At 40.7% G+C, this 57,671-nt stretch carries 38 protein-coding genes, 1 tRNA gene and 3 rRNA genes (2 of these 42 only partly in view); 22 read left to right on the forward strand and 20 right to left on the reverse strand.

Annotated elements, in window-relative coordinates; genetic code table 11:
- Nucleotides 1-849: the 3' portion of a glutamine-hydrolyzing GMP synthase gene (guaA, locus tag MsAm2_RS07925; protein ID WP_338097710.1), read on the forward strand. Its footprint begins 66 nt before the window's first position; only the last 849 of its 915 coding nucleotides appear in the window; the start codon falls outside the window, past its left edge; it ends in the stop codon at nt 847-849.
- A 327-nt stretch (nt 850-1,176) separates the two neighbouring features.
- On the opposite strand, the gene MsAm2_RS07930 is transcribed toward guaA, so the two are convergent.
- Nucleotides 1,177-1,950, reverse strand: a complete 774-nt coding sequence (locus tag MsAm2_RS07930; RefSeq protein WP_338097711.1) for a YkgJ family cysteine cluster protein — start codon at nt 1,948-1,950, stop codon at nt 1,177-1,179.
- A gap of 296 nt (nt 1,951-2,246) precedes the next feature.
- On the opposite strand from MsAm2_RS07930, the gene MsAm2_RS07935 reads away from it, so the two are divergent.
- The gene (locus MsAm2_RS07935) at nt 2,247-2,420 is read left to right on the forward strand and encodes a DUF5350 domain-containing protein (RefSeq protein ID WP_338098528.1); all 174 of its coding nucleotides are present in this window, start codon (nt 2,247-2,249) and stop codon (nt 2,418-2,420) included.
- Nucleotides 2,421-2,599: 179 nt separating this feature from the next.
- Here MsAm2_RS07935 and MsAm2_RS07940 read toward each other — a convergent pair whose 3' ends face one another.
- From MsAm2_RS07940 to MsAm2_RS07950, 3 genes are all read right to left on the reverse strand, one after another.
- On the reverse strand, nt 2,600-3,643 hold the full coding sequence (locus MsAm2_RS07940; protein ID WP_338097712.1) for a methionine synthase: 1,044 nt from the start codon (nt 3,641-3,643) through the stop codon (nt 2,600-2,602).
- Nucleotides 3,644-3,888: 245 nt separating this feature from the next.
- A complete protein-coding gene (locus MsAm2_RS07945) occupies nt 3,889-4,236 on the reverse strand; it encodes a ribonuclease P protein component 4 (RefSeq protein WP_338097713.1) in 348 nt (115 codons plus the stop codon).
- A gap of 178 nt (nt 4,237-4,414) precedes the next feature.
- Nucleotides 4,415-5,422: a TrmB family transcriptional regulator gene (locus MsAm2_RS07950; protein ID WP_338097714.1), complete on the reverse strand. Its 1,008-nt coding sequence runs from the start codon at nt 5,420-5,422 to the stop codon at nt 4,415-4,417.
- 350 nt (nt 5,423-5,772) lie between these two features.
- Here MsAm2_RS07950 and MsAm2_RS07955 point away from each other — a divergent pair, with 350 nt between their 5' ends.
- From MsAm2_RS07955 to MsAm2_RS07985, 7 genes are all read left to right on the forward strand, one after another.
- Nucleotides 5,773-8,253, forward strand: coding sequence for a hydrophobe/amphiphile efflux-3 (HAE3) family transporter (locus MsAm2_RS07955; RefSeq protein WP_338097715.1), 2,481 nt, complete (start codon nt 5,773-5,775; stop codon nt 8,251-8,253).
- Nucleotides 8,250-9,611: a COG1361 S-layer family protein gene (locus MsAm2_RS07960; protein ID WP_338097716.1), complete on the forward strand. Its 1,362-nt coding sequence runs from the start codon at nt 8,250-8,252 to the stop codon at nt 9,609-9,611. Before MsAm2_RS07955 ends, MsAm2_RS07960 begins: the two co-directional genes overlap by 4 nt.
- A 196-nt stretch (nt 9,612-9,807) precedes the next feature.
- Nucleotides 9,808-10,938: a COG1361 S-layer family protein gene (locus MsAm2_RS07965; RefSeq protein ID WP_338097717.1), complete on the forward strand. Its 1,131-nt coding sequence runs from the start codon at nt 9,808-9,810 to the stop codon at nt 10,936-10,938.
- 400 nt (nt 10,939-11,338) lie between these two features.
- Entirely contained in the window at nt 11,339-12,319 is a 981-nt protein-coding gene (locus MsAm2_RS07970) for an archaeosine biosynthesis radical SAM protein RaSEA (protein ID WP_338097718.1), read from the forward strand.
- 63 nt (nt 12,320-12,382) lie between these two features.
- Nucleotides 12,383-13,402 (forward strand): methyltransferase domain-containing protein, encoded by a 1,020-nt coding sequence (locus MsAm2_RS07975; protein WP_338097719.1) that lies wholly within the window; start codon nt 12,383-12,385, stop codon nt 13,400-13,402.
- A 607-nt stretch (nt 13,403-14,009) separates the two neighbouring features.
- Nucleotides 14,010-14,810: a matrixin family metalloprotease gene (locus tag MsAm2_RS07980; protein WP_338097720.1), complete on the forward strand. Its 801-nt coding sequence runs from the start codon at nt 14,010-14,012 to the stop codon at nt 14,808-14,810.
- Nucleotides 14,811-15,178: 368 nt separating this feature from the next.
- Nucleotides 15,179-15,955, forward strand: a complete 777-nt coding sequence (locus MsAm2_RS07985) for a hypothetical protein (RefSeq protein WP_338097721.1) — start codon at nt 15,179-15,181, stop codon at nt 15,953-15,955.
- Between the two features lie 294 nt (nt 15,956-16,249).
- On the opposite strand, the gene mtaA (MsAm2_RS07990) is transcribed toward MsAm2_RS07985, so the two are convergent.
- The 5 genes from mtaA (MsAm2_RS07990) to MsAm2_RS08010 form a co-directional block, all read right to left on the reverse strand.
- A complete protein-coding gene (mtaA, locus tag MsAm2_RS07990; RefSeq protein ID WP_338097722.1) occupies nt 16,250-17,284 on the reverse strand; it encodes a methylcobamide:CoM methyltransferase MtaA in 1,035 nt (344 codons plus the stop codon).
- Nucleotides 17,285-17,830: 546 nt separating this feature from the next.
- A 5S ribosomal RNA gene (gene rrf / locus MsAm2_RS07995) occupies nt 17,831-17,952 on the reverse strand.
- Between the two features lie 152 nt (nt 17,953-18,104).
- Nucleotides 18,105-21,038 (reverse strand): 23S ribosomal RNA (locus tag MsAm2_RS08000).
- 528 nt (nt 21,039-21,566) lie between these two features.
- A tRNA-Ala gene (locus MsAm2_RS08005) sits at nt 21,567-21,639 on the reverse strand.
- A 127-nt stretch (nt 21,640-21,766) separates the two neighbouring features.
- Nucleotides 21,767-23,239 (reverse strand): 16S ribosomal RNA (locus MsAm2_RS08010).
- Together the 16S, 23S and 5S rRNA genes with 1 tRNA gene alongside form the textbook arrangement of a ribosomal RNA operon.
- Before the next feature lie 742 nt (nt 23,240-23,981).
- Between MsAm2_RS08010 and MsAm2_RS08015 the strand changes: the two genes are divergently transcribed.
- Together MsAm2_RS08015 and MsAm2_RS08020 are read left to right on the forward strand one after the other, a co-directional pair.
- Entirely contained in the window at nt 23,982-25,316 is a 1,335-nt protein-coding gene (locus tag MsAm2_RS08015) for an aldo/keto reductase (protein ID WP_338097723.1), read from the forward strand.
- Nucleotides 25,317-25,486: 170 nt separating this feature from the next.
- Nucleotides 25,487-27,022, forward strand: coding sequence for a 2-isopropylmalate synthase (locus MsAm2_RS08020; protein ID WP_338098529.1), 1,536 nt, complete (start codon nt 25,487-25,489; stop codon nt 27,020-27,022).
- Nucleotides 27,023-27,169: 147 nt separating this feature from the next.
- Here the strand turns inward: MsAm2_RS08020 and MsAm2_RS08025 are convergent, their stop codons facing one another.
- Together MsAm2_RS08025 and MsAm2_RS08030 are read right to left on the reverse strand one after the other, a co-directional pair.
- Nucleotides 27,170-28,318, reverse strand: coding sequence for a GTP-binding protein (locus MsAm2_RS08025; RefSeq protein WP_338097724.1), 1,149 nt, complete (start codon nt 28,316-28,318; stop codon nt 27,170-27,172).
- A 110-nt stretch (nt 28,319-28,428) separates the two neighbouring features.
- Nucleotides 28,429-30,078, reverse strand: coding sequence for a methylamine methyltransferase corrinoid protein reductive activase (locus MsAm2_RS08030; protein WP_338097725.1), 1,650 nt, complete (start codon nt 30,076-30,078; stop codon nt 28,429-28,431).
- A 541-nt stretch (nt 30,079-30,619) separates the two neighbouring features.
- On the opposite strand from MsAm2_RS08030, the gene MsAm2_RS08035 reads away from it, so the two are divergent.
- From MsAm2_RS08035 to MsAm2_RS08075, 9 genes are all read left to right on the forward strand, one after another.
- Entirely contained in the window at nt 30,620-31,405 is a 786-nt protein-coding gene (locus MsAm2_RS08035) for a helix-turn-helix transcriptional regulator (RefSeq protein WP_338097726.1), read from the forward strand.
- 67 nt (nt 31,406-31,472) lie between these two features.
- Entirely contained in the window at nt 31,473-32,261 is a 789-nt protein-coding gene (locus MsAm2_RS08040; protein WP_338097727.1) for a helix-turn-helix transcriptional regulator, read from the forward strand.
- 463 nt (nt 32,262-32,724) lie between these two features.
- Nucleotides 32,725-33,936, forward strand: a complete 1,212-nt coding sequence (locus MsAm2_RS08045; RefSeq protein WP_338097728.1) for a bifunctional 5,6,7,8-tetrahydromethanopterin hydro-lyase/3-hexulose-6-phosphate synthase — start codon at nt 32,725-32,727, stop codon at nt 33,934-33,936.
- Nucleotides 33,937-35,408: 1,472 nt separating this feature from the next.
- The gene (gene mtaC, locus MsAm2_RS08050) at nt 35,409-36,185 is read left to right on the forward strand and encodes a methanol--corrinoid protein MtaC (RefSeq protein WP_338097729.1); all 777 of its coding nucleotides are present in this window, start codon (nt 35,409-35,411) and stop codon (nt 36,183-36,185) included.
- Nucleotides 36,186-36,198: 13 nt separating this feature from the next.
- Entirely contained in the window at nt 36,199-37,587 is a 1,389-nt protein-coding gene (mtaB, locus tag MsAm2_RS08055; RefSeq protein ID WP_338097730.1) for a methanol--corrinoid protein co-methyltransferase MtaB, read from the forward strand.
- Between the two features lie 489 nt (nt 37,588-38,076).
- Entirely contained in the window at nt 38,077-38,631 is a 555-nt protein-coding gene (locus tag MsAm2_RS08060) for an acetate uptake transporter (protein WP_338097731.1), read from the forward strand.
- Nucleotides 38,632-38,985: 354 nt separating this feature from the next.
- A complete protein-coding gene (locus MsAm2_RS08065) occupies nt 38,986-40,710 on the forward strand; it encodes a leucine-rich repeat domain-containing protein (protein WP_338097732.1) in 1,725 nt (574 codons plus the stop codon).
- Nucleotides 40,711-41,477: 767 nt separating this feature from the next.
- A complete protein-coding gene (locus MsAm2_RS08070) occupies nt 41,478-42,038 on the forward strand; it encodes an acetate uptake transporter (protein WP_338097733.1) in 561 nt (186 codons plus the stop codon).
- A 358-nt stretch (nt 42,039-42,396) separates the two neighbouring features.
- Nucleotides 42,397-44,754, forward strand: a complete 2,358-nt coding sequence (locus MsAm2_RS08075) for a hydantoinase/oxoprolinase N-terminal domain-containing protein (protein ID WP_338097734.1) — start codon at nt 42,397-42,399, stop codon at nt 44,752-44,754.
- 98 nt (nt 44,755-44,852) lie between these two features.
- Here MsAm2_RS08075 and MsAm2_RS08080 read toward each other — a convergent pair whose 3' ends face one another.
- The 3 genes from MsAm2_RS08080 to MsAm2_RS08090 form a co-directional block, all read right to left on the reverse strand.
- Entirely contained in the window at nt 44,853-45,155 is a 303-nt protein-coding gene (locus MsAm2_RS08080) for a hypothetical protein (protein WP_338097735.1), read from the reverse strand.
- A gap of 221 nt (nt 45,156-45,376) precedes the next feature.
- Nucleotides 45,377-46,690 (reverse strand): GLUG motif-containing protein, encoded by a 1,314-nt coding sequence (locus MsAm2_RS08085; RefSeq protein ID WP_338097736.1) that lies wholly within the window; start codon nt 46,688-46,690, stop codon nt 45,377-45,379.
- A 79-nt stretch (nt 46,691-46,769) separates the two neighbouring features.
- A complete protein-coding gene (locus MsAm2_RS08090) occupies nt 46,770-47,657 on the reverse strand; it encodes a hypothetical protein (protein WP_338097737.1) in 888 nt (295 codons plus the stop codon).
- A 539-nt stretch (nt 47,658-48,196) separates the two neighbouring features.
- Between MsAm2_RS08090 and MsAm2_RS08095 the strand changes: the two genes are divergently transcribed.
- Complete coding sequence (locus MsAm2_RS08095; RefSeq protein ID WP_338097738.1) at nt 48,197-48,427, forward strand: hypothetical protein; 231 nt, start codon at nt 48,197-48,199, stop codon at nt 48,425-48,427.
- Between the two features lie 104 nt (nt 48,428-48,531).
- On the opposite strand, the gene MsAm2_RS08100 is transcribed toward MsAm2_RS08095, so the two are convergent.
- The 3 genes from MsAm2_RS08100 to MsAm2_RS08110 all read right to left on the reverse strand — a co-directional run bounded on the left by MsAm2_RS08100 (nt 48,532) and on the right by MsAm2_RS08110 (nt 52,243).
- Nucleotides 48,532-49,833 (reverse strand): GLUG motif-containing protein, encoded by a 1,302-nt coding sequence (locus MsAm2_RS08100; protein ID WP_338097739.1) that lies wholly within the window; start codon nt 49,831-49,833, stop codon nt 48,532-48,534.
- 69 nt (nt 49,834-49,902) lie between these two features.
- The gene (locus tag MsAm2_RS08105) at nt 49,903-50,727 is read right to left on the reverse strand and encodes a hypothetical protein (protein ID WP_338097740.1); all 825 of its coding nucleotides are present in this window, start codon (nt 50,725-50,727) and stop codon (nt 49,903-49,905) included.
- 514 nt (nt 50,728-51,241) lie between these two features.
- The gene (locus MsAm2_RS08110; protein WP_338097741.1) at nt 51,242-52,243 is read right to left on the reverse strand and encodes an arsenic resistance protein; all 1,002 of its coding nucleotides are present in this window, start codon (nt 52,241-52,243) and stop codon (nt 51,242-51,244) included.
- Nucleotides 52,244-52,686: 443 nt separating this feature from the next.
- Here MsAm2_RS08110 and mtaA (MsAm2_RS08115) point away from each other — a divergent pair, with 443 nt between their 5' ends.
- Entirely contained in the window at nt 52,687-53,706 is a 1,020-nt protein-coding gene (gene mtaA, locus MsAm2_RS08115; protein WP_338097742.1) for a methylcobamide:CoM methyltransferase MtaA, read from the forward strand.
- 735 nt (nt 53,707-54,441) lie between these two features.
- Here the strand turns inward: mtaA (MsAm2_RS08115) and pylB are convergent.
- The 3 genes from pylB to MsAm2_RS08130 all read right to left on the reverse strand — a co-directional run.
- Nucleotides 54,442-55,527 (reverse strand): methylornithine synthase PylB, encoded by a 1,086-nt coding sequence (gene pylB / locus MsAm2_RS08120; RefSeq protein ID WP_476738677.1) that lies wholly within the window; start codon nt 55,525-55,527, stop codon nt 54,442-54,444.
- A gap of 184 nt (nt 55,528-55,711) precedes the next feature.
- Nucleotides 55,712-57,112 carry a pyrrolysine--tRNA(Pyl) ligase gene (gene pylS / locus MsAm2_RS08125; protein ID WP_338097744.1) on the reverse strand — a complete coding sequence of 467 codons (1,401 nt, stop codon included), beginning with the start codon at nt 57,110-57,112 and terminating at the stop codon, nt 55,712-55,714.
- Nucleotides 57,113-57,455: 343 nt separating this feature from the next.
- On the reverse strand, nt 57,456-57,671 hold the end of the coding sequence (locus tag MsAm2_RS08130) for a hypothetical protein (protein ID WP_338097745.1). 885 nt of this gene lie beyond the right edge of the window; only the last 216 of its 1,101 coding nucleotides appear in the window; its start codon lies off the right edge, out of view; the stop codon is at nt 57,456-57,458.

Consider the following 57,671-nt stretch of genomic DNA (forward strand, 5'->3'; position numbering starts at 1 on the left):
GCAATTATTGCGCTTTCCGGCGGTGTGGACAGCTCGGTTTGTGCGGAGCTGGCGTTTCGAGCAATTGGAGACCGCCTGTATCCGATTTTTATTGACACCGGTTTTATGAGAAAAAATGAGCCGGATCAAGTTCGTGCGGCATTTTCTCACATGAATTTGCAAGTGATTGACGCAAGCGACCGTTTCTTTGGCGCCGTTGCCGGAATGGACGACCCCGAACTGAAAAGAAAGGCAATCGGAGAAATGTTCATAAAGGTTTTTGAAGAAGAAGCCAAAAAAATCAATGCCGATTATTTGATTCAGGGAACGATTTATCCGGATGTTTTAGAATCGGAAAAAGGAATCAAAGCCCACCACAATGTCGGCGGAATGCCGGAAAAAATGGAATTTAAAGGAGTTGTTGAGCCGCTTTATTATCTTTACAAGGATGATGTCCGGCAAGTCGGCCGCGAACTCGGGCTTCAAGCGGTTTTGTCAGAGAGAATGCCGTTTCCGGGTCCTGGTCTTTCCGTTCGCGCGATTGGGGAAGCCACCCGTGAAAAAGTGGCAGCCGTTCGGGAAGCCAATGCGATTGTCGAAGAAGAATTAATGGAAAAATTCAAGCCTTGGCAGGCTTTTGCCGCCGTCATCGGCAAAGGAACCGGCATCAAAAATGGAGAACGCATCCACGGATGGATTGTTGCCGTTCGGGCCGTGGATTCCGACAACGCGATGACGGCTGAGCCTCTCAACCTGCCGTTTGAAACGCTGATTAAAATTCAGGAACGAATTACATCGGAAATTCCGGATGTGTGCCGTGTGGTGTACGACATAACATCAAAACCGCCGGGAACGATTGAATTCGAGTAAAAAAAATTCCTCGCTGCGCTCGGAATTTTTCATGGGCGGAGCGGGAGGGAAAAGTAAAGTCGCTGCGCGAAGGATTCCTACGCTACGCTTCGGAATATCTCAGGAGCGAGGGCGGGAAGTAAAGTCGCTGCGCGAAGGATTCCTACGCTGCGCTTCGGAATATTTCAGGAGCGAGGGCGGGAAGTAAAGTCGCTGCGCGAAGAATTCCTGCGCTGCGCTTCAGAATTACTTTTCTGTCTTTTCTTTTTTTTGCTTTTTGTGCCGCCGCGCGCGTTATGGCACCATATTTATATTTTCATCGGCAAAAAGCACAAGGTCGGGTTGTTTTTATTTTTGAGCTTTTCTTTCGACAAAGCCGCCGTCAAAATAAACAAAAACGGTGACTTCTTTTCCTTTTTCGTATTCCCGGATTTGCGTGTCGTAAACGCGGGGAACGAACCGGAGATTGTTTTTTTCAAAATGGGTGGCAAGCGCTTTTAAAAAATGCTGCTCTTGTTCGATGTATTTTTTTTCGTATTGAAAAGTCAGGCCGAAAATGTAATTTAGATCCGACTCTTTGATTTCCGTTTCATAAAATCCGTGTTCATTCAGACCGCTGATTTGCCGCCAATCATAATTCCCGGATTCGTCGGCTTCCCGATGAATCATGTACGGATAGACTTGACAAATGAGGGGACGGTTTTCATAGATTTGACAGCGGTTGTTTTCTAAAAAATGACAGCTTCCGACGTCATCATTTTTGGTTTTCAAACAAAAGCCGGAAACATAAAAATTTCCGTGCTGGTCACAATAATCAAAATAAGGAGACGGAATCAGAATCGAATCATCCGTTTCAAATTGAAGGTTGAATTGAGGATTGGATTGAGGATTGGATTGAGGATTGGATTGAGGATTGGATTGAGGAGTGAGTGAGCGGAGGTGCTTGACATCATCGTCTAACAAAAAAACGTGGTCATTGAATTCTTGGGTGCAGCATTTCCCGCACAAATCACACTCAAAGCCGACTTCCCGAATAACAGATATAAAATCCTCTTTCGGATAACTCAAAAGCGCTTTTTCCTCATCGCGGAAATAATCCAAATCCGACTTTATATTTTTCACAAAACCCGTTAAGTCTTTTTATGTTTTAAAATTTGTTGCAAAAAATCCGGTTTTAAACCATAAAGACGTAAGATTTATATCATTAAAATGGCGTTATAGTCAAACCTTAAAGGTTTTAACGAACACCGTATCAATTAAAATCAGTCGGCGGGATTGATATTATTACGTGTTTTGTCAATTTTATTGACGCAATCTTTATTCAAATCACAAATTTAAAATTTCAAAATCATTTGATTTTTCAATTTTATCACAAATTACAGGAAAAATAAATTATAAATTCATTAGGAGGCATGATTATGGGCAAAACCGGCAGCATTATCTGGGTTAAAGTGAAAGGAAGAAAAGGAAACGCAAAAAGAGTGGAAAACGGGTTAAGCACAAAAGCACACCCGGGTCCGGCGCAAAGATTCACTTCTTCCGGCCACAAAAGAAGATACATGAAGAGATCCCCCAAAGCTCTCTCCAAATAATTTCTTCTTTTTTTACTTTTTTATTTTTCTCTTTTATTTTTCTCTTTTATTTTACTTTTTTATTTTTAATTTTTTATTTTTGTCTTGTTTTTATTGTATTTCTTTTTTGGATACGGCCGCCCTTCGCACGTTGTCGTACCAAAATTTGAATTTATTCAACAAAGTCTGTAGACCGACATTTATTTTTTATTTTTTGAAAAGCTTTCCATCGCTTTTCCCGTGTTTTTCAAAAGTGCCGCCGCCAATTCCTGCGTCGGCCAAGACCCAAGACCGCAGTCGGGTCCTGCGTATTTAACCAAATCACCGAACGCTTTTGAAATATCGCTCAGACGTTTTTCAATCACTTGCGGAGTTTCCATTTCCGTCACGATTTTTTGAAGAATTTCAGGCTTATTCCAAGCGTTTCCGCCGTATTTTTCATTGAGAACGCCCGCCATGTTAAAAATATCCGTTCGGGAAATTCCGGCACGAATAAAAGTGTCCGTGTCGCTGAGCACTTTTTTATCCATCATATCCATGTAAGATGGCGTTGCGGCCGACTCCATGCCAATGACATTGATGGTGGGCGTCGCACATGCCAAATCGTAATAAAGCGGGGAATGAATGTGAATTTGAACATCGGCGCCATATTTGCCGGCAGCGCGGGTGGCGTTGGTTAGCGCGCGGATCATTTCGTCGGCCGGAAGGGACAATTCCGGATTAATGCCGATGCTGGGTTCGTCCAAAGAAACGGTTTGGATTTTGAAATGTTTCGCTTTTTTCATCGCGTTTCGGACAAAAAGGTTGACGTCTTTGGCAAATAATTGATAGATATCGACATAGTCCGCACTTCCAAATTCCTTGAGATAGAGTTCGGTCGGACCGGTGACACACATGCGGACAAGCGGTTTTTCAAATGAGTCTGTGTTTTTCTTTTGAGCTTTAAAATAAGCCTCCATCGCTTCGATTTCAACGGTGGACGCAAACTCTTCCTTTAAGGAAAAAGGCCCATCGCAACAGTTTTCATCCCGGATCGGATGCAAAAATTGTTCGGTCATGTCCCGAAATTGGGAATAATTGGGAATATGAACACCGGCATTGATTTTTTGCTCAAAAACCTGATTCAAAAGCGGAAATAATTTTTCATCGCAATCCCGGTCAAAAGCCGCACGGCTGACAAAATCTTTGGAAATACCGGCCGGAAGCGGAAAACTTCCGATATCATCAAATAAAATTTCAGACATGAAATTCTAATCGCCGTCTATGAATATAGATTTTATCATAAAAAATGAAAAATAAACAAAAAAAGAAAAACAGAAAAAATGAAAAATAAACAGAAAAGAAAAACAGAAAAAAATGAAAAGAAAATGAAAAATAACAAAAAAGAAAATGAAAAAAAGAGAAAAAAGAAAATGAAAAAAAGAGAAAAAAGAAAATGAAAAAAAGAGAAAAAATTAAACATGAAATCCGGTAAACGGCTTTTTTTTGTTTAATTTTTTTCAAATTTTGCCAGGCTTTTGCGAGAATGATACGGAATCCGGCTCATTTTGCCGCATTCAAAACACGTGGTGAGAATCATTCCGTTTTTCAGCCGGACCCGGCAATTTTCCCCGACCACCAGATGACTGTAACAATGTTTACAAACCTTACGTTTCTGTTCCCGCAAAAAACGAACGTTATAGCGCATGGAAATCAGGCGCGCTAACGCAATATATCTTTGGGAATGTGTCGGGCGTGTTTTTTGATAAAAATCCGCCAAACAAAAAAGGCGGAGAATTCTTTCTTCAGCGATTCTTTTGGTAAGATCTTTATTTTTTTTACGATTGTGCTTTGACATTTTTACTTCCGGAATGGATTGAATTGGATAATAGTTAACGGGTTGTAGAATAATTATAATGTGTAAGAATGTGATTGAGAATTTGAAAGAAAATTTGAAAGAGAATACGAAAAAGAATATTGGAAGAATGTTTAGAGGAACGTTATGAATAATGTTATTGAAGAATATTATTAGAATATTACCGTTGATATTTATTTGTTTTTTTGCCCGGTCCGGTCTCATTCGCCGGGTTTGCCTTTTTTTTGCTCTTGAGAGAGAGGGTCTCCTTGCAAAAGTGTGAGATTTCGATGGAGACAGCATCCTTTTCTTTGCTCTCGAGAGAGGAGGTTTCGTAACGACTGACCGATTCCGGAATCGATTTGACTTTGCCTTCCCCGATAAGCAGCTTGTTTGTTCCCGATTTTAAATTCGGGACATAGTTGTCGGAAATCTGAATTGAATCTAAATTGGACAGCATAAACCCAATTGTTTTATAAATAAAACCGATTGCCGGTTTTGCCATGTAAAATCCTTCCAGCTTGTTCTCGTTGTTTTGGAGAAAAATGCCGGCTTTCGTATTGGAAATGATGAAACATCCATCTTCTGCCTTCGTGTTTCCCATCAAATCATCGAATAGGGAAACGATATTAGGCGGATATAAATTGACCGAAAATGAAAAGTGATCATACTTCGATGTGTCGTTGACCAAAATCAAAACCCGAAGAGTCTCTTGGGCGGCATTGAGCAAATCCTCGATTTTAAACAAAACCTCCGGTGTATTACAAATAATGATGACACAATCCGTTTTTTCAAAAAGTTCCCGGATTTTATTTCGGACCGTCCAATCACTTCGGAGATACCAAACAGAAGACAAATCCCCATCATTGTCCGGCGGCTCAATCTCCATCTGGTCAAAAGCGTCCAGCAAAAAATCGGTTGTTTTTTCAAAATCCTCCCGAATCATTAAAATCAATTCGTCCGGATCGGTCGGCTTGTAATGAATCGGCGTTCCGTAAAGAATTTCCGCATATTTTTTTTCGACCAAACGGTCTAAAACCTCATAAATTTTGGCACGCGGAATATTGGTAAAGCCATGAAGCTCACGCGCACCGGCTTCTTGAAGCATGACAAGCCCGACATAAGCTTTCGCTTCGTTTTCAGCAAACCCGATTTTCTTCAAATTTGAAATCAATTCATTATCAATCATAAATTAACCTGAAAAACAGAAACGAAATCATTCATTAAAAATGTTACCCATAAAGTAACAACACTATTATATACCTCTCATTCAATTGAGAGTACGTTTTTCCAATAAATATTTTTCAAAATATTGAAAAATCAAACTTTAAAGGATTTTAAACATTTTTCAAAGAAATATTTCAAACAAAATATTTCAAACAAAATATTTCAAACAAAATAATGTTCAAACAAAATAATGTTCAAACAAAATAGATTTTTCGAATTTAACCGGCTTTAAAATATAATTAAAGAACTCAAATAAGATTTTTATACCCGTCTTTGCTTTTCTTCTCATTTAAAAACAACATGAGGTTATTTATGTCACTATCGTTGCCAACTCTTTTTGAAAAATTGGGAAAAATCACGTTCTCAAAAAGATGGTTGGTCTTTTTCGCCTTTCTCATCCTGATTCTTGTCAGTATGTACGGCGCCACCATGATTACGATGTATTCCGGTATGGATACATATATTTCAAAAGATTCCAAAATGTACCAAGACTTGGACCTTTACACCCGGTCATTCAGCAGCGAATCCGTTGTCATTATGATTGAAGGCGCCGACGCCACGGACCCGGCCTTGCTTAATGCATCTTTGCGACTGACGCGGATGATGATAAACGTTACCGGTGTCGAAGCCGTCACGAGTCCCGCCGGAATTGTCGCGCAAATCAATGGTCAGACAACCGGACGTTATGAAATTCCGGCAACGCAAGAAGAAGTCGATTCTCTTTTAGAAATGGCGCCCGACATCTACGGCACTTTGATTTACGATGACACCCACTCCCTTATTTTGGTGACATACGGAAATTTAACAGATTCCCAAAAATCGGAAATTCTTGCCGCCGCCAAAGATGCCGTTAATTTTGCCGGATTCCCGCCCGGATATAATTTAATTGTAACCGGATCGGCCGCACTTACGGAAGATATGAATATTGAAATGTCGGCCAGCATGGGAATTCTGCTCCTTTTGGCTATCATTTTGATGCTGGTTGCTTTATTGTTTGTTTTTAAAGGTGTCCGGTGGAGATTGTATCCGCTCGCAATTGTCGTTATCGGAATTATTTACACCTTCGGATTCATGGGTTTTGCCGGCATTAACATGACCATGGTGACGATTTCCGCCTTCCCAATTTTAATCGGTCTTGGAATCGACTACGCCATTCAATTCCACAACCGTATTGAGGAAGAGCTTCGAGAATGTGCGACCCGCCGAGAAGCTGTGGTTTCCACTTTTAAAAATATGGGCTTGGCCGTTATGACGGCGCTTGCGGTGACTTGTGTCAGTTTTATTTCTCTTTTAACCTCCTCCATCCCGATGATTCAGGATTTTGGAAAACTGTTGATTATCGGCTGTCTTTGTTGTTACATGGCGGCTTTGTTCTTTGGTGTGACATCGATTTATTTCCTGGATAAATTGTCTGAAAAGTTGGACCAAAAGAAGCAAAAAACCGGAAAAACGTACAAAATCGCGTCTTTTTTGGTTCCCAAAGGCTACAAAAGCAAAAGATTCACAGAAAACGAAAACTGGAAAAACGGAAATGAGAGACGCGAAAACGGAAAAACAAAAGCCGGCAGCGAAAAAACAGAACATCAAGAAATGCCGGACAACTTTATCACAACGGCTTTGAAAAAGACCGTTGATTTTACGCTCCGGTACAAAAATCTCATATTCATCATTGCGATTATCACCGGAATTTTAGGCGTTTACGCCGATTCAACCATTCCGGCGGAAACCGATTTTAAAAAATACATTCCTCAAGACATGCCGGCACTGGTGGATTTCACCCATATGAACACCGTCATGGGTGGATCTGACGCCATCAATATTATGATTGTCACTGAAGATATCGCGTCACCTTATGTTCTTAAATGGGTGGATGAATTCGGAACGTATGAACTGGAAAATCAAATTTATGTTCTTGGTGTCGACAGTTTGGCAAATGTTGTCAAACAACACAACGGTGGCGTAATTCCGGATACGGAAGAAGAAATCCGCGCCATTTACGACCAATTACCACCGGAAACCCTGGAAAGATATACACGCGGTAATTCGATGATGCTTCTGAATTTAAACATGGGCAACGCGTTCACCGCGCTTCCGATGGAAAGTGTCAAATCGTTCGTCGAATTGATCGAAGAGGATATTATTTGGCATCAGCCGCCACCGGGAACATCGGCGACGATCACCGGACAAAGCGTTCCATTCACGGAATTGTTGACATCCCTTTTATCTGGACGGGTAGAGCAAACTGTTCTTGGTCTCATATTGGTGTTTTTGGCGCTTTTGATCATTTACCGTGATTTTATCAAAGCAGTTGCGCCACTCATCACCATTGCGCTTGTAATTGGTTGGTCCGGACTCATCATGTATGCCTTTGACATTGTCTACACCCCGATGACCGCGGTGATGGGATGCATGATATTAGGCGCCGGATCGGAATATTCCATTTTGCTGATGGAGCGGTTCTACGAGGAAAGAGGAAAAGGACACAAAGCCGTAGAAGCGATGGAAAAAACCGTGAAAAACACAGGAATCGCATTGGTTGTATCCGGTGTGACAACGACTTTCGGATTTTTAGCACTGACCGCATCCGCTTTTGGAATTGTGTCCAGTTTTGGGATTGTGACGGTGATTAATATGCTGATGACGCTTTTGGCATCCTTCGTAATATTCCCGCCGCTGATGATTACTTTCGATGAAATGAAAGAGAAAGGATTCCGTGCGACCATTGTCGGTTTTAAGAATAAAATTACCCAACGAATATCACACAACAAAAAACAATCGGGGGCATCCCAATGATTAAGAAAATGATGACTATGAGGACATCTCCATCCGTTTTACCGACCCACTCAAATTTAAAACAAAATTCAAGAAGGAGATCCCTGATACGTTGGCTTGTACCGGCCATTCTTCTCTTGGTTTTGGTCAGCCCGGCTTTGGCCGCATCTTCAACATACAGTTTCCTCCCGGTCATGAAAACGGACACCATTGACTTTTATCAAGGCTACGGCGACCCGGTTTTGTCGGCCTCTTTGGTTGGCAATCAAGAGTTGAGCAAAGGAGAATCCGCAACGCTTCAATTCTCCATTGCAAACAAAGGATCCGTTTCCCGTATGAAAAGCATTGAATACATCAGCGACGCAAAACTGAATACAACAACGGTTCAAAATCTCATCGATGACGGATATATTAGTATTGATGATCCAACCATGGACTCTTCGCTGGTAAATGGCAGTTTTGCCGTCATTCTTCCATCGGATTTGTTGAAATATATGGCCGATTCCGCCGGATTTTCAGCATTCAATCAACTAGCGACTACGGAAATGCAATTGGAAGCCAATCGGATCAATGCGCAATCACTCAATATTCAAATGAGCTGCGACAGTCCGTACATTGAAGTTTTGACCGGTTCGGATTATGTATATTTGTCATCCTTATCCAGCGGCTCTTACAGTACGATTTCCGCACCGATTCGAATCAATCCGAATACGCCTGCCGGAACGTATTATATAAATATGACGATTAATTACGAATTTCCGGACAATGCCCGAATGATGGATTTCAGTTCAATGCCGCTTTCGACATCGTTTATCTATTCCGACACTTACATTCAGGAATACAAGAGGGAAAACGTCAATTTCCAAATTCCGTTTGTCATCCAACAATCTCCGGTTTTTGAAATTACAAACATTAACGGGACGCTTCAAAATGGCTCCAAAAAGATATTGGCTGTGACTTACACGAACACAGGAGACAAAACCGCCTACGACGCGGAATGTAAAATCGATATGATGTACCCGCTCAGCTCGACGCAAAACAAAGGATTGTTAGGCGATGTGAAACCGGGCGAGTCGATCGTGATTGAATATCCGATTCAGTCTCACGCCAAAGCTACGCCGAAAATTTACGGAATCAACTCCGATGTCCGTTACTACGATGAAAATGGAGATTTACATGTTTCCCCAAGCATCAAACTAAACGTTGAAATGACACAAAGACATACGATTTTGACGTTTGAAAACGTCATTATCGGCGTTGTCATTTTGTTCTTCGGGGCAATCGGTTATGATTATTATAAGAAAAGAAAAAACGGGAACGGTAAAAACGGAAATGATAAAAATGAAAATCTAATTTCGGATGAAAAATCCAATAAATAAGAACAAATCAAATTTCAAAATTCAATTCATTAACACCATACACAATAATTTAAACCAAATTCCATTCAATAATTTAAACCAAATTCCATTCAATAATTTAAACCAAATTTAATTCATAAATGATTAAAAAATTCAATTCATAATAATTTAAACCAAATTCAATTCATAATGATTTAAAAATTAAATTGTGATTCTCATGTTCAACAAAGCTCAAACAATTTCAAAAGGCTTGACTCTTTCCTTGTTGTTGGTCTTGCTCCTTTCGGCAACGGTTTCCGTTGCAATCTGTGCGCCGGCCAATCAAACCTATTACGGCGACTTAGACAAAAACTATTATTCATTCTATGGCGCACCTGACATTCATGCCAATGTCCAAGGAAACGGAGAACTCAATCGTGGACAAACATCTACAGTCTCGATTATTCTGTCCAATCAAGGTGTTTTGGAAGGATTTAAAACGGAAGTCGAAGTGAAAAGTGCCGACACTCCCGAAAATAAATTGAATGCCACCCTTCAACAAATGGAAGTTCAAAACGTCGCCGGAGTCTTAACCGCCGTCGGAGTTGTGGCAACCCTTGAATCTTCGAATCCGGATATTTTAATTAAAACCGGCCCGCAGGAAGCCGGAAGTTTGCCAACCGGACAAACCACCTCCAGCCCGCTCCGGTACACGATTGATGTCGGAAAAGACGTTCCGGCAGGCGAATATAACATGACTTTAAATGTCACCTACAAACATCTTCGGAATGTGATTTACAGCGCCGACTCCGCAACATACGGAAACGGTGTCCGGAATTTAAACGCTTCTTACTGGTACAACGAAAATGTGACACAATTGGTCCCGGTGAAAATCATCGTAAAAGCTGCGACCAACTTTGAAATTACAGAAGTTGACAGTGGACTTGGAACAAACGGAACTTTAAAAATCACCTACAAAAACGCCGGCGAAGAGCCTGCCAAAGATGCGTTTGTCCGCCTCAGCACCACAACTCCGTTTAGTACAACCGACGACCAATCCTATTTGGGAACCGTCAACCCGGGAGAGTCTGCCGTCGCGACATTTAAAATCAGCGTGGATGACGACACCGTCATCTATGACAAACTGTACGCAATCAATAGCGAAATTTTGTACAACGACAACTATGGCCATCAACAAATCACTGATTCTTTGAAAATTGAAGTGCAAGTGCCTCAAAAAGAAGGATTGTCAACGACCATGATTATCGTCATTGCCGCAATCGCCATTTTAATCATTGCCGGCGCCGCATTCTATTACTTTAACTACTACAAAAAAGGTAAAAAACTGAGCCTGAAAAAAGCGAACTAACCTCGCTTTTTTCTTCTTTATTTTTTATTTCTTATTCTTATTTTCATTTTTTTCTCTTCGTTTGATTGTTTTGGCACGGCCACCGCGCATTATAGCAACACATTTTTGAAAATTTTTACAAAAACAGCGATTCATTTTCTATTTGATTTTTGTTTGATTTTGCCTGATTTTTGTTTTTGGGTTTGATTTTTGAGTTTGGTTTTTGGGTTTGGTTTTTGGGTTTGGTTTTTGGGTTTGGTTTTGGGGTTTGGTTTTTGTTTGATTTCTGATTTTTAAGAGGTTTTATATCTTTGTTTTATCTTTTGGTTCTATAATTATTCATTTCATTTTGTGATAATTTATGACGCTCAATCAGGAAGTATTAGAAATTCGCAACCGTCAGCGAATTAAATTCAAACCGATGGATGAACCGGCTGCCTGCTGGCTTGGAACCGATAACATCCGCGGTGAAATATTAGATGTTTTGACGGTGATTTTTCAAACATCCGGCTGCTATTGGGGAAAAAACGGCGGCTGTACCATGTGCGGATATGTCTATGACAGCGCTGCAAAACCGCCATCGGAAGACGAAATCTCGGCCCAGCTGGAAACGGCGCTTTTGCGGGCATCCGACAAAGACAAGTTTATGGTTAAAATTTTCACATCGGGCAGCTTCTTAGATGTCCGAGAAATCAGTCGCGAACTTCGGAGTAAAATTCTGTCCCGGCTTTCCCAAGACGACCGAATTGTTGCGGTTTTGGCGGAAACCCGACCCGAATTTGTCAACCAAACCGCAATTGATGACTGTTTGGACGCGATGAACAATAAGCCGCTGGAATTTGCGTACGGGCTTGAAACGTCTTCCGACAAAATCCGAAAAGAGTCGATTAATAAAGGTTTTTCGTTCAATGATTTTAAAAAGGCCTGTGTTTTGTCCAAAGAAAACGGAATTTATTCCAAAGCCTATCTCATGCTCAAACCCCCGTTTTTATCGGAAAAAGAAGCGATGGAAGACATTCAAAAAAGCATCGACGATGCGGCACCCTATGTGGAAACAATTTCCATCAACCTGTGCAACGTCCAAAACGGAACGTTTGTTGAAAAAATGTGGGAAAATAAAGAATTTCGGCCGCCGTGGCTTTGGAGCATGGTGGAGATTTTAAAAACCGCAAAGGAAAAGCATCCTAAAACATATTTGATGTCCGACCCGGTCGGCGCCGGCTCAAAAAGAGGCCCACGGAATTGTAAAAATTGCAGTTATGATGTTGCTGACCGGATTCGTGAATTTTCAAAAACCCAAGATGTCCGTATTTTGGAAAAATGCGATTGTGACTGCCGTCTTTTATGGGAAAAGGAATTGCTTTTGGATGGCTTGACATTCGGATCACCGATCCGGGATTGAAATGAAATTGAAAAAAAATCTTTGGTAAAAATTATGTCTCAAAAAAAAATATTTGAAAAAAAAATGTCTTCCGATAACGATGGTATTCGGTTCGCGACGCCCGAGCCGGTGGCCCGGTATCGCGCCGCGCGCTTAAAATGCGGAAATATTGCCGACATCAGCTGCGGAATCGGCGGACAAACCATCTATTTTGCGATGCAGTGCCGGCATGTGTATGCGGTAGAAATTGATCCGGTCAAATTAGAATATGCCCGCGAAAACTGCAAAAAGCACAACTTGACCAACGTTACATTCATTTGCGGAGATGCTCTGGATCCGGAAGTTATCCGCCAGATTCCGCCGGTAGATATTGTATTTTCCGACCCGGCCCGGCCGCCGGAAGAAGAAACCCGAAAAATGACAGGCCTTTGTCCGCAGATTCCGGATGTTATGACGGCCTATGCGCAAAAATGTCAAAATTTTGCATTTGAAGCGCCGCCGCAAATGCCACCCGAGCGGATTTTGGCAGACGGCTTGGACTGTGAAATGGAATATCTGTCTTTAAACGGCCAACTCAACCGGCTGACACTCTATTTTGGAAATATTAAAAGACATAAGCGTGTTGCGGTTTCTTTGCCGTCGGGAAATGCCATGGTTGACGCGCCGGTGGATTTGCCGCCGATTGTGGAAACAAACAAGTTGATGCTTTTTGCGTATGAGCCGGATCCGTCAATTGTTGCCGCCGGTCTCTTAAATGAATTGACGGACGATTTAATTAAAATTACAGGTCCGGTTCGCTTAATTCATGTGGACAAAAAAAGAATATTGTTGACATCGGATTTGTTGACAATTCACCCCATGGTGAAAAACAATTACATCGCCCTTCGAACCATGCCGGCCAAAACCAATGAAGATTTGGAAAAAATCCGGGAATTCTTAGAAAAAAGCAATGTCGGAAAAGTGGTCATTCGGGGAAATGTCGACCCAAAAGAGTACTGGAATTTTAGAAATTCGCTGGAAAGCGGGCTTTTCGGAACCAAAAAAGTGCATTTGTATTTGAACGGTGAAAACGCCATGATTTGCGAACTTATCTACGACGAATAAAAGCGAAAGAAAAAGAGAATTGGAAAAAGCCGGAACGGATAAAAAATACGGAGATTATTCGTCGAGCCGGTTCTTATTTTTATTCGTTCCGGCTTTTTTCTTTTTTTACTTTATTTTTTCTTATTTGTTGATTTTTTATTGTTTATTTTTTGTATGTTTCTTAATTGTTTTTTTTGTTGATATTTCTATTGTTGATTTTTTTGTATGTTTCTTAATTGTTTTTTTTGTTGATTTTTCTATTGTTGATTTTTTTGTATGTTTCTTAATTGTTTTTTTTTGTTGATATTTCTTTGTTGGTTTTCTTGTTTTTATTTTTCTTAATTGTTTTCGGGGCCGCACATGCCAGAATTATCATACACGTTTTTTAAAAATAACATGATCCGATACCGAATTTTAATATTTTTGAATTAACCATTTTCATTGTTTTTATTTTTATCAAATTAATTTTTATTGATTTTTGTTGAATTCTTTTTTTCAACATATTTTTAAACTTATTTTTGATACAAATATATAAATAGTTTTGAAAATATATAAATAGGTGAATGTTATTAAAAGTAATAACTTCACCATAACATAATTCGGATAAAAACGGATCAGAAGGCGAAAAATGATGATGAAACCGATCTTTATGTGTTTTGCTGTTCTTTTGACAATAACGACAATTTCTCAAGCCGCTGCATATCAAGCCATGGACTGGAAGTGGGAAGATCCAAATGTGACGCTCACCTATGTTACCGAGGGAGAAGGTGCGCTTCCGACCAACTGGGTCGACGCACTTGATGCCGCCCAAAAAACATGGAATAATGCGGATTCGAGTCTTCAATTTTCAAGCGGCTCGAATGGAAACAATGTTTATTATACGCAAATGCCGGCCGGTTATGCCGGAAAAATCGGACTTGTTTGGATTTCCATGCCCCCCAATCCTTCCAATTCAAATATTACGTCTCCGGAATATAATTCATCGGATGTTCCGCTTCGTTTTAAGTATGTTGAGATTATTTTTAACAGCAACATTACTAATTGGACAACAAACGGAAGCCGGAGAGGGCCGGATGTTCAGGGTGTTGCGACTCATGAGTTGGGTCATGTTTTGGGTCTTGATCACAACATTCAGGTTGATGCATCCAAAACCATCATGATTCCCAGCGGCTCAAATACCACCGCCCTTCGGGCGTTAAAAGAAGATGATTTGATCGGACTTCACGCACTTTATCCCAACTTGAATCGGTCGGCTGGCATGACAACTATTGCTGGGACATACTCGGAAGACATAACCAAAAACATAACGGAGAGTCCCCACCCCGATGTGAAAAATAATACAAACCAAACGGACCCGCTCAATGAAAATCACTCCATAATAGATCACGTGATTTTGTACATAAAAACCATAATTGAGGGTTTTCTTTAATTATTTTTGCCGATTTTTTAAAAATATAATTTTTTAAAAATAATAATTATTTGTAATTAATAGAAGATATTAAATAAGATAAATATTTTAAAGAATATATGCCGGAAGAATCTAGATTAAATAAATCCAGATAAATCTGCATCGGATAATTCTGCATAAATTTATTCATAAATGTATTCATAGATTTATTCACAGATTTATTCAATAGATTTATTCACAGATTTATCAATAGATTTATTCAATAGATTTATTCACAGATTTATCAATAGATTTATTCAATAGATTTATTCATAGATTTATTCAATAGATTTATTCATAGATTTATTTTTTAGTTCATTATCAATAAATCAATCATTTTAGGCGATGGGATGAAGAAAAAAAGTATTGTCAAACTGGGAATTATTGCCGCCTTGTTTGTTTTATTTATGTTTTTAGCGGCAGGATCCGTTGCTGTCAAAACTTTTGACAAGGCCTGTGCCCCTCATGAAATTATATTTGAACCGACTCAAAGACGTTCTTTAACGGACGCGGAAATAAATCAATATAAGGAAAGCTGGAACCATTTGAGTTCCAAGGATTCATTTTGGACTTTCACCGAGCCGGATATTCATGGAATGGACGCCAATATGTCAATTTCCGAATGCAAAGACATCGCCGATATTGTGATTGTTGGAACGGTAAAAGAAGTATATCCGAGCCGATGGAATACCGCCGACGGAAAACCGCCAAACAGAACGTCGATTGTGGATGGATATATTGTGACAGAGGCAACCGTCACCGTAGATTATTATCTCAAAGATAGTCCAGACCTTTTTGAGAAATATAACATGAGTTATGACGAAATTTTGATTGATTATTATGGCGGAACTGTCGGAGACCGATACATGGCCGGAGACAGTAGTTACAATTTCGTAGAGGGAGAAAAGGTTCTTTTGTTTTTACAATTGAATGAAACGGAAGAAATGACGCCAAAAGATGTGGCTTCTCACTTTGAACCGTTTGGTCCGGCGTTGACTTACCGGGTAATTGGCGATGAACTTGTCCGGGGACCCCCCTACAACACCACCGAAAACTTCGGTTTGTTTGTTGCGGAAATGCAAAATGAACATGTTTCCGTCTGGAGCCGGATTATTAACGGGTTTTAAAACAGCCGATTGACTTTTATTTTTTATTTATTTCAATTATTATTCTCGTCTTCTATTTATTTTCTAGTATTAATGCTGCCACCGTGCACGTATTAATTCGACAATTTTTTAGAAGATTTCAAAAAATGGTGGATTGATTTTTAATAAAAAATTTACCCGGCATGTTTTATTTTTCAGGTTTTGATTTTTAATCAAATACGAAACGCATCTGATTAAAAATCAAGAGGTTGCCTGAATAAAAATTAAAAAAAAGAGTTGAATCAACTGCAAAAAATTTATTTTTTAAAAGCCGGGTTAAAGCCCGGAATAATATTCATCCCGCGCCGAAACAAATGCTTTTAAATTTCCAAGAGGCGTCCTGGGTGCGATTCCGCATCCCGGAGATAAAATCCGGGCGCCATCTTTGAGGCATTGTTTTGTTTCTTTTCGGATGACATCGGGCGTTTCTAAAAGTAAAGTTCGCGCGGGAGAGACATTTCCGATGAGGCAAATTTTTTCGCCAATTATTCGAGAGGCTTCTGCCATATTTGTTTTTTCTTCAATGCTGACGGCCATAAAACCGGAATTCCCCAACGGCTCTAAAATGGATGTTGCATTGCCGCACATATGCAAGAGAGAGGGACCGTTCATTTGAGAGGTCATTTTTTTGTAAATCGGGACGACCACAGATTCGAATAGCGGAGGTGGGAATAAATCCGGACCCGCTTCCGAGTCGACCACCAATACGGCATCTACGCCGGCATCATAAAGAAGGTTAATGTAATCCAAGCTTGCTTTTGTGCAAAAGTTCATGAGTTCTAAAAACAAATCCGGCTCCAAGAGACTCCACATCAAATAATTATTCACGCCGCAAAGACAAGATGAAAGAGCGGCCGGGCCAAGAACGCCGGCAATAATTGGAACATTTTCCGCCGAGTCGCCGAGTTGTTTTTGAATGGCGGTGGTTGCGTCCATAATCACGGAGATTCCTTGGTTTTTAGATAAATCCTCTAAAAGACTCAATTGTGAAATATCTTGGATGTCTTTGACCGGAAAATCCAATTGATGCGGCTGAGAATCCAGGGTTCCGGTTGAAATTTCACATCCGTAAGCTTCGGGAAGTTCAAACATGCTGAATGGGTAGCGGACGGCTTCAAGTCCGGCAAATTTATGTGCCGCAATTGCCAATGTGGCCATCTTTTCCGAGTCGTAATGTGCATCCGGCCAAAATGCCCCGGAAAGATGCATTAAATCGACTGTTCCGGTTTGTGTAACAGAACAGACGGGAACTTTGTCGACTTTTTCTCTCTTTAGGGAACGAATAAAGCGCTCTTTCATGGTTAAATCCAAACTATCACCTTGAAAAATTAAAAATATTATTGTAAATCTTAATTCAAATGCATATACTGCTTTTCCTTTACAAATCTTTCTCTGACTTTTTACAAACAGTTCCACACTTTTTAAATATTCACACTTTTAATTTTCTGTGGCCCTCAATTCATAATGAATCTCCACCATTTCAGACGCCATGCGTCTGAAATGGCGTTATGCTTTGTGTAAAAATAAGATTGATAGAAAGAGTTCATCCCAAACACTTGCACATAGCCTAAGAATTAAAAAATGCCCCCGTTTTCGCATATGAATCAAAAAATTAAAAAATGAATCCATGTGAACTGGAAAAATGCCCAAGAATTTCTTCCTGAAAAAGTCCTTTCAAAAACGGACCGATCCCCTTCCCGGCGCCGCCCGTCCGGACGAATAAGCACAAAAAAAGAGAAACGGAAAAATCTCAGAAATCAGAGAAAAATAGAGAGAGGAAATTTATTGATAAAAAATAGAAGAGAAAGCATTCATTGATAAAAAAATGAAAAAGTTGAATTAAAGATAAAGAAAGGCCTTTGGCAGCGATCAGTATTTCCCGAAGGCTCGCACACTTCAGTACAGTAAAGAACGCCGGCGGGCTTATCTTCTGTGTTCGGTATGGGTACAGGAGTTTCCCCGCCGCTATGGCCGCCAAAGACCTCGCTTTAAGTGGAATGGATTAATGAATAAAACGGATTTAAACGTTTTGGCATGAATGTCATGTATTTGGATTGAAACTATTATTTTTCGGGAACTATTTTTATTTTTAATTGCCTTGGTCATATTTTCAGATATCGCCTGAAAAACTCGGTTTGCCGGTACGGACAATTAGTAAACGCGGACTGAACACCTCGTTGCCTTGATGCTTACATCCCGTTTCTATTGACCTCATCTTTTATGAGTGTCCTTATTGATGTCTCTTTTTGAGTGTGATTTCGAGCTTAGATGCGTTCAGCTCTTATTCATTGGCGCGTAGCTGCCCTGCGGTGCCTTGTCAGACAACAGGTAGACCAGTGGCGCCGTTGCTCTGTTCCTCTCGTACTAAAAGCAACTTACCCTCAGACATCGGGCACTTCCGGTAGATAGTAACCAACCTGTCTCACGACGGTCTAAACCCAGCTCACGATCTCCTTTAATAGGCGAACAACCTCACCCTTGGCTGCTGCTGCACAGCCAGGATGGAAAGAACCGACATCGAAGTAGCAAGCTGCCGGGTCGATATGTACTCTTGCCGGCAACGACACAATTATCCCCAGGGTAACTTTTCTGTAGTTTTTGGCCCGCACCAAGCGGGCTCAAAAGTTCGCTAGAACCGACTTTCGTCTCGTCATTCCTTGTTGTGCGGAATAACGTCAGGCTGACTTATGCTCTTGCACTCTTCAGTGAGTTTCCGACCCACTTGAGTCAACCATTGCGCACCCTCGATATCTTTTCAAGGGCGTCCCGCCCCAGGCAAACTGCCCACCAATCGGGGTCCTCTCGTAAGAGAGTGAGAATCGTAATTCCAAAAGGGTAGTGTCCCACTTTCGGCTCCACGTATGCTGGCGCACACGCTTCGACGCCTCCTACCTACACTGTACATTCGAAATCACAATTCAGCGACAGGCTGCAGTAAAGCTCCATGGGGTCTTCACTTCCCCCCGGAAGTCTCATGACTGTGCACATGAAAGTAAGCTTCACCGGATTCCGGTTTGGGACAGTAGAGCTCTCATTGATCCATTCATGCAAGTCGCCAATTAAGCGACAAGGTACTACGCTACCTTAAGAGGGTCATAGTTACCCCCGCTGTTTACAGGCCCTTCGTTCCGTTGAACCGGAGGTTGAGGTACCTGCACTGAGCAGGATTCAGAGATCGTACTCACCCTTACGGGTTTGCGATCTCCTATGTTGATATTAGACAGTTGGAGCTCCCTGGTCACTGCGACCTGCTGTCTTCACAGCAGGCACTCCTTCTCCCGAAGTTACGGAGCTAATTTGCCGAATTCCCTAAACCGAATTACTCCGTCACGCCTAAGCCTTTTCAGCTAGGGGCACCTGTGTCAGATCTTGGTACGGTCATTTGACACCCTTTTCACGGGCTCATGGGTGCAGCCGGCTTTCGCCATAACATATTCGCTCACTTCTCGCCATGACGGCTCTCCATAAGTTTAGATGATTAGACGGCGCGACAACGCCGCCCGGCCTGCCCTTAAGCGTCAGGATATATTTGTCAAAGGTACAGGAATATTAACCTGTTTCCCAATTCGATGCACTCGTGTTACGGTGCACCTTAGGACCGACTAACCCTCGGCTGATGATCATTGCCGAGGAAACCTGGCCCCTTCGGCGGTCAAGATTTTCACTTGACTATGCTGCTACTATTACCAGGATTTTCGTTTGCGAACGGTCCACGGGACCTCACGGCCCCGCTTCTGCCCGAACGCAACGCCCTCCTACAAGATTACCTAAACGGTACTCCATGGTATCGGTGGTCGGCTTAAGCCCCGTCAATTTTCGGGGCCCCAAACCTCGACTGGTGATCTGTTACGAACTCTTTAAAGGGTAGCTGCTTCTAAGCTAACCTTCCAGCTGTTTTGGGCTTGGGACGCCCTTTAGTGTTTACACTGAGCCGACACTTCGGGACCTTAACCATGGGCAGGGTTGTCTCCCTTACGCACTACAAGCTTACCCCAGCAGTGCGGACTCCGACCGTCTACGGTGTGGGTGGGTTTGGAGTTTGACAGGGGAGCGAAGAATTTCTTCCCCGGATTCCCCAATCAGTGCTCTACTCCACCAACGACCTCAGGTCAGGTCATGCTGCGACATGTTTCGGAGGGAACCAGCGGATGCCGGGCTAGATTAGCATTTCACTCCGAGACGTGGGTCACGTGAATGATTTGCAGATCAATACCACTTGCGGTCCTCCACGCGGCTTTCGCTACGCTTCAACCTGCCCACGCCTAGATCGCCCGGCTTCGGGTCTTATCCCGGTGACTCCGCGCACTTGTATACGCCGTGCCTCATCTTACGATTGCGCACATGTTGCTTTCGCTTTGGCTTCTTAAACAAATTAATTAGCCGTCGCCACCAAGATAAACTCCCTGGCCCGTTCTTCAAAACGTAAGATATGACGCCGGCAGTCTTGCACGTACTAAAGCCTCACGGCTTCCTCCTTCGCAAGAAAGATCCTTTCACGCCATATCGTTCCATAGCCAACAGGTTTCAGGCACTTTTTACCTCCCTTCTCGGGGTACTTTTCAGCGTTCGGTCACCCTACTAATTCGCTATCGGACTCAAGAGGTATTTAGTTTTGGAGATTGGTGTCCCCCATATTCGCGCGAGATTTCCGACCCACGCTACTCAGGAACAGGCCTTTTTCCTTTTATTCGACGCCGACGTGACTATCACACTCTATGGTCTGCCGTTTCAGGCAAGTTTGGCTGAATAACATTGGAAAAATAAGGCCGTCCGTAAACCACATCTCCGTCTTATTCCTAAAACGGATTCAGTTTGAACTCTGCCGGTTTCAATCGCCTTTACTAACGGCATCTCTTGTTGATTTCTCTTCCTGCCCCTACTAAGATGTTTCAATTCGGGGCGTTCCCGACCATGACTGGTCAATACTGATGTATTGGGATTCCCATTCGGAAATCTCAGGTTCATCGGCTCCTTGCGCCTACCCTGAGCTTTTCGCAGCTTGGCACGTCCTTCATCAGCCCTTGAGCCCAGCCATCCACCTGTTGGCGTTACACCAAACAAACCGACTTTTTCAGTAGGCGTCTGATATAACCAAGTTTAATTCTTTAAAACAAAACCATCACAAATTTTAAAATTTGGTCAGAATTTTATTCAAAGATTTTTCCCGGACAATTTCTCTCATTTTTTGTCAGCATTGAACAAAAAGGGCTCTCAAATTTATTTTAAAAAATCAAAGAACCACGAAAAATTGTCGTTTATGTCTCAATCCTTTACATGACTTCACGCGAAAAGCAATTGGCTTTTGTGCCTTTCATCCGTCCTTCCCCCGCGAAATTTCACGGGGTGCATTTTAACTTTATCAGAGGAATCGAACCTCTAAAACCGAATTTTTAATTTTAAGAAACATAGGTCATGTTTTTTAAAACATATTTTAAAACGGTTTTTCCTTTTTTGGAATTTTATTTCCGATTCATTATTTTGGAATTTTATTTCCGATTCATTATTTTGGAATTTTATTTCCGATTCATTATTTTGGAATTTTATTTCCGATTTATTATTTTGGAATTTTATTTCCGGTTTTAACCCGAAAAAATGGACTTGCGGGGATTTGAACCCCGGGCCTCACCCATGCGAAGGGTGCAATCTTCCAGCTGATCTACAAGCCCCTGTTGATTTTTGCGGGCTTTTGACCCATTTTTGGGGGGCTTAGACCCGCTTTTTTTCGAGTAATTGGAGTAATTTTATTTTTTGTGACCTGATGTTTTTTCGGCATCTGACGGTGTTTTTGTTCTTAGGAGGTGATCCAGCCGCAGATTCCCCTACGGCTACCTTGTTACGACTTAACCCCCCTTGCAAAATTCAGGTTCGAATACGGCACAAATGTCCATACCCTCACCCATACCTCACTCGGGTGGTTTGACGGGCGGTGTGTGCAAGGAGCAGGGACGTATTCACCGCGCTATGTTGAAACGCGATTACTACGGATTCCAGCTTCACGAGGGTGGGTTTCAACCCTCGATCCGAACTAAGAACGGGTTTATGAGATTAACATCCCCTTTCGGGGTAGTGGCCCATTGTCCCGTCCATTGTAGCCCGCGTGTAGCCCAAGAGATTCGGGGCATACTGATCTACCGTAGCCCGCACCTTCCTCCGGTTTAGCACCGGCGGTCCCTACAGAGTCCCCGGCCATCCGAAGATGCCGCTGGTAACTGTAGGCACGGGTCTCGCTCGTTGCCTGACTTAACAGGATGCTTCACAGTACGAACTGGCGACGACCATGCACCTCCTCTCAGCGATTCAGGTAAAGTCTTCAGCTTGACCTACATATTGCTGTCTCTCCTGGTGAGTTTTCCGGCGTTGAGTCCAATTAAACCGCAGGCTCCACCCGTTGTGGTGCTCCCCCGCCAATTTCTTTAAGTTTCAGCCTTGCGGCCGTACTTCCCAGGTGGTTCGCTTCACGGCTTCCCTTCGGCACCAGACATAGTCACGCCATGCCTGACACCTAGCGAACATCGTTTACGGCTGGGACTACCCGGGTATCTAATCCGGTTCGTGCCCCCAGCTTTCGTCCCTCACCGTCGGACTCGTTTTGGTAAGGCGCCTTCGCCACAGGTGGTCCCACAAGGATTACAAGATTTCACTCCTACCCCTGTAGTACCCCTTACCTCCCCCGATCCCGAGTCCGGAAGTATCCGCTGATAGCCCGAATGTTGAGCATTCGGATTTCCCAACGGACTGTCCGGACAGGCTACGGACCCTTTAGACCCAATAAAAGCGGCTACCACTCGGGCCACCGGTATTACCGCGGCGGCTGGCACCGGTCTTGCCCGGCCCTTGCTAACACTTACGACTTAAGTAAGTGGACAGCCCGCATTTGATGCGAGCACTCGGTGTCTCCTTATCACAGTTTCCTGCATTGTAAAGTTTTCGCGCCTGCTGCGCCCCGTAGGGCCTGGATTCATGTCTCAGAATCCATCTCCGGGCTCTTGCTCTCACAACCCGTACCCGTTGTCGGCTAGCGGGTACGTTACACCCGCTACAACCTGATAGGCCGCAGACCCATCCTCAGACGAAATTCTTTCACCCTCAAAGCAGTTCCAGCAAATGAGGGTTATCCGGAATTATCCTCAGTTTCCCGAGGTTATGCCGGATCTGAGGGCAGGTTATCCACGTGTTACTGAGCATTACGCCATGTCTTGCGACATTTGACTCGCATGGCTTAGTCAAACACCGATAGCAGTAACCTCCGGCAGAATCAACCGGAATTATTACGGCAATCAATTTATTTTGCCTGCACAAGCTTTTATTTTAATTTTAGTTTTTGGGAAAAACAAAACGAAATTGGTCAAGAGAAAACAACCAAAAACAAGTTGAGCTTTTTTGCTGTCATTTTGTCAAATACTTTCTCAAGCGGTTGCTTGAAATCAAATTTTTCAAAATGCAAAAAACTCCCTTCTTTTTAAGATTTGCATTCACTTGCAGTACACATTTTGTTGATGTTTTTCGATTTCACACTTTTCGCGTGGTTAAGAATTTTATTTTCAAAAACCACCGTCAGAGTTTACCGAAACATCAGGTCACATATCAGTCACGGAAAAAACTCCGGACCTCATTATTAATTGGATAATTGTTATTTCCATGCTTTGCGATTTTGCTTCGCAAAATCTCGCAACGCAAGAGATACTTCAAAGAGCTTTGTGATATTTAAAGGTTTTCACCCAAGATCTAATGAAGGAAATAAATCGTAAAGATCATTGAAATTTTTCGCAATTTTTCGCAAATTTCTGACATGATCTATTTTATTTCAAAACTTCAAACTAAGATTTATGTTTCATCAAACCCGTAATTTGAAGGGATTCTCAAAAGATACCGAAAATATATAACCGTTTTGATACGGAGAAAGAAAAGCATGAAACTTGAGAATAAACAAACATCGTTTCCGGATCAGTCCACCGACCATATTTAGGATCAGAATCCGGACCACGTTTGCCATGTTTGCAGCGAGATTTTGGATCAGAATCCAGACCATGTTTGCCATGTTTGCAGCGAGATTTTGGATCAAAATCCGGACCACATTTGCCATGTTTGTAGTGAAATTTTGGATCAGACTCGGGTTTCGGACCAAATTCTCTACCGGCACATGGAAAAAACCGGAGATGATTTGTCCATACTCGGGTACGGTTGCATGCGTTTTCCTCAAAAAAATAATAAAATTGATGTGGAACGGACAAAAAAACAAATTCTTTTCGCCATCGAAAACGGAATCAACTATTTGGATACCGCCTACATCTATTCCGGCAGCGAAACCGTTCTTGGAAAAATTCTGGCTGGTGGCTACAGAGACCGGGTAAAATTGGCTACAAAAATGCCGATTCCAACCATATTAAGCCGAGCCGATATGGAAATTGTTTTTCAAACTCAACTTGAGCGGTTGCAAACCAATCGCATTGATTACTATTTGATTCACAACATTATCCATTTTGAAGAATGGGAGCGGTTAAAGCAAATCGGAATTTTAGAATTTATCCGGAAGAAAAAAGAAAACAAACAAATCATAAATATCGGATTCTCCTTTCATGGAAATTTACAAACTTTCAAGCAAATCATTGACGATTATGAGTGGGATTTTTGCCAAATTCAATACAATTATTTGGATGAAAATTTTCAAGCCGGAACGGCCGGACTCGAATACGCCGCATCCAAAGGATTGGGGATTGTTGTCATGGAACCGCTGCGCGGCGGAACTCTGGCAGAGGGATTTGCACCGGAAATTCAAAGAATCCTAGATGATTTTGAAATTAAAAGAAGTCCGGCCGAATGGGGTCTTCGCTTTGTTTGGAATCGGCCCGAAGTTTCCGTCGTTTTATCCGGGATGAATGAAGAAGCCCATATTTTAGAAAACATTCGGATTGCATCAAATGCCCGGCCAAATACGCTGACCGCCGAAGAATTAAAAATGATATCTTCCGTCAAAGACAAAATCCGAGAAAAAATAAAAGTCGAATGCACCGGCTGCTCTTACTGCATGCCGTGTCCGTTTGGCGTAGATATTCCGCAATGTTTCGCGTATTACAATAACGCCTACATGTATGGCGGAATCACCCCAAAAATCGCCTACCTGATGGGAACCGGCGGATACGAAATGCCGCCGTCCAAAGCATCTTTGTGCCAAGAGTGTGGCATTTGCGAAACAAAATGTCCGCAAAACATCCCGATTCGAAAAGAGCTCAAATCCGTCGCGAAAGAAATGGAAAAATGGCATTGGCGCGGAATTGTCCGCCTGCTCCGGTGGAAAATGTATCGCAAAGGCGGCGGACAAAATTTACGAAATATGAATCGGTAAAAGGAAAAAATAATAAAATGGAGAATTATTTTGACAAAGGATGATTGTAAAAATTAATCAAAACCAATCAAAAAAATAAAAAATAAAACGGCAAAAATTTACTTGCGAAATACTAAATTATAAATACCAAAACCTGTTTTTAAGTTTGATCATTATGACCAATCCAGAAAATATGGGGTGTTGTTTTTTACACGCCTGAACAAAAAAACAGAACAGAAAGTAGAACAGTAACGATTTTTGATACAACACTTCGGGATGGAGAACAAACCCCCGGAGTAACGATTCCGGTTGAGAAAAAAATAGAAATCGCCTATCAACTGGACAAATTGGGCGTCGACGCAATAGAAGCCGGTTTTCCGATCTCTTCTCCGGGAGATAAGGAAGCGGTGAAAAGAATTGCCGGTCTTGGTCTTTCTTCCGATATTTGCGGTCTGGCGCGTTCCGTCAAAAAGGATATCGATGCTTGCATGGATTGCGATGTGGACATGGTCCACGTCTTCATTCCGACATCCGATATCCAACGGGAACATACGATTCGAAAAACACGTGAAGAAACGTTGACTTCCGCCGTGGACATGGTCGAATATATCAAAAGCCATGGATTCAAATGCATGTTTTCGCCGATGGACGCCACCCGGACAGATTTTGATTATTTGGTTCAAATTTCAAAAGCTGTCAAAAACGCCGGATGCGACATTGTGAACATTCCCGACACCGTCGGCGTGATGGTTCCGACCGCCACCTACCGTTTGGTTCGTGATTTGTGCGACCGCGTGGACATGAAATACGATATGCACTGCCATAATGATTTTGGTCTTGCAAACGCGAACAGCATCACCGCCGTTGAAGCCGGCACCTCTCAAGTCCAAGTCACGATCAACGGAATCGGAGAGCGGGCCGGAAATGCATCCTTGGCAGAAGTCGTGATGGCGCTAACATCCATTTATGGTTATAAAACCAACATCAAAACCGAATATTTGACGGAAACGTCCAAAATGGTGGAAAGATATACCGGCGTAAAAATGCCGCCCACCCTTCCGATTGTCGGCGACAATGCGTTCTCTCATGAATCCGGCATTCACACGCAAGGTGTTTTGGAAAAAGCGGCCACGTTTGAGCCCGGAATCATGACGCCGGAAATGGTCGGACAAAAAAGAAGAATCGTTCTTGGAAAACATGCCGGAAAGCATGCCGTCCTCAAATATTTGGAAAACGCCGGCATTTGCCCGACGGAAGAGCAGCTTTTGGAAATTCTCGCAAAAATTAAAGAGATCGGAGACCGCGGAAAAACCGTCACCGACGCTGACCTTTATGTGGTGGCGTCGATCGTTCTTGGAAAGCGCGGAATCGATGAAGCGATTCAACTGAGTGAAGTGTCGGTCATGACCGGAAACCGGGTCACGCCGACTGCCGTCATCCGCGCGAACATCAACGGAAAAGAAATGATTGCCGCCGGAACCGGTGTCGGTCCCGTTGACGCTGCGCTTGGGGCGGTTGAAAAGATTGTAGGGGATTCCAAATTTAAAGTTCAGGACTTTAACATTGAAGCAATTTCCGGCGGCTCCGAATCCTTGGCAAAAGTGACAATCACTCTTGAAAATGAGAAAGGAAGGACGGTCACCGCAAAATCCGCAAACGCCGACATTGTAATGGCGTCGGTGGAGGCGCTTGTCAATGCGATGAACGCGCTTTTTACGATGGATTAAAATAATGTAAATTAAAAATATTTCCGGCAGCAAAAGCCGGAAATGGTTTTTTAAAAAAAATAAAAGTTGCAGAAAAAAGAGAAACCATAAAAGAACTGTGAAAAAACTAAAAAAGGATTGAGGAAAAGGAAAAATTGAAAAGAAGGATTAGATTTCAATTCCGCTTTTTTTCATAAATTTTTCAATCGCATCCGTCACGATTTTTTTCAATTCCTCTGATTCGATACCGGTCGCCGCCGACAATATTTTGAGTTTTGAAACCGGATCTTTTGAATCAGAATCAATGATTTCAAATTGCGGATCCTCTTCCGATGTGGTCAGATTGGTTTTGAAAGTCTTGCCGTTATTTTCCAAAAACAGTTTGATATGACCCAAAAAATTCGGACTTTTTGAAAGAACATTTTTTTGAATTTGAGACATGATGTCCTTGGCAATATTTTCACAATCGGAATCACTCATATTTTGAACATACCGTTGATTTTTAAAAACAAATTCCGCTGAAAATGACCCGACGCCGGAGTCTGCAATGGATTGGGCGGATTTGCGACCGGTGTTGCCGGCACTGTTGCCGATTCCACCAAAATTGTTGTTGCCGATTCCACCAAAATTGTTGTTTCCAATGCTGCCGCCGGCCATGAAAAGATTGCCGTTTTGTCCAAGCAATGCCTTTTCTTTTTGAACGGCATCGGGCTGTTGCCGGGCTTCATCCAATATGTCAATCAAATTCGCCATGCTGTCCGGATTTTTAGAAGATATTCGAATGATTCGTGCATTGGGATTCATTTGCTGAATACCGGATTCAATCACCGGAAGCATGACCGGATCCACCAAATCACATTTGCTGACGGCAATTACTTCCGCATCTTTGAGTTGTCCGGATGCGAAATTTTTGATTTCTTTCATGATTTGTTTAAAACGGCTGCCATCAAAAAGCGTGAGAAGCGGCGCCATAATATATCCGGATTTGAGATTCATCAAATCAATTTCATCCCGGATAAGACCCGGATAAGCAACACCGGTCGACTCAATAATTACAATATCGGGATTAAAATTTTCAATCATGGTCAACAGCGTTGCTCGAAGTGTCATTTTCAAACTGCAACAAATACAGCCGGCCGTAATTTCTTTGGTTTCCAGGCCGAAACGAGAAATGACATCCCCGTCAATTCCGATTTCACCGACTTCATTGACAATGATTCCGACCGATTTTTGAAGGGAAGAATAATACGTTCCGAGTTGGATGACCGTTGTTGTTTTTCCACTTCCCAAAAATCCGCCGATGACAATAATTTTCAAATTTCCACCTCATTCACCCAAAATGGATGAAATTGTTTTGCCGAAATGCCATTAAGTTGTCGATTTATATTGATTTTTATGATGGTTTTGTGCCGGTTTTTATGATGGATTTATTCTTCCGCTTCTGCGGTTTCCGCGCCGGGAATGACATCTTCCACCGACAAACGGTCCCAGCCAAACACTTCCTTGGGCAAAAACCGCGTGCATTTTTTACAGTTGGAGCCGTCGCACAAATCCGACCGGATTCGAATTACATCGCCTTTAAAACTCATGGCATGCGTCGGGCACTCACGAATCTTTTCCTTGCATTCCGGACAATTGTCTATTTTCATGGACAAATACGTACCGGTCTGCTTGATGAGTTCGTAGCCTTCGTCTCCAAAGACCGGAATGTCACGCTCCACCTGTTTGTCCACAACCGAATCCACTGTCGATTCATCAATTTGCGGCAACTCTTTCTTTTTGAGGAACTTTTTCAGCATCTTAAAGTCCATGCCTTCGCCCCAGTAAGCCAGTTCCAAAATATACGCCTCCTTAAAAGCCGGATCGGTTGCAAACATAACATGCGTTCCGACAATCTGCGTCGCGATTTTTTGAAGTTCTTTGAGGCGAACGTCTGACAACAAAATTTCACGCGCCATTTTGAGCGATGTGTTGCCGATTTGCGTAATGTAGGACGCGTTGTAGGGGTTCATCCCGATTTTTTGCGCTTTTTTCGCGTTCATGTAGGTGCCGGCCGCACCCGACATGTGGGAAATTTTGAGATCCGCCATTTCTACACCGGCCGCTTTACACAAGGTGATGTGTCCGGCACGAAGAGCACCGATTGCGTTTCCGGCTTCCCGGACATCGTGTTCGGAAAAAGTAATGCCATCTTGCAAATGAATCAGTTCGTCTGACGTGAGAATTTTTGGAAGCTTAATGACTCCGTTTCTCATGCCTTCTTCCAAAAGAGAAATGACACCCGTTCCGGTAATCGCTTTGGCGCGAATGGGACCTTTTTCCACAACCGACCCATCTTTGGGGTTGACAAGGTCTCCTTTAATTGTTTTCATTTCCTGGTCCAAGATGTAGCAGCGCAAATTATCTCCTTCAAATTCGACATCGCAAATCACATAAGGAGACGCAAGCGCACCACAACTGATTTCTTGACCTTCCAGTGCAGGACCGGCGGCAGCCGACCCTGTATAAATCACACCGTTTGCTTTGAGCGCCATTTCCGCGTTTGTTCCAAAATCCGTTGCAATCGCAAGCTCATCACTATCAAGCATTCCGGAATTGACAATCAGCGCCAGCGCATCGGCTCCGATTTCGTGTTTAATGGCCGGCGGAATGACCACCGCGCATTTTGGAAAAATTTCAAGACCCGCCACTTCGGAACTTTTCAAAATAACAGATTCCCTCTTTTGTTCCTGAATATTAAGCTTTTCCCGCTTGCGCTCTCCCGCATAAGCCAAATCATCAATCGGAATTCCCTGAAAAAGAGAGAGTTGAATCGGGTTTCCACAAACGGAAAGGCGTTCCAGTTCATCCGGATTGACACCCAACCGGTCAATAATCACCAAAATCGCATTGATCACCAAGCGATGGGCTTTATCCAGACCGTAATTAATGGCAAAATCCATGTGGTCCATCACATTGGCACCGGGAAGCGGATTTCGCATAGTAACCACGGTTTTTCTGATTTCACCGGTATCCAAATCCACCTTTTGCGCCCGAAAGCCGCTCGTTCCAAGATCAATGGCAACTCCTGTTTTCATAATCATTCACTCCACACATTCTGAATTTTTACCTTTTGACCACATTTCACACACAAGATTCAAAAGGTTTACATTACTTATATTGCAATGATTTATGTAAATAGCTTACCTATTCAAAAATTACAACAAAATGATTTTTAAAAATCATATTTGAATATTATGAACAGATTACACACTTATTAGAAATTATTCCTATTAATATTTGCCTTCCCAAAAGAAAAATTCAGATAAATACAAGAAAAATACAAAAAAGGAAAAGCCAAAAAAAAGAGGAGAACCTTAATAACCATTTAAATTAAATCCATGCAACAGATTCATATAAAAATTATTAAATAAAAGTTTAAAATTTCAAGCAGATAAAAATAATATCCAAATGAAGAAAATAATATTTAATGAGCAAAAACGATCCAGTGAACAAAAACGATCCAGTGAACAAAAATAAAATTCAGACAATACAAAACATATTTTGACTGAAAAAAACGAATAATACAGGAAAGTTACGGATAACCAATGAAATTTCTAATTTTTAGAGAGGAAGAAGATGAATTCATTAATTGATACGGTTTTTTTTTCGGAAAAAAGAAAAGCTGTTCTTCTTTTGCTTTTAGAATCTGAAACGCTTTCTCTTGATGAAATAAAATCAAGGCTTAATGAGACATCTGTTTCCATTTTACCTCAAATTAAAATTTTAATTGACCGAAAACTTGTCACCTTAGAAGAGGGAAAATACCGGTTGACCATGCTGGGGAAAATTATTACGGGAAACGTGTCACCGTTTGTGAAAAATGTATCCGTTTTTGAAAAAAATACATCTTTTTGGAGCGAGCACGATTTAACATCCATTCCCGAAAAATTATTAAAAAGAATCGGAGATATCGGCGAATTTGAAATTATTGACGTCGATTTGCGATCTGTTTACTATGACCCAAATCCGGTGATGAAAGATTTTATCAAAAACGCCCGCTATATCAATACTTTTATTACATACTATGCTCCCGAATATGTCAGTACATATTACGAGCGCCTCTTGAGTGGCATTCCGATATCTGTGATTACCACCAATTATCTTATGGAAATGGCTTTAAAATATCGAAATAAAATCAATGATCTGCTCCGGCTGGACAATGCTGAGCTTTACATATGCTCTGCCGATACGAAAATCGCAGAAGTCACGATCACCGATAAAGTTCTTATTTTATTTTTATACTCCGCCTCCGGAAATTTAAATTACTCCTATCTGATAAGCCAAGAGCCGAGTGCGGTTTTGTGGGGAGAAGAACTTTTTGAATACCTAAAAAGCCGCTCCGGCCGCAAAAAAGAGATTTAAAAAAACGGACACGAAGAGAAGGGCGCGAAGAGAAGACCATGAATGCAATGGGCAGGAGGGAATGAACATGAAGGATGAATCACTCACAGATACTCTTTTTTTGTCGGAAAAAAGACGTCAAATATTGCTCTATTTGATTTCCGGTCCCAAAACCATTGAGGAAATCAAAGAGAATCTTCATTCAAAATCGAGCCCGATTATGGTTCAGATTCGAATTTTGATACGTTCTCATCTTGTTATGGAAAAAAACGGCATGTATGAGCTGACCGGTCTTGGAAAAAGCACGGTTTTTGAAATGGTCTCCATTTTAGATATGTTTTCCGTTTTTGACAGCTGTCCGGATTATTGGACCGATGTGGATTTGGAAGCATTTCCGACGCATCTACTCAACCGGATTGGAGAATTGGGACAAATGGATTTGTATGTCCCGGACCGCGCTCACATATTCGATTGCTCCCGGCAGGTTTTTGAAGAACTCAAAGATGCTGGATCCGTGATTGAAATTTCATCCATTTTCAGAAAAACGTATGTCAAAGACTATGTTTCCGTTGCCGAGAAGGGATTTAACGTGACGTTTGTTTTGTCCAACGAAGTTTTGGAACGGATTGAAAACGAATTTCCGGAAATTTATTACCGGTACATGCGGTTGGACAACGTCCGGTTTTTCATTGCGCCGGAAATGAAAATGGCCTCCTGCCTGATTACGGATAAATTTGTTTCCTTGTCTTTGCTTACAAAAGACGGAAAATTTTTCAATCATGATTTGGTCAGCCGAAACAAAAACGCAATCAATTGGGGAATTGATTTATTTTATCACTACCGGGCACTTTCAAAAATCCATCAGCTGCAAGAATAAGAGTTTTATTTTGTGAGGGGTGTTTTTTTGCCGTCATCACACGTTATAGCATCAGATTATTAATTTGACCAACAGACCCGACTGCCGTTTTTATTTTTGTCTTTAGCTTTTTGTCTTTTACTTTTTGTCTTTTGCTTTTTGTCTTTTGCTTTTTGTCTTTTGCTTTTTGTCTTTTACTTTGTGTTTTGTTGTTTCGCTGATTTTTTTATATTAAAAAAGAAATTTTAAAGGATATGTTTTTAATTTTTTAAACATATTTTATATAAATAGTGAGACATTGAAAAGTCGACCACATTCTACAAATACCATTTGTCGTCTATAAAGGCGCACTGTTATTGAAATGATTCCATCCTTATGAATTATTTTATTTCATGAAAGGCTCCGAATTTCACAAAAAATTCGAGAGCGAACGTATTAATTTAAGAGACATAAAAAAACAAGATCAGATTTGGGAGAAATGAAAATGCCGAATGATAAAAAATTGCCCTATTTTGAAATCGGAGAAGCTTTAATCGGAACCGGCCCGGAAGTCGCTCACGTTGATTTAATGATCGGAGTAAAGAATGGTCCCGTCGGCCAGGCTTTCGCTTCCGGGTTGACACAATTGTCCGCCGGCCACACCCCTCTTTTATCCGTCATCCGTCCGAACTTGCCGGCCAAACCGTCGACTTTGATTGTTCCAAAAGTGACACTCAAAAAAGGAGCGGACACCGCGAAAATTTTCGGACCGGCTCAAACCGCCGTCGCAAAAGCCGTTGCGGATGCCGTTGAAGAAGGAACCATTCCCAAAGACATTGCCGACGAGATCGTTATTGTTGTCAGCGTATTTATCGCGCCCGATGCTGAAGATTTCGGAAAAATCTATCGGTTCAATTACGGCGCCACCAAGTTGGCATTGAAAAGAGCGATGGAAAAATTCCCAAACATCGACACCGTTCTTGAAGAAAACAACAAATCCACCCATGCCATTATGGGATTCAAAGTTTCACGGCTCTGGAACCCGCCCTATCTTCAAGTTGCTTTTGATACGACCAGCCTTGATTTTGTCTTAGAAGCCGTCAAAATTTTGCCACAAAACGACCATTTATTAATCGAAGCGGGAACGCCGCTCATCAAACGCTTTGGAACCGATGTGATTTCTAAAATTCGGGAAGTGCGTCCGGATGCGTTCATTGTCGCCGACTTAAAAACATTGGATACCGGCAACTTGGAAGCCCGGATGGTTGCCGATGCGGCCGGAGACGCTGTTGTCGTATCTGCGCTCGCGCCGGTTTCGACTATTGTCAAAGCCATTCAAGAAGCTCACAAAACCGGAATTTACGCCATTGTTGACACGTTGAATTTAGCCGATCCGGTTCCGCTGATCAAAGAATTGGTCAAGCAAAATGCGATTCCGGACGTTGTGGAACTCCACCGCGGCATTGATGTCGAAACCACGGAATACTCTTGGGGAAGCATCCCGGACATTAAAAAGATCTCACCCAAGACTTACATTGCCGTTGCCGGCGGTGTAAAATTGGATACGGTCCCCATCGCGTTAAAAGCCAAAGCCGATATTTTAGTAGTCGGTCGGGCAATTACAGGATCAAAAGATCTGCGCGCAACCGCCGAACAATTTATTTCCCGCATCGGAAACCCGGAAATCGACCAATTCAGAATTATGACCGATTTCTGATTTTTAAAAATATTTTTTAAATAAAAACGAGATTCGTCTCGTTTTTTTTATATTTCTGCTTTCGTATTTCTGTTCTGCTTTCGTATTTCTATTTCTTGTTGGAGAATATTGTGTCGCCGCCTGCGCACGTTACGGCAACAATTTTTTAAAAAATCCAATAACATCATCCGCCGTTTTTATTATTTTTTAAATTCAAAGTTTGCTGCATTTGTTTGCTGTTTTGCGGTTGCTGCTCTTGCCACCATCTGCATGGGTTACGGCAACAATTTTTAAAATTCAAAGATAACAAAACCATCCGGCGGTGCTATTATTTTTTAATTTTAAAGATTGTTGCATTCGTTTTTAATTCATCTTTGAATTTTGCCGGAGTGAAAGCATTCCGTATTTTTTAGAAATGAAACATAATATCTGATTTTTGGTTACAATGGTTTTAGAATATTGTAATAATATTGTAATTTTTTGTTGGTTTTTTCATATTAAATCCGATTTTGAATATGCTAAAGAGATATTTAAAATCACATACGGTGACAATTTGATATATAAATTTGTCCCATATTTTTTAAAAAAAATAGGGATGCAGGGGGGTTTTAATTATATTTTAATATAAAATGAATAATATATTTAATTTTTTGACGAAGAAATATGAGTTTCATCTAAAAATAGTGTGTCAAGATATCAAAAATTTTGATGGCATTTTCACTTTGAAAAAAGCCAAAAAAACAGAATTAAAAAACATTTAATAATTTATATTTTATAAAACAAGATGAAACGATTGAAAATAAAGATAGTTTGTTTTATTTTATTTTATTTTTTGAGTGGAACATAAAAATTGATTTTAAAAAAATAACTGCGGTTAATGTATATACCTCAATTTGAGATGTTTGAGTGTAAGAAAAAACCGGATAATAAGCAAATTTCAGAAAAATTAATTTTTCGGGAAAATGAAAACAACCGTTTCTCGAAAAACACATCTGTTTTTTGTTTGGTTTTGGTTTTTTCTGAAATGAATGTGGTTTTAGAAATTGCAGAGATTTTACAGATCCAAAAACATCGACGAATAACCGATTAAAATGATTTTTGATGACGGGTTAAAGTAAAGGCATGATTGAAAAGGCCAATTCCCCAACAAATGGTCTTTTCGTGTGTGTGGCAAAATGGAAACCTGAATTAAAAATCAAGTTGACAAATCAACAAATTGAGGATAAAATCCGAAAAACACGACTTCTAAGGATCATAAAAACCTGAAAAAGGAAAGAAAATCCAAACGGATCACGAACAAAATCCAAATCGGATTGCGAACAAAATCCAAACCGGATTGCGAACAAAATCCAAACCGGATTGCGAATAAGATGAATCCAAAAAATCGTGTTGCAACGGAAAAAAAATGAATCAATTTTGATGAATTACCAACATTTTTGGTTGTTCGATGCCGGAACTGTTTTTTCTGTAAATTTACAAACGGAGGATTAAATATGTTAGACCTTAAAAAAGAAGACATCGCAACGATTCTTACCAGATACAATGTTGCCATGGAAAAATCCATGACACCGGATGAGGCGGCAGAACAGCTTTATCCGAAAGATGCACTTTACAAAGCCGTCGCAAAGGCAATTTATGAAGGCGAAGAGGATGATGTGATTGCCGCTCTTGACGCCTGCTTAAAAGCCGGAAAAACTCCAATTAAACTCATCGACGAAGCCCTCCTTCCGGGAATGGCGGTCGTGTCCAAACTTTATGACCAAGGAATTATCTTCCTTCCCAATGTCATGATGTCGGCCGACGCTATGCTTGAAGGAATAGACTATTGTAAATCCAAAACCAAAGAAATTCCGAAATCTAAGGGAACTGTCGTTTGCCACGTGGCGGAAGGAGACGTTCACGACATCGGCAAAAACATCGTCGCCGCCCTCCTTCGTGCGGACGGATTCGACGTTGTGGACTTAGGCCGTGATGTGCCGGTGGATGAAGTGGTGGCCGCAGTCGCCAAAGCAAAACCGGTGATGGTGACTGGAACCGCACTTATGACAACCACCATGTACGCGTTTAAAGAAGTGAACGACAAAATGGTTGAAAAAGGATTAAAAATCCCGTTCGCCTGTGGCGGCGGTGCCGTCAATCAAGAATTCGTCGAAAGCTACAGCCTGGGTGTGTATGGTGAAGAGGCTTCGGAAGCAGCCCTATTTGCAAACTACATCTTAAAGAACGGAGCGAACATCGAAAAGATGAGAAACGAGTTCCACTACCCCTAAGGAGGCAAAGAATATGGCAATCAACAGATACACAAAAATGGCATACACCAGTGCCGACGAAATGGTTTTCGGACACGCAAAATTCCCCGTGAAGGCAGGATTAGGACTTGAAATCGGTGCCGGATATACAATCCCGGAATTAAACTATGCGCCAAGACCGCAAGCCGGTGTTTCCAAAGAAGCACTCGTTAAAGAATACGAAAGAATTACAAAAGACGCCATGGCCAGAATTGTTCAAATCGGTGCCCCGGCCGTCTGTTTAGAAACAGAACACGTCCAACAGATGTCCAACAACCCGTCTTGGGGAGCCGCTGTTGCGCACGCCCAAAAAACAATCTTAGAAGAATACCATGAAGAATACGGCGTGAAATGCGGTCTGAGACACACCATCGGTGACATTCGAGAAGACAGAGACTATCTCGCCCTGCGTGGAAAAAAGAACGACATCATGCTTGAAGCATTCGATCAGTGTGCTGCACAAGGTGCCGACCTCTTATCCATCGAATCCATGGGTGGAAAGGAAGTTTTCGACTATGCCATCATCCGTGATGACATCGCGGGAGTTCTTTTCGGTATCGGTGTCCTTGGAACAAGTGACATGGACTTTGTTTGGCAAAACATTGTCGACATCGCCAAAAAGAGAAAAGTCGTTGCTGCCGGTGACACGGACTGTGCCGAAGCCAACACCGCCATGTTCATTGCAGGCGGTCTCTTGGACAAGAACTTAGCCCACACCACCGCCATCGTCGCCCGGTGTATTTCCGCTGCAAGAACTCTTGCTGCCTATGAAGCCGGCGCAACCGGACCTGGAAAAGACTGTGGTTATGAAAACACAATCGTCAAATCCATTTCCGGTGTCCCGATCACCCAAGAAGGAAAATCTTCGACCTGTGCTCACTCCGACGTCATGGGCAACTTAACCATGCAGTGCTGTGACATGTGGTCCAACGAATCGGTCGAATACCACGGTGAATTCGGTGGTACAACCGTTCAGGTTTGGGTGGAAAGTTTGGCCTATGACTGTTCTTTGATGAACACGGCCATTAAGACCGGAAACCAAAAGATCCTCCGTGACCTTTTGACCCTCTCTGACAAATACAGAGACCCGCAAGGCTATGTCCTCGCCTACGACAATGCTTACAGAGTCGGAGAAGCCATCGCAAAGAACGGAAAAGACACCTACCTCCGGTCCAAAGCCGCTGCAGAAGAATGCTGCAAGATTTTGGATGAAGGTATCAAGGGCGGAAAATTGAAATTGACGAAGTTTGAAACCAACGCTTTGAACGCCGTTAAGAAAGATTTGGCCGCACTCCCAACCGAGAAAGCCAAATTCGTGGACCAATGTATGACAAAGTACAAAGCAGAAGTGCCGGTCTTTAAGACTGAAAACTATGTTTTGTAAACAGTATTTTGGAAATATTTTTTCGGTAAATAACATCAAATAAACATCAATAACATCAATTTAAAAGAGAAATTGGGTTAAATAATAGCGGGGAATTCCCCCTCCCCGTTTTTATTAACCCTATCTTTTAAAACCTGACTCATTTTCCGGTTTTCGGACACGAAAAAAACGTCCGGAAAAACTCAAACCTCTTTGAATTGAAAAATTTTCAAATTAAAAAAACATTTGAAAAATAACTCAAATCCTTTTTTGGTTTTGGGGTTTGTTATTTTTCAATTTTTAAATTTATGCGGTGCGTTATTCCCATCTGCATGTTCGCATCTGCATATTATTTGTTATTGTTGTTGGTTTTTTCATTTTTGTTCTTTTATTTGAAAAAGTCAAAAATGAAAATGAAAAACGGATGGTTTATTGGTTTGACTTTTCCAAAGGAAAATTGAAAAAAAAGGAAACGAATGAAAAGAAAATAGAATTGTTGGAGTTGAGATTATGAGTGAAACAAATGTTAAAATATCGGATGTGACCGCCAATTCCGCGGTTTTAGGATTTGCCGGTTTGGCTCTTGCGGCGATTATTCTTGGCCTTCAGGGAATGGGTTTAATCACGGATGCCATTGTCGTTGTATCGATGTCGATTTTTATCGGCGGTTTTGCGCAAACGTTTGCCGGCTTGCAGCTGTGGAGAAAAGGAAATAATTTTGCGGCAACCGCATTTACGGCATTCAGTTTATTTTGGTTTTCGTTTGCCTACATTTTAATTACACCTTATGGTGAGCCGGCCGGTGCCGCGTCGCTTGCTTGGTATTTATTAGTATGGGGAATATTCGCGACCGGCCTCACGGTTGGCTCGTTGAAGTTGGGTTCAAAATCGTTAATTGTTGTGTTGATTCTTTTGGACTTGACGTTCTTCTCAACCACCGTTGCTTTCTTCGGCATTAATTTAAGTATTCTTCCGGGTGTGATTACATTGATTATGGGACTTGCGGCTTTGTACACGTCCCTGTCAATTATCCTGAACGAGTGCGGCTACAAACTACCGAATTAAAAAGGGATTCAGAAGCAAATAAAGCAGCAAATAAAGCAGCCAACTAAAAAGCAACGAATACCAAAAAAAACAACAAATATTAAAGTTAAGTTTTTTAAAAAAACTTGACTCATTTCATACCTCAAACAAAATAACCGACCGGCAATAACCTTACGCTCTTTTCAATATTTGCCGGCCGGACTTGTTTTCCTGGTTTCTTGATTTCTAATTTATAGAGTATATTGAAGAAGAATAGACGCCAAAAATGCATATATAGGACGTCACCCCTATAATAATAATTAGAATCGTATGGAAAATATTACATAAATAATATTTTCGTGATTTTAACTCAAAACAAAACATAGAGGGGCTTGAATGAGACGAACCGATTTAAAAAAACATGTGTGGAATATATTATCAGTAACTTTCCTTTTGCTTCTGATTCTTATTTTAATCGCACCATCTGCCTTGGCCGCAGATGCTTCAATAACAAAAAGCGCCGGAATGCCGATTAGAAATGATTTTCCGGGATTTGACGCATCCGGCAACAACATAACAATTTCCGGAAATCCATTGGAAGACAGTGACTGGGAGGATTTGAAAAATATAAACCAACCGTTTAATCTGACTTTAATGGATCAAATTGTAATCAACGATACGGCTTTTAGAAATAATGAATATTTGATTTCAATTTCAGCTGATGACACCACAGATATCGGATTTCGGACATTTTATAACTGTTCCAATTTGACCTCTGCCGAGTTCCCGAATGTTACAAACATTGGACAAGCCGCTTTTAGAGATTGTACAAATTTAACTTATGCTTATTTCCCAAATGCAACCACCCTGGAACAAAATGCGTTTTTGAATTGTTCGAATTTGTCTGGGACGGAGTTTTCAAACGTAACGGACATTGGACAAGCCGCATTTAATAATTGCACAAATTTAACTTATGCTTATTTCCCAAACGCAACCACCATTGAACAAAATGCGTTTTTTAATTGTTCGAATTTAACTAATATTGATTTTCCCAATGCAACTGACATTGGACATGCCGCATTTAATAATTGCACAAATTTAACTTATGCTTATTTCCCAAACGCAACCACCATTGAACAAAATGCATTTTTTAATTGTTCGAATTTAACTTTTGTCGATTTTCCAAACGCAACCGTTGTTGAACAAGCCGCTTTTAAAGATTGTATAAATTTAACGGATGCTTATTTTCCAAGCGCAACAACCATTGAACAAAATGCATTTTTAAATTGTTCGAATTTATTGTGGATGGACTTTTCAAATGTAACGGACATCGGGACCGGAGCTTTTAGGAATTGTACAGGCTTGATTTTCGCTGTGTTCCCGAATGTTGCAAGCATGGGGAACAATGTGTTCTTGGACTGTTCCAATCTAAGTACAATTCAACTGGGAGACGTCCCACCAACTCTGACGGGAAATACATTTAAAAATGTTTCAAGTCTTTTGATATTGGTTCCGGATGAAATGAATTATTCGCCGCTTCCTGCCTATTTCCCGGCCGATTCATTCACACGCGTCGGAAGTATCTCCATAGGTTTCAACCTCATAAATGCCGGAGAAACGCTCCTTTTAGAGAACGATATCACTCCAATTTCAGAAGACATCTTTTCATGGTCCTTGGAAACAATGGACCAAGATATAGATTTGCAATACAATGGTGTCAATTACACAAAAATAAATGCACAGCCAAATGATTCCGGAACATACATAGCCTTTTTGGAAAACAACGGTGTCTACCACCTAATCGGAATATTTTATGCGGGGATTCTTGAAAATGAAGTTCGGGGAAGCGGCGGTTATGGCGAAGCCCGGGTTATCAACACGGTGCCCATACAAACAAATGCCAGCGGATTTGAAGAGAATACAACTGAAATCAATTCGACAAATTCTACAAATTCCACGCCGGCAACACCCACAGCCGAGCCGGTTGAAAATTCAACACCTTTGGAACAATCCACTCCAATAATCAGCCGAACGTTTTTGATTTTATTGGTTTTAGCGGTTGTTGTGATTCTTGGTATTGTTGGAGCCGCATACTACTTTAAACAGAAAAAAGGAAACTGAGATTTCCTCTTTTCTTTTTTATTTTTTGGATGATTTCTTGGCACCAGATTGCTTTTTTTCAGCGCTTTTTTAATGGTTTTTATTTTTCCGTGTTTTTTAATTGATTTTATTTTTGCCGCCGTCCGCCATTATGGCAACAATTTTTGGATTCGTTTTTCAACAAAACCAGCAGACGGTTTTTATCTTTCTTCTTTTACCTTTCATCCTTTACTTTTCTTCTTTTACTTTTCTTCTTTTACTTTTCTTCTTTTACTTTTCTTCATTCCAATTTTTCAATTTTTCAATTTTTTAATTTTTTAATTTTTCAAAAAAATAGAATCTGTTGTTGATTGTCGAATTTTTAAATCCCAAAGGTTGATTTTTTTCGGGAATAGTCGAGCCTCATTTAGAGGGAAGCCGATTCTTTTTTTTGAAAAAACGTGTGAGAGAGATTTTTTGATTTATGTCAACCGGAATGGAAATCTTTTTAACAGGATAGGAATATTAGAAGCCGGATTTGTCATGAATTATTCTGATGGATCTTAAAAAACGGATACTGTGAGAAAAACAGGGTCTAAATTAAGAAAGATAAAAACGAAAAAAACAGTAAAAACAGTGAAAAACGGATTGAAACGATAAAACGGTTTTCATAACCGTTTTAAAAACGTCTCCGGTTTGCCGGTTGACGAAATTAAAATTTTTGAGTGTAAAAACGATTGATTTTTGGTCCCTTGGTTCTTTTTTTGAAAAACATTATTTTTTCAAAAAAACCAATCCGGAGAAGAAATATGAGTGAAATACAATTGATAAAAACGGTAGACACTACCGCAAACCCGGGACCGCTTGGACTGACCGGATTTAGCATCGCAACTTTAATGCTGGGACTTCATAACGCCGGTCTTTTTCCGGATAATTTAGTCGTCATCGCCATGGCCATTTTCGTTGGCGGATTGGCTCAATTTTTAGCCGGAATCCTGGCTTGGAAAAAAGGAAACACCTTTGAAACCGTCGCATTCATCGGTTTTGGTGTCTTTTGGCTCAGTTTTGCCTACATCTTAATCGCTCCGTTTGGAGCAGCCGCCGCCACGACGGAATCTGTCGGATGGTATCTGGCTCTGTGGGGATTGTTTGGCCTTGGACTGCTTTTGGCCACGTTGAAAATGAAAAACCGCGCACTGGTCGTTATTTTCGTTCTTTTGGTCTTGACTTTCTTCATTACAGCAATCGCCCACTTTGGAATCGCACTTGGAATTGTGCCGGGAATCTGTGCCCTTTTGTTGGGACTTTCGGCCTTTTACACCGCCATGGCCACCGTCATGAATGAGCAAGGATACAATTTGCCGATGTAAAAAAATAAGAATAACAACATCATCAAAATCGAAATTGAACTCCATCAATTTTGATTTTTTTCTATTTTTTGTTCATTTTCTCTTTTGTTCATTTTTTCTTTTGTTCATTTTTGCTTTTTGCGCCGCTGCCGTCGCGCGTTATGGCAACACGTTTTTAAAAATCACATAAACACGACAGATTCTTTTTTTAACTTTAAGATTATTGAAACGTATTTTTGTTTTTATCAATGTACCCATTTTTTATTATCGTTTTTGGATTCAATCATTTTTTTCCAAATAAATCTTGATATACTATTGAAACCCAATTAACATGGAATCATCTTTTTTTCAAATTACAATTCAAAATTGCGGTGCGAAAATGACATTCAGTTTGGGAATCGATGCCGGTGGGACATATACGGATGCCGTTTTAATTCAAGATGAGGATGGCTGCGTTGTCGAATCGGGAAAAGCATTGACCACTTATCCGGACCCGATTACGGGAATTAAAAACGCGATGAAACTGTTGGATCCTGAAAAACTCAAAAATGTATCCATTGTCTCCCTCTCAACAACGCTTTCGACCAACACGATTTTGGAAAACAAAGGATTTCCGGTCGGCCTCATTATGGTTGGTGAGTTTCATATTCCGGATGCGATTCCGGCATCCATGTACTGCGTTGTTGCCGGTGGTCACGACAGCAATGGGGAAGAAATTTGTCCGTTGGATATCGAACCGGTCCGAAAATTCGCGCGTTCCGTCCAAGACAAAGTGGCGGCTTTTGCCGTATCGTCTTTGTTCAGCACCCGAAATGCCGACCACGAGCTTTTTGTGAAAAAAGAAATTTTCGAACTCACCGGCCTTCCGGTCGTTTGCGGGCACGAGCTTTCTCAGGATCTGGGTGCTTACGAGCGGGCCGTCACTGCTTTTTTAAATGCGCAGCTGATTCCCATCACCTACAAATTTACGCAGTCCGTCGTCACTGAAATGAAAGCGTCCGGCATGAACGCGACCCTTCTCATGCTCAAATGCGATGGTTCCGTCGTCGGGATTGATGAGGCCCTGGAAAAACCGATTGAAACCATTTTTTCCGGCCCTGCCGCCAGTTTAATGGGTGCGGCCCATTTGTCCGGTCTCAAAACGTGTGCCGTCATCGACATTGGCGGAACAAGTACGGATGTCGCGCTGATTCAAAACGGGCTTCCGGAAATGGATGAGTCCGGCGCCGTTGTCGGTGGTTGGTCGACGCGTGTCAAAGCGATTCGGATGGAAACAATGGCTACCGGCGGAGACAGCCACGTTTTTGCGACCGACGACCCCAATCAAAAAATTCATTTGGGACCGATTCGTGTGATGCCGCTGTGCCGGGCAGCGATTCTTTATCCGGGATTTTTGAATAAGCTCAAAGACATCAAGTTGCCGCCCCGAAAATATTTATCGGAATTCATCTTGCCGTCTGTGTTTTACATCCGGACCGGTTTTGTCCCAATGGAGCTGACCCCGCTTGAAAAAACGCATTACGCCGCCGTTGATGAGTTTCCGGCATCGTGGAGCGATTTGTTTGACCGCCTGGGCGGACAAATGCCGCTCTCACTTGCGCTGGAATCGTTGGTCAAAAAAAGACTGATTCAGCCGATTGGGTTTACGCCGACGGATGCGCTTCACATTCTGGGAGATTACACGGAATGGGATCAAGAAGCTGCACTGACCGGCGCCGAAAAAATGGAGCGGCTGACCAAAAAGAATCCGAAAGAACTTGCCCTTTACACGAAAAATCGTGTGGCAAAGAATATGTCTAAAAGCCTCATCGAATATTTGGTCCCGGGAATCGAAAGCAAGGACGTGGAAAAAATCCTGTCCGGGGAATTTCATACCAAATTTTCAATCTCCGTCCCGATTATTCTCATCGGCGGCCCGTCCAAAGCCTACGTTTCCGAAATTCAAAACATTATTGAAGGAGATGTGTCGGCACCCAAATTTTCGGACGTTGGAAACGCGGTCGGTGCCTTGACCGGAAAAGGAGTCAAACGGCTGGAAATTATTATTAAGGAAAATAAAGTCAAGCAAAAAGGAGCCGCTGCCTTTGAAAATAAGCTGGAGGAAATCCGCGAAGAAAACGGTGAAGAAAAAAACGAACCGAAAAATAAAAAGAAAATTGATGAAAAGAAAATTGATGAAAAAAAGAATGAAAAGAAAAGTGATGAAAAGAAAAGTGATGAAAAAAAGAATGAAAAAAGAAAGGAGCCGGATGATTTGGATAAGCGGTGCGATGGGCGCTGTTCCAAAAAATGCAAAAGCGATTGCAAGGCTTTTGGAGGAAATTTGGCCGGAAAGGAAGCAAAAGGTGCCGACGGAAAGGAAACAAAAAACCCCGCCGGACAAGAAGAATCCAACAAAACCCCCGACGGCATTGTTCCCGGAAAAATGATTTTGGAATATTTGGTTTTCCATGACGGGAAGCGGACTGTTTTTAAAAATTATTCGGACGCCTATGATTTCGCCTGTGCCGCCGGCCAAAAAACGGTTTTGGATGTCATGAAAAAAACCGGTTTAAAGGAAGAGCAAATCGAGATCAATTTCACCAAAAAAGAAATCCGGACCGGGACAGAAAATCCGATTGAGACAAAAATCACTTTTGTCGGTGTGGAAACGGCGAAAAATGAAGATTTTAAATGCAACATTCCGGATTTCGTGAAATTTATCAATCCGGAAAAAAAGTATCGGGAAGAGAAATAATCTCTTTTCTGATTTTGAAATTAAAATATTTGTTCTATTCCAAAAGCATTGACGATTACGTTTTTTGAATTAATATTTTTTAAAAAATTTGAAACAGATTATTGTGGCGGATTAAACAGATAAATCATAAAAATAATAAAAACAAGTATAAAAAATATTGTAATCAAAAATGAGGTTTGAAATATCATCAATATTGGAACAAGTATAAAAATGAATGAAAATATAAAAACAAAAATATTAGATATTAAGTTCGATTTATTATTTTGTACCTCGGAAATTTTTCCGATTTCATTCATCTTTGCTTTTTTATCTTTCTGTCTGTTCATCCAGTACATTGAAGTAGCAATAATCAACCCACCAAAAATAATTGATAATATTTCAATACTTTGTGTTGATGACATTTTTTCACCGGGAATAAATAAAGTAAATTGACTTTTGGAAAGAGGATATACTCAAATTTAAATTTGCTGCCGACTTCTCACCAATACATCTATTCATATGAACAATCCGAGAAATTCGGACGCGGTACGCGTCCGAATTTTCGGGAGGGTTTGCTTGATTGGGATAATAGTTGTTATTTTGTTATTTTGTTATTTTGTTATTTTGTTATTTTGTTGTTGTTTTACCATTTCATTTTTCGGTAAACAAAAGCAACACCTGCCAAAGCCAAAATTCCAAAAATCAATTCAAATCCGGGAATGGATTTTGATTTTTCTGCGGAATTTTCAGGATTCAAGTAAGAAGCGTCTCCGGGGCTTTCCGTTTGCCAATCAAAAACGGGGAGCTGATAATTTTCAAAATCCTTTAAAGCCCAGAAATAGCTGCCGAAGTTACCCCAATTGTCGGGATTTCCCCAAATATCTTCACTTCTAACGGTTGTCGAATATTCTGTTTTAGGATCTTCTTTTCTGAATTTTGTGTTCGTGGTCATTCCATCCCAAGGGTTGGCCCAGTAAATGGATCCTGTATTGTAAAAATATTCATTGATACCGGCGACTCTACCGATTGATTTTTTATTTCCGGACTCAAAATATGTGCTTCCGACATTGACAGATTTCGTGAGCACCCAGCTGTCTTTTAAAACACCCCGGTTTTTTCCGGCCATTCCACCGGCATAATCCTGCCATGCAAAAACAGTTCCGGTTGCATAGCAGCCTTCAATAAATCCTTCATAATTTTGACCGGCAAAACCACCGACAACAGATTCCCCGATAACAGCACTATTAGAATAGCAATTTTGAATTTTTCCCTGGAAATTGTTTCCAACGAAACCACCGGCTTCATACCCTTTTCCTTCAATTGAACAGGCGGCATAACTACAATTAATAAAACCATAATTGGCACCGACAAGGCCTCCAATTGTGTTTTCCCCAAAAAGTTCTCCTGTGGCAAAACATCCGGCTATTGAACCAAAATTACAGCCAACAAGGCCACCCAGATCATTATTTGAATTGCCTTTCACATGGACGGCTGAACAATTTTGAATGCTTCCATAATTCCGTCCAACAAGGCTTCCAACTCCGGAATCTCCTGAAAAAGATGGATTTACGAGGCCAAGATTTTTTACTTCTCCCCCTTGATCAATATAACCAAACAATCCCGAAGATTGACTTTTGGAAGAGGATATACTCAAATTTTGAATTATTTTCCCATTTCCATTTAGTTGACCGGAAAAAAAATTCTTTTCTTCTTGAAAACTTCCAATCGGCTCCCAAACATCCGAATCAGAAAAATCCAAATCGTTCATGAGAATATAGCTGGCGGACAAATTGTTTCTAATTTCATCCAGTTGTTCGATGGTGGTGATTTGAAATGGATTTTCAGAGGTTCCGTTTCCATCGCCGGAAAATGCATAAACGGGGTTACAACATAAAACGAAAATAAAAAGTATAATCATCAAAGATGGTACAGAATTTATTGATAAATGTTTTATCATGATATCCACCCGGTATTTTAATAAAAATAAAGAAGGAATATCTCCCTTCTTTTTAAATATTGATTACTTAATTGATTGCTTATTTAGATACTCTAAACTCCCAACCATTTGAATCAACTCCATTTCCGCCAGTACTAAAACTGATGCCGAGGGCTCCAATGGTGAAGGAGTAAGTCAAAACCGCTTTAGAATGGACATAATAAATATGAAAACGAACATCGCTGACGTCACCTTGCCGCTTCAAAGATACGGTTCCAATACCATTCATTGCATGGCTTTGTGGAGCTGAAGATATTTGCATAGGGAATTGATATTTCGTACCATAAAACCCATCAACAGAAGAAGATCCAGAAACAGATTTAGTTAGTGTTGACCCTTTATAGTAATTTATAGTCACTGGAGAATAGCCATAAGTATGGATCGATGTGTTTGGTCCAAGGTTTATGTCATTCCAACCAAGAGCAAAAGAATCGGTAAATGCCCATACTGGAAGACGCGTCCACTGATATTCGTATTTAACTTTTATAGTTGTTTCATTTTTTGAAGAATTATACTTTAATGGTTCTAATATAGTAAATTTTACTGTCATGTTAGCGGCCAAATCCGCAGAAGTCTTAGCCGAACTATCAAAATTTCTTATTAACTCAACTTCATTTTTTGTGTAACCAAATCCAATCAGTTCATCATCAGAATAAGTTTCGTTGATTAATTTTATGTGTTTTTTAAATTCATTATCATAATTTTTTATAATTTTGATATCATCATCCGAGAAGCCACTTATTTTAAGTGATTTTTCTGATTGTTTTGAAAGATTTGATACAAATTCAAATTCATTAATTGTCGCCGTTGCTGAGTCATTCTCTTCAGAAAGTGTTATATTTTCCTCTACCGCCATCGTCGGTCCCAAAAGACTGACTAAAATGAACAATGCACAAAGCAAACTCATCCATGTATTTTTCTTTAACATATTTTTATACCTCACAGTAATGTTTTACTGAGTTTATTTTAAATACTCTAAAAACAATATGTGAGCGAATCGGACTTCTCAGTTTTGATTCACTCACTAAAAATTGGCGCCGGATTACAGCCGGCGTCAATTCGAAGTCTCAATCAAATACGTTTGATTTTAACTCTTTTGATTAATTAAAACTGGTATTATATTAATACTCCCATCAATTAAAAGAAAATCAGGATATTTCTAAATATATTCAAATGATGAATCATTTTGAATATGCAGTAAGTCTGTTAAAATTGTTTTTCCCAATAAATTATCATAAAACTTTCTACGTATTTTTTTTTGCTTTTTAAATTTTAAAAAATGTATTCAGAGGAACTTTACAAAAGCAATATTTAGTATTGAGCAAATTTACTTGATTTGCATCTACAGATGCTGTTTTTTAAATAAAATTTTAATTTTGACCGTTTTTAACAGATTCAAAAAAGGCAACTGAATTCGTATTGAAAAAATAAAAAATATTTGGGATCTGTCTTTTTTTATTTTTTACTTTGCTTTTTTGTGCTGGCGCCGTCCGCGCGCGTTATGGCAACAAATTTTTGATTTTTCAACAAAACCGTCGGCCTGTTTTTAGCATTGCTGCAACAGTCTACTGTTTTAGGATTGCTGCAACAGTCTACTGTTTTAGGATTGCTGCAACTGTTTACTGTTTCAGGATTGCTGCAACTGTTTACTGTTTCAGGATTGCTGCCGACTTCTCACCAACACATCTATTCATATGAACAATCCGAGAAATTCGGACGCGGTACGCGTCCGAATTTTCGGGAGGGTTTGCTTGATTGGGATAATAGTTGTTATTTTGTTATTTTGTTATTTTGTTGTTATTTTATCGTCTCATTTTTCGGTAAACAAAAGCAACCCCTGCCAAAGCCAAAATTCCAAAAATCAATTCAAATCCGGGAATGGATTTTGACTTTTCTGCGGAATTTTCAGGATTCAAATAAGAAGCGTCTCCGGGACTTTCCGTTTGCCATTCAAAAACGGGGAGCTGATAATTTTCAAAATCTTTGAGGGTCCAATAATAATCATACCCACTCCAACAAAACTTATTTCCGAATGTCCCCCAAATTTCTTCACTGCTGACAGAGGAAACATATTCTCTTTTAGATTTTTCTTTTCTGAATTTTGCATTGGTCATCATTCCATCCCACGAGCTGCACCAATATATTGTTCCCGGATATTCATTTATACCCGTAATTTTTCCGACCGATTTTTGATTTTCGGACTTAAAATATTGAGCTCCAAGACTGATTTCTTTATTTAACGCCATGCTGTATTTTAAAATACCAAGATTTTTGCCGGCAAGTCCGCCTACGCGACCGTTTTCTGCAAAAACCGTTCCAGCCACATAACAGTTATCAATGAGTCCTTCATAATTTTGACCAACAAGACCACCAACAACATCATTTCCGGAAACAGAACCCATAAAATAACAATCCTGAATCTTTCCTTGATAATTGTTCCCAACAAAACCCCCAATACTATTGCCTTTTCCGTTAATAAAACCGGCAACAGAGCAATTATTAATCAAATTATAATTGGTTCCGGAAAAACCGCCAACCATGTTTTCACCAAAAAGTTTGCCGGTCACCCTACTATTAGAAATTGATCCACTGTTTGAACCGACAAGACCCCCCAGATTATCTTTTGAATACATTTCAACGTTAATCGCTGAACAATTATGGATTAAACCATAATTATCGCCAGCAAAACTTCCAGCGATGGATTCACTCGAAACGGATGGATTGACAAGACTCAGATTTGTTAGTTCTCCTCTTGGACTAATGTAAGCAAATAATCCGGAATATGACCCTTTAGGAGAAGAAATGTTCAAATTTTGAATAATTTTGCCATTTCCGTTTAATTGTCCCGAAAAATACGTTTTGTTTTGAAAATCTCCAATCGGTTCCCATGGAATATTGGAACCGGTAAAGTCCAAATCATTCATCAAAATATAAGATGCGGACAAATTGCTTCGGATTTCATTCAATTGATTGTTTGTCGTAATTTGAAACGGGTCGTTGGGAGTTCCCGAGCCGGAGCCGGAAAATGCCAGTGCCTGCGGAAAATAAAAAACAAAAAACAAAAAACAAAGTACAATACACAAAAAAATAACATATTTGTTCATAATAGTCCTCCGTTTTTAATACATAATATTAAAAAAGAGGATTTTTTATAAATCCTCTATAAATTTTTGTTATTTGGTTACATTAAATGCCCAGCTTGCCCAATCAACCCCACTTTCACCCGAATTAAAATTAAGACCTCCTGATAATATACTAAAGGCATAAGAAAGAGTAAGTTTTGCATGAACGTAATAAACATGGAAATTAATATTATTACAGTCTCCCGATTGCACCAAAGATACTTCTCCGGTTCCATGCATTGCATGACTGCTTGGCTGTGCCCAAGATTGCATTGGGAATTGGCATTTTGTTCCATAGAAGCCATTAGGCATTGAAGTTACTGTATCGGTTCTTGTTAATGTTGATCCCAAATAGTAATCTATTCTCACAGGAGAATGCCCATAATTATGAATCGACGTGTTGGGCCCAATACTTGTATTATTCCAACCCAATGCAAAAGAATCAGTGAATGTAAAAAACGGAAGGCGTGTCCATTGATATTCATATTTAATTTTCACGGTGGTTTCATTTTTTGTTTGGTCATATTGAAGAGATTCCAGTACAGTGAAATATATTGTCAAATTAGCTTTTAATTCATCACTCGATTTGGCGGAATTTTGTAATTTGTCAAAATTTCTGATTAACTTAACCTCATCTTTTGTATATCCAAACCCAATCAACTCTTCATCTGAATACGTTTCGTTAATTGAAATAATATGTTTAACAAATTCATCTTCATAATTTTTTATACGTTTGATTTCTTCATCTGAGAAGCCATTTTTCTTAAGTGTTTCCTCAGATTGTTTTGACAAATTGGAAATTAAATCAAACTCATTAATTGTTATGGATACCGTATCATTTTTCTTTGATAAAGTTACGCCTTCTTCCGCCGCCATCGCCGGCACCAAAAGACTGACCAAAATGAGCAATGCACAGAGCAGGCTCATCCATCTGTTTTTTGAATCATTTTTTTCACCGAATTGTTCTTGAGTTTATTTTAGGTTTATTTTAAATATGTTCAATACAATGGGTGAATGAATCCGTGGCCTGTGAAAGTTTACAGATTCATGCACATAAAAATTGATGCCGGCTTTTGCCGGTGTCAATTTGCAGGATTGAATCAATATTGATAAAATCCTCAATAACAAAAAAGATGAAATACTATTTAGTATTTTCCAAAATTTATAAAAAGATATAGATATTTTTTTTGTTTAAAAATATCAAAACATAACTCATAAAAGGGCAAGTTTTGGCACTGAAGAGTTATTAAAATAAAAATAATTCTTATTAAATTCAAAATATCAGGCCTTTATTTTAAAATTTTATGAAATTCATTTTTCAATATGTTTCCATCTCACTTTATTTTTCATATTTGGTTTTTCCAATTCTGTTTTTTCCAATTCTGTTTTTTCAACTCTTTCCCTTAACTTTTCCCTTTTTCAAAAACAAAAATGGTTTGTAGCCCGGCCTTATTTTCAATAAAATCTGTGAAATCACAACCAACACCGGAAGTTCTATCAGTGGTCCAATGACCAACGCCAGCGCAATCAAGGGACTTTCCGGAAAGGCTGAAACCGCAATTGCCAACGACAATGGCGAATTTCGGGCCAACGTTGTCAGATTTAAAGCGGCGGTGTCTTCATAATTCATTTGAAGCGTACGCCCGACGACTTGCCCGAGAAGAAACGTCGCGGCGAAAAAAATCAGAACCGGAACGAGCATTTGAAGAAGAAGTCCCGGATTTTTGAGCAACAATTCACCTTGGGACGCAAACATGGCGATGATGGCCAAATTCAAAAACAAAAACTGCATGTTGTCATTGTGGATGAGAATCTTGTTTTCAAACTTTTCCGTTCCCCATTTTAACACAAATAATTTTCTAAAAATCGTGGCGGCGACAAACGGAATCAAAAGAACAATGACAATGCTTTTGACCAACGTCAGCATGTCAATTTCAACAACGCTGCCCGCAAAAACATACAAATAGACCGGCAAAAGCGCAATCTGCAAAATCAGATTGATCGGCAGCTGAGCAGCCCCCAGACTCACATTTCCTTTGGCGGCGCCGGTAAAAATAATGTACCAATCCGTGCACGGCGTCACCATCAGCATCAAAAACCCTACTTGAAGGTCAGGCGACCCGGTCAAAAACAAATCCGCCAAAAACCAAGCGAAAAGCGGTGTCCAGACAAAATTAAAAATGACAGCGGTGGACGCAAATTTTACATTTTTAAATGCTTTCCCAAGACTGCCCAAATCAATTTGTAAGAATACGCCAAAAAGCATAATCATCAAAAACGGCTCAACCAGCATGCTTGCGTTTGCGCCGACCAATTCCGATTGCCCGAGAAAAACACCGATAAAAATCGACACCAAAATAATAACTGTCCGGAATTGGTTGAGAAAATTCAATTGAGATCCCCGTAAATTTGGATTGAAATATTCATTTTATTATTTTATCCGTTTTATTATTTTATTGTTTTATTTTGTTTTTATTTTATTATTTTATCCGTTTTATTATTTTATTGTTTTATTTTGTTTTTATTTTCTTTTATTTTCTTTTTTTTCGTTTTACTTTCTTTTTATTTTTTTTTATTTTTACTTTAATTTTATTCGATTTATTTTTAATTTTATTCAATTTATTTTGATTTTAATTCAACTAATATTTAATTTTTTGATTTTATTCTATTTATTGCTCTTGTTTTTTTACATTTTCCCTAAAAAATTGATTTAGGGTTATCTTTTTAATATCAGAGAGTTATTTTACATTTTGGTTTTTAGTCTATAATTTGAAATCCGTCTCCGTATTGGAACAAATTATAGATGGTTGACAATTTTTTAGGATGGTTTTAGAAATGACAACGTTAAAAGAAAATCTCTTAAAAGCTTTAAACGGCGAACCCGTTGAAAAAACGCCGGTTGTCTCCGTGACACAAACCGGAATTGTCGAATTGATGGACTTGGTCAACGCTCCGTGGCCGGAATCTCAATCCAATGCCAAAATGATGGCAGACTTAGCTGTTGCCGCTCACGAACTTGGCGGCCTTGAAGCCGTCCGCGTCCCCTATTGTTTAACAGTCCTTGCGCAAGCGATGGGCTGCGAAGTCAACATGGGAACCAAAAACCGGCAGCCGTCCGTGACGGCGCATCCATATGAAAAACCGGAAATGCTGGACGATGCCAAAAAGCCGGACTTAAAAAATGCCGGAAGAATCCCGGCCGTTTTGGAAGCCATTCGATTGGTTCGCCAAAAAGTCGGACCCGATGTTCCGATTATCGGCGGCATGGAAGGACCGATTACGCTTGCGTCCGACCTGTGCAGTGTGAAATCATTTATGAAATGGTCCATTAAAAAACCGGATGACCTCAAACGGGTGATTGATTTCGCAAATGTTGCCGCCATTGAATATGCCAACTTGATGGTGGAAGCCGGCGCAGATATTATTTGTATTGCCGACCCGGTTTCATCTCCGGACCTGATGAGCCCGCAAGATTTCCATGACAAACTCATGGGAGCCATTACTGAATTTGCCGACAAAGTCAAGGCACCGGTTGTTCTTCACGTCTGCGGAAATGTGACCGCCATTTTAAATGACATGGCCGACTGTCACTGCAAAGGACTCAGTATTGAAGAAAAAGTGGAAGATGTTAAGGGTGCCGTTGAACTCACCAAAGGCCGTGCCGTCATTATCGGAAATGTCTCCAGCCCATTCGTGCTTTTAAGCGGAGATCCGGCAAAAGTCGCCGCTGCTGTCAATAATGCGCTGGATGCCGGTGTTGCCATTCTTGCGCCGGGATGCGGAATCGCGCCGATGACACCGCTTGCCAACATCAAAGCGATGGTGGACGCACGAAACAAATATTTCCAAAAATAAGGAAGAAATATTCTCGAACACAGATGAATAATTAAAATATCAAAATCAAATAGTTCAAAAAACATATGCCGGCAGCAAAATTGTTGCCGGCTTTTTTTATTTATTTTTCAAAAATGGATTTTTAGATAATTATGTCGCAGATGGCTGTTCATTTTATCACCAGTCGCAGCAAAAAAGATGTTTGAAAAATTGAAATCCGACATAAAATTGTATGAAAACGAGCATGGGGTTATTGTAACTGATTTTGAAAATGATCCGACATACCCATAAAAATGAAAAAAGAATGAATGATCTAAAACGTAATAATTTTACATTATAACCATAGCACCCAAAGTATTGCAACAAGTGATAATAAAATTACAAAACAAGAAGAGCTGCGTGGATTTTGTATGATGAAATTCCCAATTTTGTTACGTTCTGATAATGAATTTGATGTATCTTGTATAGGTTGTATAGGAAATCGATTTATCCAATTCTCCATATAAATTATTAAAATGCACATCGCAATATACATTAGAAGAATGGAAATATTAAAAAACAAAAACAATAACCCAATACATACATTTTCTTTTGTTAAATTTGTAGATTGGGTTAAAATATTCCAAATATCTCTCAGAGTGTCAAAAATACTATCTGACAATTCATATGATTTGCTCGCAATAAACACTGCAGAAGTCATCCAAACTGCTTTTGTCAACAGAATAAGAGTTGGTGTTCTTATCAAATTCATACAAATCATTGATTCCGCTTCAAATATTTTTCAAAGTCCGCTTGCGTTCCCGGCCGCATTCCCATTGTTTTGAGCCGCTCAATCACACTTTTTGCGTCACGTTTTCTTGCCGACAACGGAACGTCGCGGTCAAAATTCACAACACCTTCTAATGTCGAGTCCGCTGAAATAATCGATGTCACCACATTCGCCCCGGCATTGAGGCGGTCGACCATTCCGTCAATTCCGGCAACGTCAAGGGATGCCGGAATAAACCGGTCCGGAAACAAAAACCGAAGAACGGAAATAATTTTAAGTTCCATGAGATATGGCGCTTGAATTGTTTTTTCTAAAGGCGTTCCGGGCTGTGGCTCAAACGTCATGACACGGACTTGATCCGGATCCGATTTTTGCATTTCCCGAAGCGAATAAAGTGCTGACTTCACATCGTCCACCACAAAATCCGGTGTGTTGAGAACAGATTTTGAAAAACCGGTGAGGATGCCGTCTTCCGTACACATGCCGGCCGCTTTGGCCGCGTTTCGTGCTTGAATTCGCCCCTCAAAAGACTGACCGACCCGCAATTTTTCATACAAATCCCGCTGATAAGTTTCTTGGTAAAGCGCAAAAAAATCGGCGCCGGCTTCGGCTAATTTTTGAATGAGATCATCGCTCACGACGCCGGGAGAAATCATCACCGGAAGACCGGCAACTTCTTGGGCGATTTGGACAAATTCAATCAAATTTTCGGGATGATTGTGGAAATGCGGGTCTTCGCCCATCGTTAAATCAATCATGTGCACGCCTTCGTTTTTGAGTTTTGCGCACATTTCCCGAAGTTCCCCGGGCGTTAACCGGTAGCGGTCAATATTATTGGCAGCACGGTAATAGCAAAAAGCACATTTGTTTTTACAATAAGTGGAAAAATAAACAAAACTGTAAAGATAGACATTGTTGGAAAAAAAGTGATTGCGTACAGCTCTTGCCGCCTCAAACATCTTTTGAAGATCTTCATCGTCCGTCGCGGAAAGCATGCTCAAAATCGCATCGTCCGAAATCGCTTGTTTGGAAATTCGGTCAGACACGAACTTAGAAATGTCCGCTTCATTCATATTTTTAAAATAATCCGTCAACACACACTCCCCCAAAAAACACGGTCACCCAATATTTTTTTAAATTTACAAGTTGTTTTAAATTTAAAAAATCGTTTTTTAATTTGCAAAATCGTTTTTTAATTTGCAAAATCGTTTTTTAATTTGCAAAATCGTTTTTTAATTTGCAAAATCGTTTTTAAAATTACAATTTTGTGTAAATGCCGTTATAATAAAATTCCGAGCGGCTGCCCCGCTTAATATTTTTAAATTTGTGTCGGGCTTTAAGCAAACGTTCCAGCCCGAATCCGGCACCGATCCACGGTTTGCTGACGCCCCAGTCCATATCCATCGGAACCGGACCGACCACCGCGGACGATAATTCCATATCGCCATGCATCACGTCCACCGTCGCGCCGTAAACCATGCACTCGTCTCCCTCAATCGTGTAATCAATTCCAAGGAACGTCAAGAATTCATCCAGAAGCGCGATTAAGTTTTCCCGAGTCGACCCTTCTCCCATCTGACAGAAATTCACCATTGTGAATTCTTCCAAGTGGCTGCTGCCATCGGATTCTTTGCGGTAGCAGGGTCCGATTTCAAATATTTTCACCGGATCCGGCAAGACTTTATCGAATCGAGCCAAATAATTGTAAAGCACCGGCGCCAGCATTGGGCGCAGGCATAAATTGTCATCTGTCCGGAAGATTTGTTTGGATAATTCCTCATCTTTGTCAATTCCCATTCGGATGATGTATTCTTCAGGAATCAGAATGGAGGATTTGATTTCAATAAATCCTTTGGAAATTAAAAAGGCAGAGATATCACGTTCCAATTTTGCAAGCATGTGTTCGCGACTGTTTGCGTAGATGTCGCACAATTCTTTTTTCCGGCGGCCGGTCAACAAGGATTCAATTTCGGAAAAGCTCATGTCTGTTTGTTCCAAATCAATTTCATCATCGGACACAAGCAGGGACTCCAGCCGGCTTCGCTGAGACGGAGAAAAAGATTTCTTTTCGGTTTTTTCGGTTTTTTCCGCTTTTACATTCTGTTGCTCCGACTGTTCCGGTTTTTCAGTGGGGTTGGAATTGGACATAAATTTAACTTCCGATTTTGATTCTGGTTTCATGGAACCCGAATCTGATTTCATGGAAACAGATTCTGTTTTTTGTGTGGCCGGAATCTGAGACAGTGGCGGCTGGAATGGCACCGGCTGGGATGGCACCGGCTGGGATGACACCGGCTGGGATGACACCGTTGAAACGGGCCTCGACGTGTCTTTTTTTCCGACTTTTTTGGAAACGGATGCTTTGGCGATCGGCTCAACAAAAGTAATTCCTTCATAGAAGTTTTTGGAAACAAACCGTTGGATGCGGTCGTCCGACAAACGGCATTTTTTACAGACTTTTTTGTATTTCGAATTGCGAAGAGAGCGTGCCGACGCGCTGTTTCTTGAATTTCTGGCCGTGACCACATCGCCGCAATCCATCGTAATACGAATATTTTGCCGGGAAACCTCATACCGGGAAACACCGTGAAGAACATCTTTTCGAGAAAGCCAAACACCATTGAGTTTGACAAGTCTTTCAAGGGTTGGGCGGTCCATTTTTAAGTCAATCCTGAGGTTTTTTGAAAAAGTTTAATTTGAAAAATTGATGATTTAAAAAAATGAAAAGGACGGAGACCCCGGGAATCTAACCCGGCTAAACGGATCTAGAGTCCATTCGATCTACCTGACCAGATCTCCTTTTGCCGATTTTGGAATTCCCCCCGACTCTTTTTAAACAAAAGGCAAGCGGGAAGTTGCAGAAGAATAAGCCGTTTTTTGAATTAAATACTTTCCCACAAAATGGACGGATTTGATGGATTTGATGATTTTGATGGATTTGATGATTTTTTAAAAAATCCATTAAATGATCAATTTTATGCAAAAATTATCAATTAAATGATCAGTATAAAAATTTAGACATATGGGATTGTGCCAAAACCGCCAGGCATGTTTTGTTGAAATCATTTTCAAAAGAACCGTTTTTTTCCTGAATGGAGAAAAGTTTTGGAAGGGACGCAACACAGGCTGGATTGTCCACCCGGGACAGCGCCAGCAAAACCAGGCAGCTTGTTGCGGTTGAGTTCCAAAAACCGTTCCTTCGTTCCAGAATCAGCCA

It is taken from the genome of Methanolapillus ohkumae (genome assembly GCF_032594355.1).
Lineage (GTDB): Archaea > Halobacteriota > Methanosarcinia > Methanosarcinales > Methanosarcinaceae > Methanolapillus > Methanolapillus ohkumae.

Excerpts from the sequence above, each read along its gene's own strand:
- MsAm2_RS07935 (WP_338098528.1), top strand. The coding sequence starts at position 2,247 with ATGGGCAAAACCGGCAGCATTATCTGGGTTAAAGTGAAAGGAAGAAAA.
- MsAm2_RS07965 (WP_338097717.1), top strand. The coding sequence starts at position 9,808 with ATGTTCAACAAAGCTCAAACAATTTCAAAAGGCTTGACTCTTTCCTTG.
- MsAm2_RS07980 (WP_338097720.1), top strand. The coding sequence starts at position 14,010 with ATGATGATGAAACCGATCTTTATGTGTTTTGCTGTTCTTTTGACAATA.
- MsAm2_RS07950 (WP_338097714.1), bottom strand. The coding sequence starts at position 5,422 with ATGATTGATAATGAATTGATTTCAAATTTGAAGAAAATCGGGTTTGCT.
- MsAm2_RS08040 (WP_338097727.1), top strand. The coding sequence starts at position 31,473 with ATGAAGGATGAATCACTCACAGATACTCTTTTTTTGTCGGAAAAAAGA.
- MsAm2_RS07975 (WP_338097719.1), top strand. The coding sequence starts at position 12,383 with ATGTCTTCCGATAACGATGGTATTCGGTTCGCGACGCCCGAGCCGGTG.
- MsAm2_RS07960 (WP_338097716.1), top strand. The coding sequence starts at position 8,250 with ATGATTAAGAAAATGATGACTATGAGGACATCTCCATCCGTTTTACCG.
- pylS (WP_338097744.1), bottom strand. The coding sequence starts at position 57,112 with ATGGACCGCCCAACCCTTGAAAGACTTGTCAAACTCAATGGTGTTTGG.
- MsAm2_RS08085 (WP_338097736.1), bottom strand. The coding sequence starts at position 46,690 with ATGATAAAACATTTATCAATAAATTCTGTACCATCTTTGATGATTATA.
- MsAm2_RS08070 (WP_338097733.1), top strand. The coding sequence starts at position 41,478 with ATGAGTGAAATACAATTGATAAAAACGGTAGACACTACCGCAAACCCG.
- MsAm2_RS08030 (WP_338097725.1), bottom strand. The coding sequence starts at position 30,078 with ATGAAAACAGGAGTTGCCATTGATCTTGGAACGAGCGGCTTTCGGGCG.
- MsAm2_RS08060 (WP_338097731.1), top strand. The coding sequence starts at position 38,077 with ATGAGTGAAACAAATGTTAAAATATCGGATGTGACCGCCAATTCCGCG.
- MsAm2_RS08075 (WP_338097734.1), top strand. The coding sequence starts at position 42,397 with ATGACATTCAGTTTGGGAATCGATGCCGGTGGGACATATACGGATGCC.
- MsAm2_RS08090 (WP_338097737.1), bottom strand. The coding sequence starts at position 47,657 with ATGTTAAAGAAAAATACATGGATGAGTTTGCTTTGTGCATTGTTCATT.
- MsAm2_RS07955 (WP_338097715.1), top strand. The coding sequence starts at position 5,773 with ATGTCACTATCGTTGCCAACTCTTTTTGAAAAATTGGGAAAAATCACG.
- MsAm2_RS07945 (WP_338097713.1), bottom strand. The coding sequence starts at position 4,236 with ATGTCAAAGCACAATCGTAAAAAAAATAAAGATCTTACCAAAAGAATC.
- MsAm2_RS07940 (WP_338097712.1), bottom strand. The coding sequence starts at position 3,643 with ATGTCTGAAATTTTATTTGATGATATCGGAAGTTTTCCGCTTCCGGCC.
- mtaB (WP_338097730.1), top strand. The coding sequence starts at position 36,199 with ATGGCAATCAACAGATACACAAAAATGGCATACACCAGTGCCGACGAA.
- MsAm2_RS08035 (WP_338097726.1), top strand. The coding sequence starts at position 30,620 with ATGAATTCATTAATTGATACGGTTTTTTTTTCGGAAAAAAGAAAAGCT.
- MsAm2_RS08080 (WP_338097735.1), bottom strand. The coding sequence starts at position 45,155 with ATGTCATCAACACAAAGTATTGAAATATTATCAATTATTTTTGGTGGG.
- mtaC (WP_338097729.1), top strand. The coding sequence starts at position 35,409 with ATGTTAGACCTTAAAAAAGAAGACATCGCAACGATTCTTACCAGATAC.
- MsAm2_RS08100 (WP_338097739.1), bottom strand. The coding sequence starts at position 49,833 with ATGAACAAATATGTTATTTTTTTGTGTATTGTACTTTGTTTTTTGTTT.
- MsAm2_RS07970 (WP_338097718.1), top strand. The coding sequence starts at position 11,339 with ATGGATGAACCGGCTGCCTGCTGGCTTGGAACCGATAACATCCGCGGT.
- pylB (WP_476738677.1), bottom strand. The coding sequence starts at position 55,527 with ATGAATGAAGCGGACATTTCTAAGTTCGTGTCTGACCGAATTTCCAAA.
- mtaA (WP_338097742.1), top strand. The coding sequence starts at position 52,687 with ATGACAACGTTAAAAGAAAATCTCTTAAAAGCTTTAAACGGCGAACCC.
- MsAm2_RS08045 (WP_338097728.1), top strand. The coding sequence starts at position 32,725 with ATGCCGAATGATAAAAAATTGCCCTATTTTGAAATCGGAGAAGCTTTA.
- MsAm2_RS07985 (WP_338097721.1), top strand. The coding sequence starts at position 15,179 with ATGAAGAAAAAAAGTATTGTCAAACTGGGAATTATTGCCGCCTTGTTT.
- MsAm2_RS08105 (WP_338097740.1), bottom strand. The coding sequence starts at position 50,727 with ATGGCGGCGGAAGAAGGCGTAACTTTATCAAAGAAAAATGATACGGTA.
- MsAm2_RS08065 (WP_338097732.1), top strand. The coding sequence starts at position 38,986 with ATGAGACGAACCGATTTAAAAAAACATGTGTGGAATATATTATCAGTA.